Genomic DNA, 56,982 nt, shown 5'->3' on the forward strand with positions numbered 1-56,982 from the left:
GGCCGCCCTGGACACACTGAAGGAACTTTCCGCCGCGCTCGGCAACGACGCCAACTTCGCCGCCACGGTGACAAACTCGCTGTCCGGCAAAATGGAAAAAAGCCAAAACGGCGCGGATATCCCGGATAAAGCGCGTTTTCTCGAAAACCTTGGTTTGGGGGAAGGGTCTGCGCTACCGGTGGGGACCCCGATTCCCTGGCCGTCCGCGTCGGTCCCTACGGGATGGCTCCAGTGCAACGGTTCAAGCTTTACTGCCGCGCAGTATCCAAAGCTGGCGCAGGCCTATCCGGAACTCAAATTACCGGATCTGCGAGGCGAGTTTATTCGTGGTTGGGATAGTGGGCGTGGGGTTGATGGCGGGCGGGCATTACTTGCTGCTCAAGGCGATGCTATCAGGAACATCACTGGGTTCGTAAGTGGTGCAGGCGGTATGTATTTTGATGGATTTGGTGGTGCATTTTATGATTCAGGTGCACGAAATGGTGCAGCCCCTTCTTCTGGACATTCTGTCAGTTTTAACGACGATATCATTTTCGATGCATCTCGTTCTGTGCCTACGGCGGCTGAAAACAGACCCCGTAACATCGCATTTAACTACATCGTGAGGGCCGCATAATGTCGACAGCCGAATTGAATCATGACCTGATCGCCGTGGTGGCCGGGGATATCACCGTCTACCATTTTGATGAGTTAACCGGTGAATATCATTTCCCGACCACGCAATACCTGCCGGTGGGCGTCGGATTGCCCGCGCACTCCTGTTTCGATGCGCCGCTGGTGCCTAAAGAGGGATACGCCATTTGTAGAAACGCCGAGCGCTCCGCATGGGAATATATCAGCGACTATCGCGGCGAAACGGTTTACAACACGCAAACCCGGCAACCCGTCACGCTGACGACGCTGGGGGCGTATCCGGAAAATACAACGCCGCTTGCGCCCGCGACGGAATACGATGTCTGGGACGGGACAAACTGGGTGTTGGACGTTGCTGCAAAGCATGAAGGCGAGATCGCGGAAGCAGAACAACGCCGACAAACGCTGCTGACTGAGGCAGATAGCATGACGTCGGACTGGCGGATCGAGCTGATGCTCGGCGATATCAGCGACAGCGACAAAACCAAACTGTCGGCGTGGATGGCCTATAAATCCGCGGTCAAAGCCGTCGATGTATCAACGGCCCCTGACGTGAGCTGGCCTGCACAACCAGAGAAGTAATTTCTCCATCAGCGCTCTATGTGGGCCAGTCTGGAAACAGGCTGGCCTTTTGTTTAAGTGATAACGCTGAGTGTTCATCGCGGTCATCGCGGGAATGACATCGGATGGGGAAAGCGCCTGCCTGCTCTGCGTTTTGTCGTGAAATCATCGGGGTCTTACGCGGTGCGGTAGGCTGGCGGTCATGATCAATATGGAAGGTGACCCTAGAAGAGAATACGTTCACGATCCTTCTCCCGGGAGGGATGAAAAAAACGGGGAGGTGAGTCCCCGTTTTTCGTCTTCAAAGCTGAACATCATGCTAGAGCATCGTCAGCCAATGGCTTCCACATTGCGTGCAGGATAGATAGTGGTGAAATCGGCATCCTGATAAAACAGACCGTCTGCATCGTTAAGAAACATCCCCGCTTCGCAGAAAACGCCTTCCGCAATCGGCGCCACGCGGTAGCCAGGCATCGCGAACTGGTCGTCTGTCAGAATCACATTTTCCACGCGCCGACTATTTTCAGGAAGTAACGCTACTTTTTTTGTCATGTTTACCACTCCACAATTAACATACCAGGTTGGCCACCGGCGCCTATACCGTAAAGGCCGGTAGAACCGCCTCCACCGCCTGAGCCATAACCATATCCCTTATAACCCGCTACACCGACGGTACTTCCCGCCGCACCAGAGCGAACCATACCGCCGCCGCCGCCGAACGGACCGGAAGCACCCGCCCCACCGGAGCCTGAGGCGATAACTGGAGAGCTGCCCACGCCATCATTACCGAAACTGCCGCTTGGATAGCCGACTCCGCCGGCCCCACCATATTGACGGTCGCTACCACCGCCTGGATCACCGCCGCCACCGCCAGCCAACGTCAGGTAGTTGCCGAACGTTGTTGCGCCTCCGCCTGAACCCGGGGTGCCATCATCAGCTGCCCGTGTTATTCCTGCTGAACCGGCCGCGCCGATGGTGACAGCAATGACCTCACCTGGCGTAACATTCACGGCTTCCTTGATGACCGGCTGACCCGCGCCGCCGCCGCCGCCGCCGCCGCCCCATTCATAAGTGAGCGTTCGGCATCCACCGCCACCACCGCCACCGCCGCCACCGCATCCAGACAGATAGACAGTGCTTATCCCTTCCGGAACGATGAACTGACCGCTGGTCAAAAATTTCTGCAATCCACGCGCCCGCGCAATCTCTTTTTGAACGTTTTCTTTGAATCCCAAATGCTCTCTAAACTGAGCTGCGTCAGCGATATCCGCCCCGTTTTGATCGATAGACATCTTACCGGCCAGCGACTTACTCACCGTCTCGACGAAGTTAGCGTCGATAGCGGATTTGACGAAGGCCGTTGTCGCAATCTGCGTGGTGCTCACGCTCGCTTCGGCGGTTGGCGCGGTAGGGATACCGCTCAGCGCTGGGCTGTTGGACGGCGCTTTTTTCGCCAGCGAATTAGCGACCGTCGATGCAAAGTTCGCATCGTTGCCAAGTGCGGCAGACAGTTCTTTTAACGTGTCCAATGCCGCCGGTGAACCGTCGACCAGCGCAGCCACGATGCTTTTCACGAATGCCGTCGTCGCCAGCTGATCGCTGTTGCTGTCGCTCGCGGGCGTCGGCGCTTTCGGCGTGCCGCTGAAGGTCGGGTTCAGCTTCGGTGCGTACTGGGTATGCGGGTCGGCAGCAGATTTATGCTGTTCAAAATCCGTACTCGTCGCTTCCTGATTATTTTTTAGATAGAGGGTGCGATAAGCCAGTTCCTGCGCCTGACGGTTGGATATCCCACCGGGACCGCCCACCACCGGGTCCGAGGTTTCCAACTGGTATATACCGTCGGTCCACTCGGCTTTTTCTATTAACTCTGCCATTATATATCTCCTTGATTATTATTTGCTTTTGTTTCTTCAGGACGATATTGCGCATCGTTAGAAACCGTTATCTCAATCCAACACGGGTATCCATGCTCATCGGTTCCCAGCTCGTTTCCAGCCGGAGCGACAGAAAAAAGACGCAAAGTCGATTCATCCACATCCACTCCTTCTTCCGGCCACGCACCTGCTGACCTGTAGGCGTTTTCCAAAACGTAGGGGTAGAACTTACCGTTAGAAAATTTATACATACGTCCTCACATCCCAATAGCAATCCAGTTGATGCTGGTGGCGGCGGTGCCGTTATTTAAAAAGAACTGAGCGCAGGAGCGCGTGTCTGGAGAGGTTTTGCGCCGTAGCGTCGCATTGGTTGGATTGACGTCATCGTAGATGCAGCCCACTACGCTAAATGCAATCCTCGGGAAGGGGATATTAAAATTGACCGTTACCGGCGAGGCAGCCCCTGTGACGCTTTGCCCCCATTGCATAATCAGTCCGCCAGGCAAGAGCTGCCAGCCGTTATAGTCATTCAAACCCGCAAAAGACGACATATCCGGGAGCTGATTTTGACCGTTTCCCACCCCGCGTTTTGCTGCTTCTCCCAAACCAAGGTTTTCGAGAAAACGCGCTTTATCCGGGATATCCGCGCCGTTTTGGCTTTTTTCCATTTTGCCGGACAGCGAGTTTGTCACCGTGGCGGCGAAGTTGGCGTCGTTGCCGAGCGCGGCGGAAAGTTCCTTCAGTGTGTCCAGGGCGGCCGGCGAACCGTCAACCAGCGCATTGATAGCCGATTTCACGAAGGCCGTCGTCGCAATCTGCGTGGTGTTCACGCTTTGTTCGGCGGTCGGCGCGGTCGGAATACCGCTCAGCGCTGGGCTGTTTAGCGGGGCTTTTTGCGCGATGCTGTTCGTTATCGTCGTCGCAAAGTGCGGATCATTGCCCAGCGCGACGGACAACTCTTTCAGCGTATCCAGCGCCGCCGGAGAACCGTCGACCAACGCGGCCACCACGCTTTTCACAAACGCCGTCGTCGCCAGCTGATCGCTGTTGCTGTCGCTCGCGGGCGTGGGCGCTTTCGGCATGCCGCTGAACGTCGGGTTCAGTTTCGGCGCGTACTGGGTATGCGGGTCGGCCGCGGCCTCATGCTGCGCCAGACCGGCGCTGGTCGCGTCCAAATTGTCTTTCAGGTAACGCGTGCGGTAGGCCAGTTCCTGCGCCTGACGGTTGGATATCCCGCCGGGGCCGCCCACCACCGGGTCCGAGGTTTCCAACTGGTATATCCCGTCGGTCCACTCGGCTTTTTCTGTTAACTCTGCCATTAGGCACTCCCGTAGTTGTAACTATTGTCATAGATTGCCGTGCGGTTGTAGCGAATCGGCACGGCGGTATATTCGATGCTGGCCAGATGGCAACGCGCGGGGGCGATGGCCTCTAGCGTGCGGCGCAGCATCTGCGCCTGATCGTTGGTGATCGGCTGTTGCAACAGCACGCGGTAAACCGCCCATTTGCTGTCGTCGCCATACACGAACAGATTGTTGTAACGGCGTTCGCCGTCGTAATTGAGGCGTCCGATATGCTCGATCAGCTCGACCTCGCCGAAGCCCAGGCTGCGGATCACCGCGCGGATCGCCCAGGGCGTGCCCTTGTAGCGATGCATTTCGATGGCGGTTTTGATCATCGCCCGGCGCGCGTCTTCCGACTCCGCCAGCACCCAGCCGTCTTCCTTCAGCGAAAACTGTTCGGCCAGCGCGTCCAGGGCGCTGCTGTCGACGATGTCGACGAGGTAAACCATCAGCGCCGACAGATCCAGCTCATCCCAGCGCTCGGCCAGATTCGCCAGCGCGGTCAGGCTGACGTCCCCCGCCAGCGGGGGAGGAAGCGGCAGATCACTCATCCGACACCCCCGTCGCCACAATCTCGATACCGGTGCAGTGCGCCCACTGATGCTCTTCCACCGTCAGCGACTGCGAGGGCGACGTCAGCGAGACGTCGTAGACGCCGCTCACCGACAGCGCCGCCATGATCTGGCTGAGCACGATGTCTTTGCCGAGCGTCGCCGCCCGCGCCTGAACCCAGGCGGCGGCTGCGGTTTCCGCCGCGGCTTTTACTGACTCGGAGGATTCGCCGCGCTTGATGACCAGCTGCGCATGGAGGGCATAATCCACCCGCTCCGGCGCGCTGACGGTGACCGTATCGGTCAGCGGACGCACCTTCTCGGCCGAGCACAGGCTCTCGACGGCGGTGAGCACCGCCTCATCCGGCAGCCCGTCGGACATCAGCGGGTACAGCTCGACCGTCCCCGGCGTCGGCGACACCACCGCGACATCGACGATGTCCGGGTGCGCGCTCAGCGCGTGGTAACGGTACGCCAGCCGGGAACCCGCGGTGCTGAAGGCTTCGGGCGCCAGCATGATGCGCTCGCGCAGCTTCTCGTCGTCTTCCTGCTCGGAACCGCCGCTGGTGGCCGTCAGGTTGCTGACCTGCAGGTCGAGGAGATCGCTCNCGTCGTCCAGCAAGGTGCTCACCTGCGCGGGCTGCCAGCCGTTGCCGACGGTGCCCGCTTCGGTGCAGGTCGCCGTCGTGCTGACGCTCGTCGCGCCGGCTTTGAGCACGGCGTCCGTATCGGTCGCGAAAATGACGCTGTCGGAGGCGCTGACCCGCAGCCCGGCGGGGATCAGCACGTCGGTCAGCGGCGCGGTGTCGACAGTGAATGCCAGCGTCGTCTGCGCGGACTGCGCAGCCAGGCGATAAACGCCCACCAGCTCGCCGAGATAATCCAGCATCGGCGCACGCGCGTAGCGCACCAGGTTTTGCTTGGCCGCATCCTGAATGGCGCTGCGCAATAGCATTTCGCGATAGGCGATAAGGTCGATCAGCAGGCGCTCCGCCTGTGCCGGATAGAGGGTTTTGCCGCTGTCCGCCTCATAGCGGGCAATCATTTCAGCCGTGATCGCCTCTGCATCACGTTCGATAAACACAGGCTCTGTTGTTAACGCCATACCAGCTCCGTTTGTTGTTCCACGCCTGCGACCGTGCGCCACTGCACCCGCAGCGTCAGATGTTCGCCGTCCACCGTGGGTTTCACGCCCAGCAGTTTGCAGCGCGGCTCCCAGCGCTTGATGGCCTCAACCGACTCCCGCACCACGTGCGGAATAGCCCGGTCGATCGGGTAGTCGAGGTAACGATGCAAATCGCTGCCGAACTCCGGACGATGCGGGTCGCTGCCGCGCGGGGTGCGCAGAATAATGAAAATGGATTGAGCAATATCGGCGGCGCCCTCGACTAAATCGCCGGGGTGTTGCAGTGCCGGTTGCCAGAAGATTGAGTTCGTTTTCATGCGCTCAGTATCCCCGCCAGCCCGCGCCAGTGCTTGTAAAGACAGTTAAAGGTACGCGAGGCGCCGTCGCGAAAAATGGCGCTTTTACTGCCCTTGCCCAGCTAAGGATCGCTTGTCCGAGGCTCGCCCTCAAAACGGTCGAAAGAGGGGCGAAAACCGGTCGAAAAGGGAATAAAACGGCGGTGGGGAACAGGTCTAAACAAGGAGTGAAACGGGTGTGGGATAAGCGCCCCAAGCGGCGAAAAAAGGTGTGCGGCCACAGCCCCTCCCCCTTTTCCACAGCGGGAACACCGTCAAGGGCGAGGTGACGTCATGAAAAAACGGGTTGAGTTTCGGTGGTTGGGTGTCGGGCAGGATAAAAACGGATATCGCCCCCAGATGCCATCACAAAATCAGAGAATCAGAGAATCAGAGAATCAGAGAATGAAAGAATGAAAGAATGAAAGAGTGAAAGAGTGAAAGAGTCAGAGGCAATGATGCGTCGGTGCCGGAGAAGGGCCTTTTCTGCCCGCCCTTCCCCGTATGCCGTTAGTGCGAGTGGTGGTTGGAGTTGCCGCCCGCGTCCATGACGGAACCGGTGGCGCTGACGTTGCCGTTGACGGTGACGTTGCCCTGGATAGTCGCCGCCGTACCGACCATATCGCCCTGATAGGTCAGCTTCCCTTGCACCAGCACATTGCCGGTAAAGGTGGTGTCGGGCGAGTCAACGGTGGCGCGCGGTGTTTTAACCACCACGTCCGCCTGCGTTTCGATGACGATGTGCTGTATGCCGCCATTGACCGTCAGCGTGTGCGTGGCGCGATCGTAATAGAACGCCGCGCCGTCCGAGTAGGTGCATCCGCGAGCCTGCGCGTTGTTGACCGGCGGCGTGTCGACGCTGGAGTAGATGGCGCCGAGGATCACGCCGTCTTCCCCGTTGTCGTCCAGCAGCACCCGTACCTGTTCGCCGATGTCCGGCAACCAGTAGTCCTTGTTATTTTGCGTGTTGCGCTGCAACACCTCCAGCCAGGCGGTGCGCAGGTTGTCGCACTCCGGCAGCCGCACCCGGGCGCGTACGCCCGCGGCATCAACGGCACTCACCGTGCCGACACGTAACGAAGTCATAGTTCGCCCTCCTGACGATTGGCCCGTGCTCGCACGGCAAAAATGCTCGCGTGGTTCGCTTTTTTCATCATGACGCGCCCTCTTTTTTCGTGGTTTGCGTGGTGCCGCCGTCGGGGTGATAGACAGACAGCGTATTGGATGAACCGCTGGTCGCCTGACGGGTGCCCTTGGTGACCGGGCCGCGGACGATCTCCAGTTCGCAGACGTAGCCGCCGTCGCGAGTGAGCGAATGCCGCACCTGATTCAGCAGCCAGTTGCCGGAAAAGCGCCCGAAACCGCTCAGCGCAATCTTGTTGCCGGCCACCAGCGAGGTGGCGCCCATCAGCGTCAGCTGACCGCTCTCCTGCTGTTCGTTGTGCTGGTCCAGCGCCGCGTTGGCCTTCACCTCCGCCGTGTCCTTGTCGGTCGTGCGGCTGTTGACGTTCAGCGTATCCGCGCTGGTCGCGCTGTCATCGGTGGACTGCGTCCCGTCGGCCTTGTAGGTCACCAGCTGCTTCTTCGCCGGATCCTGATGCTTGATCTTCGCTCCCTCATAGACCTGGCTGATGGTGTCGCGCACCGAAAAGCTGGCGACGTCGTTGCGGGTCAGCGTCTTCACCGGCTCCTGGCTGCGCAGCGCGCCGAGATGCGAGAAAATCAGCTGGGTGCTGGTCACCTTCACCGCGTAGCCGTACTCGCTGGCCAACCGTCGCAAAAAAGCGACATCGGTCTCGGCGTACTGCGTGATGCGGTCGAAGCGGATGGGCGCGATGCTGCCCACCAGCGTCAGCTTATGTTTCTTGGCGATGCGGTTGGCGATGGCCGCCAGCGTGGTGCCTTCAAATCCCCGGCTGGATTTGGTGCGCAGCGCGGTTTTGACCGAGGTCGCCACCCCGCGCATCGACACCGTCGAGGGCGGCGAGCGCACTTCGATCTCGTCGATGCTGAAGGTGCCGCAGTCCCGCAGGGTGTCGCCGCGATAGCCGAGTTTTAGCGACAGGGTGTCGCCTTTTCCCGGATACCAGGCGTCTATCCAGCGGCCCTCGGTGTCGTCCAGCTCCACATCCAACGTGTCCGACTCGTTTTTGATGCTGTCGGTGTAGGTCAGCCGCGTGACGTAAGGCGCGATATCGTTGGTGATATCTTTTTGCAGATACCACAGCGTGAAAATCGGCTGCGGCACCTCGCGGTTGGCCGCCGACGCGGCCTGTTCTGCAATCAGCGTAGCCACGGCGGCGTCTCCTCCGTCAGAACGACGTCAGCCTGCTCAATCACCGGGATCGACAGCATGATGCCGGAATCCAGCACGGGCGTGACGGCCACGTGCGGATTAGCGGCGATAATGCGGTCATAGCCCAGCGGATCGCCGTAGTAACGGTAGGCCAACGCGTCCCAGCGCTCGCCCTGCGTGGTGATGTGCTCGATAAACATCAAATCCTCCTCGTCGTGATAGCGGCGGTCAGCGAACTTACGACCGGCGCGACTTTCTCCAGCGTGTCGCTGGCGGCGCTGAGCTGCGTGGCAACCACGTCCAGCGCAGGCGACAGGTCGTCCAGGGTACTGACGTTAATCCCCGACAACGCTTTGTGGGCGCTCTTCACAAAAGTGATGGCCTGATCCGCCGCCTTCGCCACCCGGCTCACTTCCGGGAAGGTCGCGGTGACCGCCGCCAGCGCCGGGACGGCTTTCTGCAACGGTTCGACGGCGGTGCCGATCTGAGTCAACAGCGTCGGCACCTGGCCCAGCGCCTGCGACGGGTTGCTCTTCATTTTCTGCACCGTCTGCACCACCGCTGAGACGTTTTTCACCACCGACTGCGCGGTGCGGACGTAGCCCACCGCCGTGCGGATCGCGCTGGCGATGCCGGATGCGGCGGCCGTTGCCGTCGCTACCGTCTGGCTGTTCGGCACGCCGGTGTTGACGGCGGGCGCCGCCAACGGATTTTTCGGGTCGCCGACGTACTCGCGCAGCGTCACTTCCGCCGTCAGCGCCAGCACGTTGCCCGACTTGTCGGTCTGCTGACTGGTGGCGCGCACCTGGGTCAGCACGAACCAGCCGCGATAGTCGCCGTTGCCGAAGACCAACGCCTGCGCCTGATGCGATCGCAGCAGATTGCGCAGCCGCGCCAGCTCGACGTCCGGCGTACAGAACATTTGGTTGAACACCAGGCTGATGCTGATCTCATCCAGTTTTTCGCCGATAAACTGCAGGCCCGGCTTNCCCTCAATGCGGGCGTGTTCGGCGTAATCCGCGCCGAACTGCGCCTCGAAGCCGTCCCAGTAGGCGATCAGCTCGAATTCGATATCTCCCAATACGGCAAACATTATGCATACCCCCGGCGTTGCTGCTGTTCCATCACCTTCTGGATCATTTTTTCCAGTTCATGCAGGCTCAGATTGAGCGCGTTTTTGATTTCCGGCGTCGCCGTCGCGGGCTGGCCGTTAACATGGATGGTCGGCGAGAACGACAGCTTCAGCCCCTCGCCCGCGCTCGTCTTCGCGTTGGCGTTAGCGCCCGTCGTCGCGGGCATCTGCGGCACATCGTCCACGGTCTTGCGGGCCGGAGGCGGCGTCACCACGGCGTGTTCACGCTGGGTGATCGTTTTGTTCGAGCCCTTGTCGTCGTCCTCCGCCTTATCGTTGAACCAGCTGCTTATATTGCCGCCCAGATTCGAGACGAAGCTTTTCAACTTCTCCCATTTATCCGTGATGCCCGAAATTAACGAGCCGATCAGGTTGCTGCCAAACTCACTGAATTTGCCGGGCAAATCCACGCCGAAATAGCTCAGAACCCCCGCGAACAGCTTGTAGAAAATGCCGAGCGGCGACCAGTCCACGAGGATTTGGGTCAGACGGCCGATACCGCCGCTGAAATTGGTTTTCAGCCCTTCCCACAGCTCGGAGGCCCACTGGCTGAGCGAGCTGCCGAAACCGCTGAACACGGCTTTGACGCTCTCCCACTTTCTGCTGATGGCCGCCGACAACGCGCCAATCATTTTGCCGCCCGCTTCGCTCAGGTTGCTCGGCAGTTTGATGTTGAAGTAGCCCAGTACGGCGGCGAACAGTTTGTAAATGATGCCGATGGGCGACCAGTTGAGCAGCAGTTTGCTCACGCCGCCGATACCGCCTCGGAAGGCTTTTTTGACGTCTTCCCAACGCGCGCTGAACCAGTTGCTGATCGGCTCCCAGTAGCGGTAAATCAGGTACGCCCCGACCGCGATGCCGGTAATCAGCAGGCCGATGGGGTTCATCATCAGCGCACGGCCGAACACCATCACCGCGCGTCCGGCGATTGACAGGCCACGTCCCAGCGCGCCGCCAAAACGCATGATGCCGGACTGCGCCAGCGTCAGGCCGGATCGCACCCATCCCGACACCGAGCGCATTCCGCTCATCACTGCGCGACCGACCGCCGACATCCCGCGTCCCATCGCGCCCCCAAAACGGGTGGCGGCGGATTGCGCCAGCGTCAGACCCGATTGCAGCAGGTTCAGCACATAGCGCACCCCGCTAATCGCGGCCTTGAAGACGGAGAACGCCTGTCGGGCTACAACGACAGCCTGAATCAGACCGGGATGCTGCTGAATCCAGCGGGAGAAGCCGTCCAGCACCGGCATCACGGCGTCGCCGACCGCCATCAGCGCGGGGGCGAGCGCTTCGCCCACGCTGAGGCTCATGTTGTTGGCGGCCACCTGCATGTGCTGCCACTGGCCCTTCAGCGTATTGTTCTGCGCGGACGCATCCCGCGTGGTCGTCCCTTCCGCCGCCGGGCTGAGCATCGCCTGTTTGTTCTGCTGATAGCCGCTCCAGTTCTGACGCATATTGAGTAGATGCGACACCGCCTGCTTGTTGTCGAAGACCTTGGACAGCCCGGATTTCGCCATCAGGCGCTCCTGCGTCGACATGTCGCCTTTCGCCACGGCCGCCTGCCACTCCTGCTTGAACTTTTCGCCTTTGTCGTCGATCAGCCGTTGGCCGATCATCAGCGAAGCTTCGTAGGTGGAGAATCCCTGCTTGATGTAGTCCGCCATCGACGCCTGATAGTTCACGCCCGCCGACGCATAGCGCTCGCCGATGTCGTTGCTATTGACGGTGTCCAGCCACCCTTTGAGATTGGCGACAGCGGTGTCGTCGCTGCCCGACGCGGCTTTGCCGACCGCCAGACTGGAGACAATCTGGCTCAGCGCCTCGTCGCCGGTGCTGCCGTTCTGTTCGAAGCCGCGCGCCAAACCCGGCAGCGATGACGACAGCGAAGCCACGTTGAGATTGCCCGTTTTCGCGCCGGACAGCATGTGGTCGAACGCGCCGGCGACGGCCTGTTTACCGTCGAACTTGAGGGTATTGAAGGCCGCGCCTACCTGCGCCATCTGCCGGATATCCGCCTGCGTGGCCGCAGCGGCCGTGCCGACGACGCCCAGCAAGTCTTTGCCCTTCATCGGGTCTACGCCGCCCTCTATCAGCGTCTGCAGCCCGGCAGTCAGGACGGACTGGCGCTGATTAGTTTGCAGCGAGAACTCCCGCAGCGCGTCGGCGATCTGCTGCTCCTGCGAGCCGGACAGCCCGCGGCTGACGGTGATATTCCGCAGGCTGGCCTGCTGATCCGCGTAAGACTTGACCCCGTCCACGACGGGCGCCGCGGTCTCTTTGACGTTGGCGACGGACTCGGACCAGTCCGTGCGCAGCGCCGCCCGTCGTTGGGACAGCGCGTCATATTTTTCGCCCAGCGTTTGCAGCCGGGTCTGCTGCGAAATCAGGGTGTCCTGAGTGCGACCGACGTCTTTCATGCCGTCGTTGAGCCGCTGAAAGTTGCGGGCGCCCTGACTCGCGGCCTGCGCCATCGACTCCATCACCCGCACCTGCGACATCATCATGCGTTGATACGCCTGGTCGAATGACTCCATCGAACGGCGATATTCCAGCAGCGACTGCCGAAACGCGGCGGTTCCGCTGGAGAATGCATCGAAGTTGGCCATGATCGTTCTATCCTTAAGCCAATGAAAAAAAAGGGATCGCGAGAGGGATACGGGTGTGCCCGGCCGGGCGGGAAGGGAAAACGACCGACGTTGGCCGCGGACTGCGAACGGCCCGCGCGGCGGCGGCTGATGCGAGGGTCGAACGAACGCGGAAGCCCTCTCCCCGTTTCGTCCGACGCCGCGCGGAGCGTGTCTCGGTATTCCCTCCTTCAGTCGCCGTGCTCACGTTTAATCTGGTCCCTGGCCATCTCCAGCCAGTCTTCCAACTCGTCGATCGTTAAGTTATTCAGCTCACTCGGCTGAAACCGAAACCACCTCGCCAGCAGCGCCTGTGCTTCCATCAGTCCCTTCGGACTTAACCACGCCAGACAGTTTTTGAAATCGTTTGGACAGCTCCATGAAGTCGGCCAGATCCATTTCATCCAGATCTTCCGGCACCATGTCGCTGGCGCGCGCCAGCAGCAGGCTGTCCCAGTCGGAAGCGTTGTCGGTCAGTTTCATGACCGCTTTCAGGTCTTTGGCCTTCAGGCGCCGCAGCGTGAGTTCAGTCAGACGCTCGCCAGCCGGCGTGGTGTAAGGAAACTGCAACAGGTACTTTTCGCTATCGGACATCGTGTGCTCCAGAGTGTGATTGGGGGCCAGCCGCAACGGCGGATGGCCGATATTCGTGATAAAAGGTCGGCGTTTCACCGACGTTCGTGTTTATTTGTCTGTTTTAGACGGCCTGCGCGCTCCGTTTGCCTTCGCCCGTGGGCGACCGAGCCGAACGGCGCGTTCTGTCGCGCTTTCGTCGGTCGGCGTCGCCGCCCGGCAAAGAAAAAACCGGTAGCAATGAAAGACCGGTCGGCGCAATCGTGCTGCTCGCCAAAACAGGTCGGTTCTCGTAAGAACCGGGGTGCTTGCCCGGCCAAAGCCGTGCGGCACATGTTGGTTTAGAACGGTCGGGCCGCCGTGATGGCCGGCCGCGACCGTGGGTGTCGCCTGGTGACGACGTTCGAAAAACTCGCTGTCGTCCCCAGGCGACGCGGCATTAGCCGCCGATATTGGTGCGGTAGTCGCTCAGCTGATCGACGCCGTTGACCATGAAGATGTTCGCCAGATAATCCAGCTCAAGGATGTCTTCGCCATCCATCACCTGCTTGACGTAGGTGCAGTTGAAGCTGGAGCTGAACTCCGCATTTTCGTGCGGTTTGAAGGTGCCCAGCGGGTTCTTCTTAAACATCACGGTCAGGTAAGTGATCATCGGCACTTCGTCGACGCGGCCCTGCGCGGTGTAGCGTTCCACGCTGGAACGGCACTGCAGAGACAACGCGCTGTACGGGTTGGCCGTGGCCAGCATCGCTTCGCGGTAGAAGGAGTTCCATTTGATCTCCCCTTCCAGCTTGTCGAACCCGGAAGGCAGTTCGATTTTGCCCACCATGCCGAGCGCTTTGTGCTCCTGCATGGTCATGCTGATGTCCGGCAGTTTGATTTCTTCCGCACGGCCCAGCAGATTCGCCCCGCTCAGATAAATATTCGCATTGGTGATGCGATTGACTTCGATTTTAGCCATTAGCTATTCCCCTTCAGCGTCACCAGGTATTCGGAGGTGATCTCGGATTCGTAAGACAGACGTTCCAGCGGCGGCGGCGGCGTGAACTTGTAGCTCAGCAGCACGTGGCCTGCGGCCAGCTCGGTTTCTTCATTGCGTGCGGCGTCGTACCAGCACTTGAAGCCCAACAGCGCGCCGTTGCCGATCAGCGTACGGCCATAGGCGTTGACGGATTCGGTCAGCGCGTCGATCAGCGCCTGGCTAATCGGCTGGTCGATGAACTGCGTGCTGAAGTAGCGGATGGATTCGTTGATCACATCGGCGGTACGACGCACGTTTTCAAAGTTGCGCATGTGGGTCACGGACGGCCAGGCCGCCTGACGGTTGCCCCACAGACGCAGGCCGCTGCCGTAGCTGTTGAACACCGTGGTGATGCCCTGTTCGTTCAGCAGGTTCACTTCGCAGTTCGGGTCGTCGATCATGGCTGACAGCTGGCGTTCCACGCCGGTGATGCCGGAGATCTCTTGGTTGGAGCTGCTCCACCAGTAGCCTTTCTCGTTGTCCACCTTGGCGCGCAGGCCGGCGGCGCGCTGAGACAGCGGCTCCAGACGTTCGCTGTTGGTGTTCGCGTCGTAGACTTTGACGTGCGGGTAGCAGAGCTTCACGCGGTCAGAGCTGGTGTTGAAGTTGATGGTGCCAGTCGGTCCGCGGCCGCTGATGGCCTGCTGGAACGTGGTGCCGATCGGCGCATCGACGTAGGCGACGGCGCCCAGTTTGTCGGCCAGGGACACCAGTTCGGTCACGATGCTGGTCTGCGTGCAGTACACCGGCGCAATCAGGATCTTCGCGAAGAAACCGAAGGCGTTGTAGGTGTCGTTCAGCAGCTTCATGCCGGTGCGGTTGCCCGCTTCGTTCACGCTGCCGATGATGTCGGCCGCGGTGACTTTCGACGGATCGGCGAAGTCGTAGCTGGCGATCACGGTGCTGCCGCTGTCGATGTTGGTGCCGACGCGGGTGATTTTCCCGGTCTGCGCATCCAGCGTGTAGTCCTGACCTTCCACGTACGGCTGAGCGTCGTCGCTCTTACGCAGCACCAGGTTGGAGACCACCGGGTTTACCAGCTGGGCGACGCCCGTGCTGTCGAACGTGACGGAGGCATTGCTGACCGAGGTCTTGTGTTTGACCGGGTCGAGCACGTTGATCACCAGTACCGTACCGGCGCCGTGGTCATAAATGGCGTCCAGCGCCTGCGGGATGGTGAATCCGCTGACCTGCGAGCCGAACTGTGCCGCGTTGGTTTCCGACACGCACAGCGTGACGTCGTTGACCGGCCCCATGGGCGCGGTGCCAATCAGGCCGATGACCGCGGATTTGACGGTCTTAATCGGGCGAGCGCCGGTTTCGACCTCAACGGTTTCGACCCCATGCAGATAATTAGCTGCCATGGTTTACCTCGTTGTTAGTAGTGGTAGAAGCGCCGTTTCCCAACGGTTGCAGAAAGCCCAGAGCGACCAACGTTTTCACGTAATCATGCTCGGCGGGCAGTTCCNCCTCATGCTGGGGAAACAGCAGCACTTCGGAGCCATCAGCCAGCGTGACGCCGCTGGTCGGGCCGTTGTAGCGGTATTTCATGTTTCGCTTTCCTTGTAAGTGACTTGTGTGAGTAATGGCCCGTCGGGCAGCGACGCGTCTTCGGTCTGCAGCGTTTCCGCGGTGAACCGAAGCGTGTAACGCCACAGTCCATCGCTGCTGCCCTTGCCGACGACCGTCTCTTTCTTCAGCCGGATTTTGCGGCTGCAATTCGGGAGCCGAAGCCCGCACAGCAAGCGCCGCAGCGCGTCCAGTACGGTCAGCGCCCCGTTTTGTCCGCTGGATTCGCGGCACACGACGGTGGCGCGCAGCTTGACAAGCTGCGTTTGCAGCACGATCCCGCACTCCTCCGGCTTGCGAAACGCAGAGCCGGCGTAGCGCACCAGAATCGCGCCGTCAGGATGGCTGAGGACATACTCAGCCGGTTTTCCGGGGAAAGATTCCACCTGCAAGCCGGGAAAGGCCTCGGCAATCCGGGCAACCACGGCATCAATCATCGGTGAGACGTCCATTACGCGTTCCCCCGCACGGCGCGGCGACATAGGCCGTTCGTCGTCTGAGCGCCGCAGCGCGCAAATGCCGGAAGCGCGTCGCCGCGCCGCGCGGTACGTGTGATGAACTGAACAAATTGAATCGACTGCATGACACCGTCCTGTTTTCGTAAACTGAGGTCAGTATCGCGGGAAATGGGGCGTGGGGCTTTTAACCCTATTTAGAAACACATTGGACATCAATAAGTTGCGAATTTTCGCCGAGTAGCGGTCCGTCGTGGAGTCAACGTGCGCCACCGCGCCGCAGCGCCAGCCAGAAAGGCGATAAGGCGTGGTATGAAGTTGAGGTTGGAGGCTCGGTAATGGGGGGTTCGGGGTTCGGGGTTCGGGGTTCGGGGTTCGGGGTTCGGGGTTGGACGCTGGAAGTAAACAGTTTGGATATGGGAGAAGTGACGCATGAAAAATGGAGACAGCAGAATTTGAGATGTCAGCCGCAGGCGACAACGCTTTAAGTAAAAAGCGACATGGAAGTTGAGCCGTTGGGTTCAGGCGACAATGCCTTAAGCAAAAGCGACACCGCTATTCAGCCGTCGGGTACAGACGACAATGCCTTAAGCAAAAGCGACACCGCTATTCTGCCGTCGGGTTCAGACGACAACGACTTAAGCAAAAAACGACACCGCTATTCAGCCGTCGGGTACAGACGACAATGCCCCAAGCAAAAAGCGACACGGGATTGAGCCGTCGCGGAATGCCGACATAGGGGGAGAGGGAGGGACGTCGCCGCATCATGAAAGCGTCTCCGCGATGAAGAGGACGCGCGAAGACGCTTGGGTTTAGTCGTGCCAATATTTGGTGGGGTGGGCGATGCCGGGCAGGCTGTCGACCGTGTAGTCGACCAGATCCGCGCCAAGGCGGGTGAGGCTCACGGTCCCGCTGCCGTACGGTTCGGGCTTGACCGAAATCGTGTGGCTTTCGGTCAGATAGTCCAGCGCCCTACGCAATTCGGGCGCCGTGACATCGGGATAGATCCCGCGAATCACCTCCAGCAGAAAAAACAGGCTGACGGGATACGGCCGCGCACGGCTTAGCGTCACCAGGACATGCCAGCGCATGGACTCCTGACGCAATCGAGACATCTCCACCGCTAGGATCTCCCATGCTGTTGCACCAGCTCCAACTTGTTGTAAAGCGCGTCGAGCTTGGCTTCAATGACCGTTTGTCCGCGAATGTAGTCCTCGCGGCGCACATAGTTCAGCGGCAAATCGGCCTTGAACGCCATAAATTCGCGCTCCAGGCTGTTTAGGTCGCCCATACTGGTTCTGAAACTGGTGTCCAGCGCCAGGAATTGCTCGGCCTGACGCTTCTCCATTTGGGCAAAAAACATCTTCGCGACCGCGAAAACGAAGCCCATGAAGGAGAGAAGCAGACCGACCAGCGTCCAGAATTCAATCTCGACCTTCATTTTTCCAGCCCCGCGATATAGTCCAAAAGCCCATTCACCTGGGCGGCGAGCCGTTGATAGGCGGCGCCGATTTCAGTGGCGTGGGCGAGGAGATCGCGCTGGGCGACGCCGGAATCGCGTAGCCGGGGATCAACGGCGGCAACGGCTCCGGACGCGCCGCCAGCGCCGCGGACAACGGCGGCGGCGTTTCCCGCATTGGCGGTGAGGGAAGACAGGCCGAAGGCGGCGTTGTACTGCTGCACGAAGCCAGCAGTAAACACGCACTCGATAGCGTGACTCTGACCGCGTTCATCTTGCCAACGATGGGTAACATCATCAATTTTCCTTTGTAGCTGTTGATGGGTACGACGCAGGTCGGACACGGTGGCGAGATAGCGTTTTTCCGCCTCCGCCGCTGAAACAACCTGCTGTTGATAGCGCTGCTGCCAGGCCGTCAGGGCCTCGTTATCCTCTTCGGCCTGCGCCAGCAGCGCCTGCTCGTGGCGGTTTTGCAGCTCGCTCAGCGCCAGTTCGCCGTCGCGGGCGGCCTGAGCCTGTCCGCGCTTATAGCCGTTGTCGTACAGGCCCCAGGCCAGCAACAGCACCAGTATGAAAGCGCCCAGCCAGCGCCACGGGATCAGATTAGTGAACACAGCTGGCGTCTCCCCATGTCAGATAGCGCGGCGCCAGCTCCTTCAGGATGCGCTGCGGATAGTGGCGATTTTCGCGGAAGTTGGCGGCGCTGCGGCCCGCGTTGACGTTTTCGACGTGGGAGAACCAGCGCTGACCGTTCAACCCTCGCGTTTCCGCCAGACGGCGGTCGCGCTGCACCCAGCCGAGTCCCCCGTTATAGGCCGACAACGTCATCGCCATCCGCTCACAAGGGTTGGCGCCGCGCAGACGCTCCCACAACCAGTGGTCGTATTGCGTAAGCGCGCGTATAGCCCAGCCGGGATTAAAGGGTTGATTTGTATTGAGTTCGGGCATGATGCCGCTGAACCACTCGGCGGTGGCGGGCATAAACTGCGCCAGCCCCTGCGCGCCGACGGGCGACACTGCCTGCGGATTCCAGCCGCTCTCCTGATGCAGCTGGGCGGCGAAGTCGGCCACCGGCGCTGACAGCCCCCACTCCATCCGGGCGCTGCGGATCAGCTCGCTGCGATAGCGCTGCGCGGCGGCGGGCGCTTTATCGTCGGCATGAACCAAACGCGGCGCTCCGCCCCACGACGCCAGCAGCAGCGCGGACAACAGCAGGCCCACGGTTTGTGGCGACAGCATGATTACAACCCCGTCGCCACAGACAGACACACGGCCGCGACGATCATCGCGCGGCGCAGCAGTACGGCGGCAAAGATCAGTTCACAGCCGACCCGCACCGGATAATGCCCGCGCGCCATCTGCTCCGGATCGTGCTCCAGATACTGCCCCAGCGAGGCTTTCGGGAACAACGAACGATCCAGCCAGTAGCCCAGCACCGCCGCCAGCGTAATCAGCGAGATCTTGTAGATCACCACCGACAGCTGTTGCGGCGACACCAGCGCGATGAGCACCAGCAGCAATACCGCCGTCAGTTGCCAGCCCAACAATCGTTCCAGCCGCATGATGCGGCGTTTTTTACTTTGCATAACAGTCTCCTTGAGAAGTGAAATGCACACAGCATTACGGAGACGATCGGGGGGTGATTGTAAACGAGATTATAGCGTCCACCGCCTTACAAGCCGCGTGGCTCAAGGGCTGGCGCTTATTTAAGCGGGGGGGGGATTCGACGGATGATTCAATGCAACGAAGCGTAAAACGCGCAGAGGGCGGGAAGCCGTATTATCCAAAAGGCGACACTCATGACACCGGCTCCATCAGCTCTCGCCCAAAAGGCGACACTCGCGACACCGGCTCCATCAGCTCTCGCCAAAAAGGCGACACTCGCGACACCGGCCTCATCAGCTCTCGCCCAAAAGGCGACACTCGCGACACCGGCCTCATCAGCTCTCGTCCAAAAGGCGACACTCACGACACCGGCTCCATCAGCTCTAGCCAAAAAAGGCGACGCTTACGACACCGGCCTCATCAGCTCTCGCCAAAAAGGCGACACTCGCGACACCGCCCTCATCAGCTCTCGTCCAAAAGGCGACNCTCATGACACCGGCTCCATCAGCTCTTGCCAAAAAAGGCGACACTCGCGACACCGGCCTCANCAGCTCTCGCCCAAAAGGCGACACTCGCGACACCGCCCTCATTAGCTCTCGTCCAAAAGGCGACACTCGCGACGCCGGCCCGTTTTCACCCCTGTCGAGTCTGGACGCCCGAATGAAAATCCGCCATGCGATTTTTGTCCGGGGTTGTCTGTTTTTACCCCGGCGGTTGCGTCCGCGCGGGTCGCCTCCCTCGTCGGACATGCCTTCCGGCAGCACAGGAGCACAAGGGATTACGCACAGCCGGAAGATCATCCATTTGGGAAAGAGCGCCCCCCTCACGCTGACGCGTCAGGGATTCGCAAGCGCACATCTGAGAATTGGCGGATAAACGGCACCGCGCTTAAGGACGTCGGCGGGGCTCGCCGGGACCCGGTAGCGGCGCTTATCCCGTGCCCGCCGGGTTCAGGTTGGGCGGGTCATCGCCTGACGGTTAGCCTGACTGGCCAGCCGCTACCCACCGAAATGGTTCCCACAATTCGAACCGTGCTCGCGACACTCCTGCTGGCTAATACGCTCCATGCGTCGGCTTTTGATCGTATTGCCGTTTTTATCCAGGGTATATACCGGATATCCCACGGGCTTGAAGGAGCGGTTGTTCCGCTCCGCGTCATAGTCATAGGGCGCGCACGCCAGAAGATTCGCGGAAAGCAGTGCCGTCCAAAGTGATCGAAAGCGCATCATCAGGCTCCAGGACCATAAGGTCTATCAACGAGTAAGGGCATTAAGCTAGCACGATTGACCGCAGCGAAAATCAAGAAAAGAGGTGAGATTGAGCGTTCGTTTAGGGAGAGATTTCGCGCCGCCCGAAAGCCCCGCGAGCGCCACCGCCGCGCCCCTGTCGGGCGCAGCGATCGACCGACGCAGGCGCGTCGGGTACAGCCATCAGTCAAAGGAGATCAAGACGACGGCTCGCTTGAATCGCTCGCAGCCGTCGTCCGTGCGCCCTCGGGGAACCACGAACGCCAGCACGGGTGCTAAGGCGGGTTATGCGGCGAGCGGCGAAGCATCATGATGACATCGCTTTTACGCCCGCACGCAGCAACAATATCGGGTAGCGGTCCGTGTTCGAATAACATGAAAAATGACGTCATAAGAAGGGCCATGTTCCGCACGGGAGGGTGCCGTTGCCGCCCACGCTCCCACGCGGAACTTTATGGGTATATTCCAGGGAAATAACAATGAATCAAATAAATACATCAGCCTGCGGTTATTGTTGATAGGGACTGTCCACAGTCTTTTTTTCGCCTTCGCTTATTTTATGGTCCGGCCGCGCCAGCATATTTCGCACATCGCCGGAACGCGTGTACGTTACGGCGCCATTAAATGGCTTCGGCAAAGATTATGAATGTCTGTACTCGGCACGAAAATCTGGGATAAAACGCTCCCACCGCGCGATAAGGCTTCTGGGGACTCCGCAAGGCGTCAGGTATTACCATTACATGCCTCGACGAAACAAAATGACATCGATAGTATCAATAATAGTCTGATTTTCCGTGGCTATCCGGGATTCGATTTTCCGGATCTTCTCCAGGTTTTTACCTGCCAGGGTGACCAAACATACCCAGCTGGCATAAATAATCAGTTTCTTTTCGTCTAAATCTAACAAGGTGGGTTTTTGGTGGAGTATAAGAAAAATATTCCACAGAACAAAAATAAACGCGCCAGAAATCAATCCGAATAAGAGGATGCATGGGATATTGAAATAACAGCGGCGCGAGGATTCATTTCGGTTTGATATCAAGGCTTTTTTCATATTCAGTAAAGTGCGGTCATCCATCTCGTGCAACTCTGGGGGTCGTCTTACCGGCGCGGGATTTATATTCACGACGGACCCGACATGTATGGAGCCAGGATTATCCCCCCCGACGCTTATCGTTATTTGTCGCTCCAGGTTCTCTTGAGGCAGCATTTTTAAACTGCCCGCGACCTGATCTGCAAGCTCCTGTAATTCATTATCTCTTCTGTCCATGATTAGTCCTTTATATTATCAATGATTTATAACCAACTTCAGCACGCTATCAATCCTATCATTATCAATAGCAGGTTCTTTAATTAGGAAGTTATATATTTTTGCTGATTGTAATACGAGTTCCGCTGGCGTCCAGCGTCGTCCCGCATGTTTGGCCAGCATTTCCAATTTTAGGACAATTTTTGCGAGCAGCTCCGCATCCAATGCGCCAGCACGCGTCTCCGATGACACGCCCTGCTCGCCGGTTAAAATGAATTGCACGTTCGCGCCCGCTTTTGCAAACGCAGCGAACACATCGCCTCCTGGCACCGCGACGCCACGCTCATATTTGCTCCACATTTCACGAGAAACGCCACATCTGGCCGCGGCTTCGTCCTGTTTTAACGCTAGCCGACTTCGCTCAGATTTTAGACGCTGAGCACAAAGAGAATCAAAGTTCACAAAAACCCCGTTGACAATGAGAACTAAAGTTCACAAAATCTATTGCACAAATAGATACTTTCTTCGTAGAAAAAGGAGCCATCTCGATGAAAACCCCCGAGCAGGTCAAGCAGCTGTTCCGGCAAAACGGTTGGACCTTCAACCGCTGGGCCGAGGAAAACGGCTACCGCCCCTCAGACGTCTACCGCGTTTTGAACGGACTCACGAAGGCGAAATACGGAAAAGGCCATGAAATTGCAGTGAAACTTGGCCTAAAAACGCCTCAACCCGTTTGATGGTTATCAACCTCCGTAACAGATTATCACATATTAAAAAAAGGAGAATGTGGCATGAGCAAGGCAAACGTATCCAGCGCAGGCGTTCGTATTCTGCGCGTTCTCAAGGCATTGCGCGGCCATACCCTGGGCGGCGTAGCGAACGGAGAACTGGCGGCGGCGCTGAATGAGTCGCCCGCCAACATCCATCGCGCGCTGCACACCTTGATTGAAGAAGGATTGGCGCAACGGCTGGACAACGGGCGTTTCGCACTGAGCATGCAGACCCTGCAAATCGCTCAGGCTCATGCCAACGAAATCGCACTCGCACAAGACCGCATCAACGAAATGAACCAGCGTTTGCTGGCCGGCAGCCGGTAGTAGAAGGACTCACACACATGGCAAGAATAAAAAATCCACCGCTTGAATTAGTTGCGGATGCCGCGTTGGCCCGCGATCTGGACGAGAACCTGAACGCGCTTTCGCAGCACCAGACGCGCATCATGCAGCAATACGGCGAAGGTCTGCCCTACGAGCGCGACCGCATTATTCACGAAGCCCGCTTTTACATGGCGCAGAGCGCGGAAGCGATGCTGGAAGCCGGTAAACGATTGGTGATCCTCAAAGAAAACGAGCCGCACGGCACCTTTACGACCATCGTCGAAAACGAACTGGGGCTAGCGCCGCAGGNGGCGCGCCGCATGATGCAGGCCAGCGTCAAGTTTCTGGGCTACGGCGACGGCTCGCAGCCAAAACGCTCATCGCTGCGCGTTCTGGGCAAAACCAAATTGTATGAACTGATGGTGCTGGACGACGACGATCTGGACCAGTTGGCGGAAGGCGGCACGGTGGCGGGCGCGACGCTCGACGAGATCGACCGCATGACCAGCCGCGAACTGAAGGCCGCCCTGCGCGAATCCCGCGAGAACAGCGCCGCTCAGCAGCGGGTGCTGGCGGATAAAAACAGCAAAATCGACGAGCTGGCCACCCGGCTTGCGAAAAAGTCCCGCATCGCCACTCCCGAACCAGACCCGCAGAGCGCCCAACTGCGGGCCGAAGTCAGCGCCATCGCCTTCGACGCCGAAGCGCATCTGCTCGGCAAACTGCAGGCCGGTTTCAGCGAGCTGCTCAACAGCCACGACGCCCTGCAGTCGCCGCCGACCGAATTCATGAACGGCCTGCTGTGCCAGCTGGAGCGCGCCATCCATCAGCTGCGCGAGCGCTTCTTCCTGGACGAGGCGCCGAACGCCAGCCTGAAACCGGCCTGGCTCGACGCCCCTGAACCTCGCCTGCCCCACACCGAGACGGTCTGAGGAGTGATGATGAACGCCGCCCTGACGGAAAAACTGGTCGCTGTCGCCCGCGCCGCGCGCGAAGCCGGACACGGCAGCCGCGGTCCGATCTACGACGCCGCGTGCGCCGAACTGGGGATGTCCCGCGGGACATTGCTGCGCAAGCTGAAGACCGTGGCGATGCCCCGCCGCCCTCGCAAGCAGCGCAGCGACGCCGGCAACAGCGCCCTGACCCGCGAAGAAGCCGCCCTGCTGGCCGCCACGCTGATGGAAGCCACGCGGAAAAACGGCAAACGCCTGTACGCGATAGCGGATGCGGCGGACACCCTGCGCGCCAACGGCCTGATCGACGCCAGCCGCATGGACCCGGCCACCGGCGAGTGCATCCCGCTGTCCGCCTCCACGCTGAGCCGCGCGCTGCGCAACTACGGCCTGCATCCAGACCAACTGAGCGCCCCCGCGCCGGTCACCGAACTGGCGAGCCGTCACCCCAACCACGTCTGGGAAATCGACGCGTCGCTCTGCACGCTCTACTACCTCAGCAACGGCCGCAAAGGGTTGCAGGTGATGGACAGCGCGCGCTTCTACAAAAACAAGCCCGCCAACCTGGCGCGCATCGCCAGCGACCGGGTGTGGAGCTACGAAATCACCGACCACGCCACCGGCTGGATCTACGTGGAATACGTGATGGGCGCGGAGTCCGGCGAGAACCTGTGCTCGGTGCTGATCAACGCGATGCAGGCGCGCGGCGGCGCCGACGTCCTGCACGGCGTGCCGAAGATCCTCTACCTCGACCCCGGCTCCGCCAACACCGCCAGCATGACCCGCAACCTGTGCCAGTCGCTCGGCATTGAGCTGATCGCCCACAAAGCGCACTCGGCCCGCGCCACCGGCCAGGTTGAGAAAGCGCGCGACATCATCGAACGCAAACTGGAGCCGGGCCTGAAGTTCCAACCGGTCCACAGCCTGGAAGAGTTGAACGCGCTGGCCGCCAAGTGGCGCAGTCACTTCAACGCCACCGCCATCCACAGCCGCACCGGAATGACCCGCACCGCCGCGTGGCTGAACATCAGCGACAGCGAGCTGGTGAAAGCGCCGTCGCGCGACGTGTGCCGCGAGCTGGCGGTCTCCTCGCCGGAGACCCGCAAAGTGACGCCGAAACTGCGCGTCTCGTTCCGCGGCGTGGAGTACGACGTGTCGTCGGTGCCGGACGTCATGGTCGGCCAGACGCTGCGCATCACCCGCAACCCGTGGCGCAGCCGCTGCGCGCAGGTCGTGATGATGGGCGAGGACGGCTACGAGCACTACTGGCAGGTCGAAGAGGTCGAGAAGGACGCCTACGGCTTCGCCGCCTCCGCGCCCGTCATCGGCGAGCGTTTCCGCGCGCAGGCCGCCACGCCCGCGCAGACGGCCAAAGCCGAGCTGGAGCAACGCATCACCGAGACGGAAAACGCGACGGACGCCGCCGATGCCCGCCGCCGCCACGCCCTGCCGTTCGGCGGACGGCTCGACCCGTACAAGCAGATCGACGACGCCGAGTTGCCGAGCTATCTGCCACGGCGCGGCCAGCCCTCGCCGGTGCGCGCCCCGCGCGTCGAACAGCGTCCGCTGAGCCACGTCGAAGCCGCCCGCCTGCTGCGCGAACGCTTCCTGGCCCACGGGCAGGACTGGACCTCGGCGCACTATCGCCAACTGGCCAACCGCTATCCCGACGGCGTGCCCATCGAGGCACTGGAGCCGCTGGCCGGCGAGCTGCTTACGCCGCCCGCCCGCATCGTCAACGGGCCTTGATCCCTCGGCGCGACCGCGCCGCAACCTGAACGGGCCGACTCGCTAAGCGGCCCTCCCCGCCGACCCAGAGCGACGCGTCATCGCGCCGCCCAGGGGACGCTCAACCTTTTTTCGGCGTGACGGCACGTCGCAGAGACAACGCAAGACCGCAAAACGCCCCGACGGCACGCCGTCAGGAAACGATCGCCACGCGTTATGGAGGCAAGGATGTTATTGAAAAAACAGGTGTTGCACCCCGAGACCCGCAAAGCGTTCGGACTGTTCCGCGACCCGTTTGCGGAAGACGCACTGCTCGGTGCAGAGGACGTGTTCGTCACGCCCGATATCCGTTATGTGCGGGAAGCGCTGCATCAGACCGCGTGCTACGGCGGTTTTCTGGCGGTGATCGGCGAGTCCGGCGCGGGCAAGTCCACGCTGCGCCGCGACCTGGTCGACCGTCTGGAGCGCGAGCGCGCCCCGGTCGTCGTCATCGAACCTTACACGCTGGCGATGGAAGACAACGACGTCAAAGGCAAAACGCTGAAGGCCGCGGGCATCGCCGAGGCGGTGATCAGCACGCTGGCGCCGCTCGAACGCATCAGACGCACTCAGGACGCCCGCTTCCGCCAGATGCACCGGTTGCTGCGCGACAGCAGCCGCAGCGGATACAGCCATGTGCTGATCATCGAAGAAGCGCACAGCCTGCCGATCCCCACGCTCAAGCATCTCAAGCGCTTTTTCGAACTGGAGAGCGGCTTCAAAAAACTGCTCTCCATCGTGCTGATCGGCCAGCCGGAGCTGGCGTCGAAGCTCAGCGAGCGCAACCCCGAGGTGCGCGAAGTGGTGCAGCGCTGTGAAGTGGTCGAACTGCGGCCGCTGGACGGGGCGCTGGCGGACTTTCTCAGCTTCAAACTGGGCCGCGTCGGCAAAACGCTCGACGAGGTGATCGACGACGGCGCGCTGGACGCCCTCCGCGCCCGACTCAGCTTTCACACGGGCGGCCGTCAGACGGTCAGCCTGCTTTACCCCCTTGCTATCGGCAACCTGATGATCGCCGCCATGAATCTGGCAGCCAGCATCGGCATCCCCCTCATCAATTCAGACGTCATTAAAGGACTCTAATCATGGCCAAAATCATCATCAACATTACGCATAAAAAAGAAACAGCGGCGCGCGGACTGAGCGCGGTGGACCTGTCTTGCGCCGTCACGGCGGAGCTGGAGGACCACGAAGAGCAGGTGACGCTGCTGATGACTCAACTGCTGGGCGCCGGGCTGCCGGACCTGATCGAGTCCGCCAACGACCAGTTGGTCATGCTGCTGGAAGACCAGGGGGTGCGGGTGGCGGAAGCGACCGTCACGCCGCTGGACGACGATACCGCCGCGGCGTCGGACGACACGGGAGGCGCCCGCCCATAAGACACTGACCGGCGTCCGCGCCGGTCGCCATCGCTCCGTTAACGGGGAAAATCGTAGTGAAATCAATAATTTTTGACATCAAAAAGAGGAATACATCATGACAAACAGCAACAGTTTTCGCAGTAAAGGCCCGGAGCTGCTGGTCGAGCTCGCTCAGCACACTTCCAACATTCTGCACGAGGCCGTCGACATGGACACCCGCACCGCCGACCAGATCGGCGAAGCCGTCGCCAGCCGGATGATGCAGGTCTGGGGCGGGCAAAACGTCTACTTCCCGATGGGGATGGCCTGGAGAGTCAGCCAGCGCGACCAGGAGATCTTCAACGACTTCAACGGCAAAAACCATCACGATCTGGCCCGCAAATACGGCGTTTCGCTGCAGTGGATCTACAGCGTCGTCAAGCGCGTCCGCAAAGAGGAACAGGCGCGCATACAAGGCTCGCTGTTTGAAGGAGGCGCCGCCAGAGACAGCACCGCCGACGACGACTGATCTCCCCGCCTGGACCGCACTCCCCCGCCGGTCCGGGCGGGGTTTGTCCCATCAAGACGCCTCGCCTGGCACCGCTCAAAACCGCCTCACGTCTCGCTCACCGCTTTCGCTGCTTCACTGATTCGCTAATTCACTGATTCACTGATTCACTGATTCACTGCTTCGCTATTTGGCTATTTGGCTATTTGGCTAATCCGATGCTCCCTCCAACGCCGCAACGCCATCACTTCAATACCCCTCCCACCCACCGTTGGGGGCATTCAACCCCCAAGGTCTGAGGACATGGTGGGTTGGTGGGTTGGTGGGTTGGTGGGTTGATAACGCCGCCAGCCACCGCGTCTGGCTTGAAAGCCCCCGCAGAACTCGCCGAAAGTGAATGCTTCACGGAGGAAACTCCGGCTGACGGGGCATCAGCCACCGCGCCTGGCCTGAAAGCCCCCGCTGAACTCGCCGAAAGTGAATGCATCACGGAGGTAACTCCGGCTGACGGGGCATCAGCCACCGCGCCTGGCCTGAAAGCGCCCGCAGAACTCGCCGAAAGTGAATGCATCACGGAGGTAACTCCGGCTGACGGGGCATCAGCCACCGCGCCTGGCCTGAAAGCCCCCGCTGAACTCGCCGAAAGTGAATGCATCACATAATCGGCGGCAGATTCCCAAAGGGCCATCGCGGCCCGGCAATAAAAGGAGAAACAGGGTTGAGAAAGCCGATCCGCCCCCTACAGAGGCGCTTAAAATCGCGCTCAAAAAATGACGGCTGTTGCCGTTTTTTCACAGATGGATTGCCGCGTAGGATTGGCCGCTGCAGAGTGGACTCCACGGTCCTCTGACCTGTTGCAATTCGTCGAGAATCTCTATTTCCCGTATAATACGACGCGTCGCTTCGCGGCTATTCGCTGAATAAAGCTTTCCCACTTCGATCGCACGGCCTTTATGGCTATCCTCTATTTCCACTCAGCCAGCCCCGGCGCTAAGCGATCAAAAAATAAAAATACTGATAGGACCAGTTCCCACAGCGACGCTGAATACCTCGTCGACCGAAAAATAAAGAATGCAAAAAAATAAACAGGCAACGCGCTTTTATCAAAAAACAGACAAAATACTAACGAAATAGTTAGTCAAAAAAAGAGGAAATAAACCCGAAATTATTCTGTACCTATCCGTATTATCAACCAGCAATCAATAATAATAAAAAATTCATCTTTCCTTTTCGTGCGGATAATTATTCAAATTCATTTCTTTTTTCACATAGCAAAAAAATGTTTCATCCCCCCGAGTTTCCCATTCCTGCCCTCGCATTCTCGAATCTCATTATCTCTCTTTTCCGATGGGGATTATATTGGTGGGGATCAATAGGATATATCCATAAATACCACGCAGAAAATAAACACAGAATTGAACAGAAAACGGACGTTACTGAGACGTTATTTTTTCGACGCGCGTTGAAGATAAAAAATATCTCCAGAGCAAAAAGTCAGCGATGAAAAATATTAGCGAGGAAGAGCGCTAATTGATAAATAGGCATATTGGGTAGGAGGGTAATAATTTATGGGGTTACTACTATTGATCTGCGTCTGAGAAATAACATGACCCGGCTTTGCTTATCGACGCCGGGTCATTCGAAAGAAGTTAAATTTCCCAGTCGTGGTTGTAGGTTTTAGGTTTAAATTGAATGATGTCGCCCCGATGTAGCCCGGAGAGCGTGTTGTCGTCATGCGCCACTTCAGCTTCAATCAGCTCGGGATTCCCCTCCATCTGCAACGTTAAACGCGTTAACGCCCCCAAAGGACGGATATCTTTGACGGCAACCGGCTGGTAGTCCGGCTGCGGATCTTTCGACAACACCACTTCATGCGGACGGAACAAGATCGATTTGTCGGATTCAGACAACGTCAGGCGGTTGCTATCGCCGAGGAAATGGTACACAAACTCGCTGGCGGGATGGTTGTAGACCTCGTGGGGCGTCCCAATCTGCTCAATCACGCCTTTGTTCATCAGCACGATTCGATCGGCCACTTCCATCGCCTCTTCCTGATCGTGAGTCACGAAAACCGACGTCAAGTTGATATTCTCGTGTAGGCGTGACAACCAGCGACGCAGCTCTTTACGTACTTTCGCATCCAGCGCCCCGAAAGGTTCATCCAGCAGGAGGATGCGCGGCTCGACGATCAGCGCTCGGGCAAGTGCAATACGTTGGCGCTGACCGCCAGAAAGCTGCTCCGGATATCGGTCCGCCAGCCAGTCTAATTGCACCATGTTCAGCAACTCATGCACTTTGGTTTCAATGTCGCGTTTGGACGGGCGAATCGCTTTCGGCTTCATCCGCAAGCCAAAAGCAACGTTATCGAAGACCGTCATGTGGCGGAACAATGCGTAGTGCTGAAAGACGAAGCCCACGTTGCGATCGCGTACGTCATGTACCGAAACGTCCTCGCCATGGAACACAATATTGCCGCTGTCCGGCTGCTCCAGTCCGGCGATGATCCGCAGAAGGGTCGTCTTGCCGCAGCCCGACGGCCCCAACAAGGCCACCAGCTCGCCGCTTTGAATGGACAGATTGATGTTATCCAGCGCCCTAAACTGACCAAATTGCTTGTTAACGTTATGGACTTCAATGCTCATTTTTGGCCAGCTCCTGTTGTTGCTCTAACTGTTTTGTCAAACGTGCCTCGCTCCACTGGCGCAGCAGCAGTATCACCAACGACATCACCAACAGCAGAATAGCCACGCTAAACGCCGCGACAATGTTGTATTCGTTATAGAGAATTTCGATGTGCAGCGGCAGCGTGTTAGTCATACCGCGGATGTGTCCCGATACCACGGAAACCGCCCCAAACTCGCCCATCGCTCGTGCCGTACACAGCACCACGCCATAAATCAGCGCCCATTTCACGTTGGGCAACGTGATGTTCCAGAACATCTGCCAGCCATTCGCGCCCAGCAGACGCGCGGCCTCTTCTTCCTGCGATCCCTGTTGCTCCATCAGTGGAATCAGCTCGCGCGCCACATACGGCAACGTCACGAAGATAGTCGCCAACACGATGCCCGGCACCGCATAGACCACCTGGAGATCATGCTCCATCAAGAACGGATAAAGTTTGCTCTGCGCCCCGAACAGCAGCACATAGACCAGACCGGTCACCACAGGAGAGACAGAGAACGGCAAGTCGATCAAGGCCAACAGCAGCGTCTTACCGCGAAACTCGAACTTGGTCACACACCATGCCGTCGCCAGACCGAAAATCATATTCAACGGCACGGAAATCACGGTGGCAAACAGCGTCAACTTGAGCGCCGACACGGCATCTGGCTCGGAAATCGCATTCCAGAAGGCGCCCACGCCATTATGTAATCCCTGCGTCACCACCATGACCAGCGGTAACACCAACACCAGCACGAAGACCACCCAGGCAAGCCCGACCAAGGTGTAATAAGTCACAGGCCGCCGGGAAACAGAGCGTGTCTTGTCAGACACGGAAACTGTGTTGTCCATAATCATCCCTTAGCGATTCGGTTGAATTCGGCGCTGCAACAAGTTAATCAGCAACAGCATAATGAACGATAGAACCAGCATGAACACACCGATCCCCGTCGCCCCTTTGTAATCGTACTGGTCCAGCTTGGAGACGATCAGCAGCGGCATGATCTCCGTTTTGAACGGGATATTGCCGGCGATAAACACCACGGAGCCGTACTCTCCCACACCGCGAGCGAAAGCCAGCGCGAAGCCGGTCAACCAGGCAGGCAGAATGGCGGGCACCAGCACGTGACGGAATATCTGCAGCGGTCCGGCGCCAAGACAAGACGCCGCCTCTTCCACTTCCTTCGGAATGTCCGCCAGCACCGGCTGTACCGTTCGTACGACGAACGGTAGCGTGACAAAAATCAGCGCCAGCGTTATCCCCAAAGGGGTATAGGCGATTTTGAAGGGAAACAAACTGCCCACCAGCCCGGTGGGCGCATAGAGCGACGTCAGCGCGATACCGGCCACGGCCGTGGGCAACGCAAACGGCATATCGATCATGGCATCGATAATCTTGCGTCCGGGGAAGTGATAGCGTACCAGCACCCAAGCCAGCAGCGTGCCAATGATACCGTTGATAAAGGCGGCAGACAGCGCCGTGGAAAACGAAAGCCGCACAGAGGACAACACCTGTCGGCTGGTGATCAAATCCCAAAACTGGGTCAGAGTGAGTTGGCTGGCGTAGAGGAACATCGCCGCCAGCGGGATCAAAACAATCAGCCCCAGATAGGTGAGGCTAAAACCTAACGTCAATCCAAAACCGGGCATTACCGGCGAAGCACGTCGCGACATAACAAGCCTTTCTTTTTATCTACCAGACCACAAAGGTCTCCCGCGTCCCTGCGTGACAAAACCGCCCCACGCCGGGGCGGTTTACATCATGAGATACCTTACTGATTAATTTTTTCGAAGATGCCGTCAAAAATTCCGCCATCAGCGAAGAACTTGGGCTGCGCCTGCTTCCAGCCGCCAAAGTCGCCGTCTATCGTCACGAGTTTCACCGGCGCGAACTTGCTCTTGAACTCCTCCGCGATTTTTTCGTTACGCGGACGGTAGAAGTTTTTGGCAATAATACGTTGCCCTTCGTCGCTATAAAGATAGTTCAGATACGCTTCAGCCTGCTTTTTCGTGCCTTTTCTTTCGACGACATTATCGACGACAGCCACCGGCGGCTCAGCCAAGATGGACAGCGACGGTGTGACGATCTCCAGATTTTCGCCGCCCTGCTCTTTCAAAGACAGGTAGGCTTCATTCTCCCAGGCGATCAGCACATCGCCGAGCTGACGCTGTACGAAGCTGACGGTCGAGCCGCGCGCGCCGGTATCCAGTACCGGGGCATGGCGATACAGTTCCGTGACGAATTTCAGTGCGCTTTCATCGGTTCCGCCCGGCAAATGCTTGGCATACGCCCAGGCGGCCAGGAAGTTCCAGCGAGCGCCGCCGGACGTTTTCGGGTTAGGCGTAATCACCTGCACGCCGGGTTTGATCAGATCGCCCCAATCCTTAATCTGTTTCGGGTTTCCTTTGCGCACCAGGAACACGATGGTGGAAGTGTACGGCGTGCTGTTGTCCGGCAAACGCGCCTGCCAGTTCGGGTCGATCAGTTTTTTATTGAGATTGAGCGCATCGATATCGCCCGCCAAGGCCAGCGTGACGACATCCGCCTGAAGTCCGTCGATAACCGAACGCGCCTGCTTGCCGGAGCCGCCGTGCGAATTCTTGATTGAGATATCTTCACCCGTGGTTGCCTTCCAGTGCTTGCTGAAAGCGGCGTTGTACTCTTGATAGAACTCCCGCGTAGGATCGTAAGACACGTTCAGCAGTTCTGTCGCGGCAGAGGCAACGCCTGAAAACAACAGGGTTGCGGCAGCTAACGACAGCCCCAGACGACGCTTTGACATAGTTATCACTCCCTCAAGAAGTCAGTCATTCTGTTCGATACCCGCAGGCAACCGGGCTAATTATGGGCCCTTCCTGATATTGTCCAGCGTTGCGACAGTCCGTGTAAGACAGCGTCAGAGCTGGAAATAGCGATAGGCTAAGCGTGTTATCAGGCAGGTAGTAAGACTGGACAATAGAGGATATGGGAGGGCGGCAAAAATACTGTTTCGCGATAATTTATGCTATCCCGTTATATTCTTCGCACAATTTTTGGGGTTTTAAATTTGAGGGTCGACCTCGAAAATAACCGGGGAAAAACCGGCGCCGAGAACGACGCCGGGCAGGTCAGATCACTGCAATAGCAGATACAAACTGCTGTCGCCACGGCGGATATTCAGCGCCAGCACAGGCGGTTTGCTGTCCAGAATCTTGCGCAGTTCGCCGATATTGGCCACGGCCTGCTGATTCACCCCAAGGATGACATCGCCCGGTTTCAGGCCGATGCGCGCGGCGGCGGAGCCCGGTTTCACCTTCTCGACCTTCACGCCTTTCTGTCCGTCCAGCTGCGTATTGCTCAGTTCGGCGCCTTCAATGCCTGAGTTCAGATTGCCGGCTGCCACCTGGGCCTGACTGCTTTGCTGCAACGCGACATCCACGGAAACCGGTTTGCCGTCGCGAAGCAGGCCTAATGTGAGCTTCGTGCCCGCAGGCAGAGATCCCACCTGCGCGCGCAACGCCGCAAAGCTGCTGACCGTTTTACCGTTCAGCGACACAATGACGTCGCCCGCCTTGATCCCGGCGGCGGCGGCGGCCGATTTCGGCTGAACCTGGCTGACGAACGCGCCACGCTGAGCGTCGATCTTCATCGCCTGCGCCAGATCAGAGTTCAACTCCGTACCGACGATACCCAGTTCTCCGCGTTTCACTTCGCCGAATTCGACGATCTGGTTCACCAGATTTTTCACCATATTGCTGGGAATGGCGAAACCGATGCCGATGTTGCCGCCGTCCGGCGCCAGAATCGCGGTATTCAGGCCGATCAGCTCGCCGTTGAGATTGACCAGCGCGCCGCCGGAGTTCCCACGGTTGATGGCGGCATCCGTCTGGATGAAGTCTTCATAGTTTTCGATATTCAGCCCGCTGCGGCCCAGCGCGGAAATGATCCCGGAGGTCGCCGTTTCGCCCAGACCGTAAGGATTGCCGATCGCCACGGCATAGTCGCCAACGCGCAGTTGATCGGAGTCCGCCATTTTCAGCGCGGTCAGATTGCGGGCATCTTTGATCTGCACCACCGCGATATCGGAGCGGGGATCTTTACCGATGACCCGCGCATCGTATTTACGGCCGTCGTTGAGACGCACCTGAATCTTGTCGGCATTATCGACCACGTGATTGTTCGTCACCACGTAGCCTTTGGCCGCGTTAATAATCACGCCCGCGCCCAGCGCCTGGAAGGTCTGCTGCTGACGCTGTTGGGGATTAGCACTGCCGTCGTCTTCTCCGCCCTGACACATCGGCGAGGACTGGAACGGCGAACCGTCCTGACAAAACGGGGAATCTTCGCCAAAGAATTGCTGCAGCTGAGGCGGAATAGCGCCGCCGCCAGCCCGGCTGACCGGCGCATGCCCTTCGACGGAAATATTGACGACCGAAGGCATCACCTTTTCAAGCATCGGCGCCAGACTGGGAAGCTGTTGGCTGGAGGAAGAGACCGACTCCGCCGCGATTGCCGGAACCGTCCCTGTAGCCATTGCCAGGCTTAACGTCAATGCACTCAGAACCAATGATTTTCTTTTCATAGGAATAGGTCTCATAGTCAATCAACACGCAAATTTTACGGCCCTTTTGCTGTGGTCGTACAAATACGATAACTATGCGCAGGGGAAGTTCCTCTACGCAATCCTGTGAAACGTAAGGAAATATTGTCTTTGTTTACAAAATGGCCGCCCGGGACCTACAGCCCCTCGCCTACTCGGCCGCCATCAGCCGGCGGTATTCGTCGTAGGCGTAAAGGTCGGTCATGCCGCTGATGTAGTCTTGAATCAGGCGACCACGGTAGTAAAACTCGAGGCACTCCTGCTGCTCAGTCGGTTTCTTCTCCAAAGACTCCACGGCCTCCCGATAAGCCAGACAGTGCTTGCGCGACAGCTTATGGTAGAGGCGAGTCTCGATGGGATAGTCGCGATGAAACTCCTCTTCCACCAGCGTTCTGAAGTCGGCCGAGGGCATTTTCAGCAGTGGATGATAGATATCGAGCAAACCGCGCATCACCCGGCTTCCCTGCAGCTCCAGCTGTTCGACTTCGTGATGATTAAAAACGTGTTTGAACGCCACGCGCTTAAAGCTTTTCAAGAGTCGGTTCTGCGGACTGCCGTCTTCCAGCAAGGCTTGATTGAAGTCGCCGTTGAAAATGTGAGACAGGTTATCGATAAAACGCTGCGAAGCATGCGGCACCAGATAAGCAACGGCGTTAACCCTCAGATTCATGAAGAACTGATCGTCGCTGCTACGCCAGCGGTGCTGCTGGCGAGATTTGAATGCCTTGCCCACGGTTTTCATGAACATATCGTTCTCTTTCGTGTCACCCCAGGCCTCTTCTAGCAGCTGATAAAGACGATCGATGGAAAACAATTTTTTCTCCACGGCATCTTCCAGATCGGCAATGCAATACGAGATATCGTCCGCCGCTTCCATAATGTAGGTCAGCGGAAAACGCTGGAACTCTTTCATGTCCAGCTCGCTCCGCAGCTGACTCACGAACGCTTCCTCCGCCAGATAAAAACCCGGCTTTTTCATCAGGTAGTCATAGTCGGAGGGCAGTTCGTCGACCCAGTAGGCGGGCTTGGTGTATTTGAGAATGCAGGCGACCTGCGAATAGGTCAGATTCAGTTTCAACAGCGTATGCACCATCCGCACCGCCTGGGCATTGCCCTCAAACTGACTCAGATCCTGACGGATGCGGCAGCGGAGTTCGTTCAGCGCCTCCTCCCCCTCCTTCAACGTCAAACAGGCGACCTGACAGGCGTCTTCTCCGATAGGTTTCTTGCAGGACTCAACATCCATCTGTGTGGAAAACCAGTTTCTCAGCGCGGATTCGCCGAAATGGCCGAACGGCGGGTTGCCGATGTCATGCATCAGACAGGCCATCTCCACCATGCTTTCGAAGGGGATCTCGTAGCGGCTCAGTCCGTAGGTATCCAGCTTCCCCTGACGCCTCAGGCTATCGATAATGTTTTTAGCGATATAACGGCCAATCTGCTGCACCTCCATCGAGTGCGTCAGACGGGAGCGCACGGCGGCATTCCTTTCCAATGGGAACACCTGCGTCTTCTGCTGCAGCCGACGAATGGCGGCGGAGTTGATGATACGGCCGCGGTCGCTTTCGAACTCGCGGATGACGCCGTATTCATCGCTCTTTTCTTTAGGCTTGCTCAACGCCCGTTGATAGCTGATTTTCTTGGCAAAATCGATGTCGGACATGCTGTTCTCCGTTTCTGGCCCTGACCGGTGATAGCATGCCCGAGCGGGCGATACAACGGTTAAGGCGTTTTGTTCGCGTGCTCTCGCTATCATAACGGCCATGATAGACTACCGGCCACGACACACCTGTTAATTCAAGCAAAACTTGTGGGGAATCCTATGAAAGTTGGCATCATCGGCGCAATGGAGCAAGAAGTTATCCTGCTGCGGGATCAGATCCAAAATCGCCAGACCATACAGCGCGCGGGCTGTGAAATTTACACCGGACAGCTGCACGGCGTGGACGTGGCGCTGCTGAAGTCCGGGATCGGTAAAGTCGCGGCGGCGCTGGGGACGACGCTGCTGCTGGAACACTGCCGTCCAGACGTCGTGATCAACACCGGTTCAGCCGGTGGTCTGGCTTCCAGCCTGAAAGTGGGCGATATCGTGGTATCCAGCGAAGTTCGCTACCACGACGCCGACGTCACCGCATTCGGTTATGAAGCCGGTCAAATGGCGGGCTGCCCCGCCGCTTTTGTCGCAGACGAAAACCTGATCGTTCAGGCTGAACAGGCTATCGCCAAGCTGTCGCTGAATGCGGTACGCGGTCTGGTCGTCAGCGGCGATGCATTTATCAACGGCGCGGAACCGCTGGCCCGCATCCGTAATACCTTCCCACAGGCTGTGGCCGTAGAAATGGAAGCCACGGCTATCGGTCACGTGTGCCACCAGTTCGGCGTGCCTTTCGTCGTCGTGCGCGCCATTTCCGACGTGGCGGATCAGGAGTCTCACCTGAGCTTCGAGGAATTCCTGAGCGTGGCGGCCAAGCAGTCCACGCTGATGGTGGAAGCCCTTGTGCAGTCGCTAGGCCAACAGGGCTGATTTGCCTGATCGCCGCTGCATTCACTGACGAGTGGATGCAGCGCGCATAAACAAAAAACCCGTGCGGCAGCCACGCTGAGCACGGGTTTTTTAATGAACGCCACAACGTGTGGCTGAGCTTGAGGATCAGATGCTGAAGGACGATCCGCAGCCGCAGGTGGTTTTGGCATTCGGGTTGGTGACCACGAAGCGCGAGCCTTCCAGCCCTTCAGTATAGTCCACCGAACCGCCGACCAGATATTGCAGGCTCATTGGATCCACGACCAACGACACGCCCTGCTTCTCAATCATCATATCGCCCTCGTTGACCTTGTCGTCAAACGTAAAGCCGTATTGGAAACCGCTGCAGCCGCCGCCGGTGATGTACACCCGCAGTTTCAGATCGGGATTTTCTTCGTCAGCAATCAGGAATTTCACCTTATTGGCCGCGGCATCAGTGAATTGCAGCGGCAGTGCTGTTACGTCGCTCATCTTTCGTACTCCCAAACTCAGTATCGGGCGGTGGTTATCCAACCCGGTGATGCTTCGATTATCTAATAGCCCCCGACAACGTTCAAGAGACGATCGGTTCGCGGCGGGGCGGCAATGAATGACGCCGCGCTCAGGCAGGCATGCGATTCGGCAGGTATTGGCGACGATTATCGGCCTTTTACCGCGCCAAAACAACGTCGTTCGCCTACATCCTCCTTCCATTGTGGTCACAAGGATTTCACAACCGGCCTCTCTTCATTAGAATGAGGGCATACTCTGTGACATCAATCCCCAGTCAGGAATCTGTAATGAATAAATCTGAAAGTCTGTACGCGGCGGCGCAGCAGGTCATACCGGGCGGCGTGAACTCGCCGGTACGGGCATTTAACGGCGTCGGCGGCACGCCGCTGTTTATCGAACGCGCCGAGGGCGCCTACATCTATGATGCGGATGGCAAAGCGTATATCGACTACGTCGGTTCCTGGGGACCGATGGTGCTGGGCCACAACCATCCGGCTATTCGCGATGCGGTGATCGCCGCCGCGGAGCGCGGACTGAGCTTTGGCGCGCCCACCGAAATGGAAGTCACCATGGCGAATCTCGTGACCTCGTTGATGAAAGGCATGGACATGGTGCGCATGGTCAACTCCGGAACGGAAGCCACGATGAGCGCCATTCGTCTGGCCCGCGGTTTCACCGGACGCGATAAAATCATCAAGTTTGAAGGCTGCTACCACGGCCATGCGGACTGTCTGCTGGTCAAAGCCGGCTCCGGCGCGCTGACCCTGGGACAGCCGAACTCCCCCGGCGTCCCCGCCGATTTCGCCCGCCATACCCTGACCTGTACGTATAACGATCTGGACTCGGTACGCGCCGCTTTCGAACAATACCCCGAAGACATCGCCGCCATTATCGTTGAACCGGTCGCAGGCAACATGAACTGCATTCCGCCGCTGCCGGCTTTCCTGCCGGGGCTGCGCGATCTGTGCGACGAATTCGGCGCACTGCTCATCATCGACGAAGTGATGACCGGCTTCCGCGTCGCGCTGGGCGGCGCGCAGGCCTTCTATGGCGTGCAGCCGGACCTGACTTGCCTGGGTAAAATCATTGGCGGCGGTATGCCTGTCGGCGCATTCGGCGGTCGCCGTGAAGTGATGGAAGCGCTGGCTCCGACCGGGCCGGTCTATCAGGCGGGTACGCTGTCCGGCAACCCGATCGCCATGGCTGCGGGCGTCGCCTGCCTGACCGAAGTCGCCAAACCGGACGTCCATCCGCGGTTAACCGCGCTGACAGACCGGCTGGCGGAAGGGCTGCTGGACGCGGCTCGGGCAGAAAACGTGCCGCTGGTCATCAACCGCGCCGGGGGCATGTTCGGTCTGTTCTTCACCGACGATGAAACGGTAACCCGTTATCAGGACGTGCTGAAGTGCGATGTGGAACGCTTCAAGCGCTTCTTCCACCTGATGCTGGATGAGGGCGTTTATCTGGCGCCGTCCGCGTTCGAAGCCGGCTTTATGTCAACGGCACACAGCGAGCAGGATATCGATCGCACCATCGCCGCGGCGCGTCGCTGCTTCTCACAGCTGTAATACGTTTTGATGCCTCAGAGCGAATCCGGCTCTGAGGCTCAATGTGTCTGCTTCCTCAGCAGGTAAATAAAGTACGGTGCCCCGATGAACGTCGCCAACAGCCCGGCGGGGATCTGATACGGAAACAGCAACATCCGCCCGGCCCAGTCGGCCGCTGCCATCAGCCCACCCCCTATCGCCGCCGCACAGACAATGTGCGACATCACCCGATTGAATCCCAGCATCCGCGCGAGATGCGGCGCCATCAGCCCGACGAAGCTCATGGGTCCGACGATCAATGTCGCGCCGGCGGTGAGCATCGCCGCCAGCAGCAGAATAGCCAGACGGGCCAATGAGACCGGTACGCCGAGCGTCCTCGCGGTCACGCCGCCCAACGGCAGGATCTGCAACCAACGGCGGCAGAGAGGCGTCAATAACAGCGCCGCTAACGCCAACGCGCCGGTATAGATGACCTGCTTGCCATCCACTCCGTATGTGGATCCAGTGATCCACGTCAGTACGGCGCCCATGCGCGGATCGCCGCTCGCCAGCAACAGCGTGACCAACGTGGTCAGCGCCGTGCCGACTGCAATCCCGGTCGGCAACAGTCTCTGTGTGGAGAAACCGCCCCGGCCCGCCACCGCCATCATCACGGTCAGCGTCAGGGCGGCGCCGATGCTGCCTGCGGGCAAACGCCACGCCAGCGCATTACCCGGCCACAGAAACATCACAATAACGACGCCAAACGCCGCGCCTGAACTCATCCCCAGCACTTCGGGACTCGCCATCGGATTGCCCGTTAACCGCTGAATCAAGCATCCCGCGACCGCCAGCATCACCCCCGCGCACAGCGCCGCCGCCAGACGCGGCCACCGCCACGGCAAGAGTTCGGAAAAGGCATTGCCGCTGGCCCATTGCCAGCCCTGCGCGTCCTGCCCTAGACACAATGCGGCGACAATCACCGCCGCCAACGCTACGCCGCCGCCCGTTAGCCAGAGCGGGCTAAGACGACGTTGCCGCACGACGGCAGGCGTGTCATTGACCGGCGCGGTCACGCCATTGCGCAGACGCGGCAGCAGCCACAGTAGCATCGGCGCGCCAACCAGCGCCGTCGCGGCCCCCGTCGGCACCTCGCGCCATACGTCCGCCAGCCAGAGCGTCAGCCGATCGGTGAGACACAGCAGCAGCGCGCCCAGCAGCGGCGCCAGCCACAGCCGTTGCCCCAGACGACGCGCACCCAAAATTTTCGCCAGCAGCGGTGCGAAAAGGCCGACGAAGCCGATGATGCCGGCGGCGTTGACCCACTGGGCGCTCAGAAAGATGGCCAGCGTCAGCGTACCGAAACGCGCCAGTCCCAGCCCAAGTCCTAAATTGCGCGCCACGCCGTCGTCCAACCCCAACAGCGTCAACGGCCGCACCAGCAGCGCAGCGGCGATAAAGCCCAGGATGAGACGCGGCAGTACGAACGACACGTTGCGCCAGTCCTGCTGGTTCAACGAGCCGCTGCTCCACAAAAACAGATTGGTCAGTTGGTCAAAATGCAGCAAGGCCAGTAGATGATTGACCGCGCCGCAGTACAGGCTCAGCACCAGACCCGCGAGGATCAGCGTCACCGGCGATAAGCGCCGTCCCCAGGCGACGCCGAACACCAGCGCACCCACCAGCAACGCGCCGAACATCGCCGCCAGCTGCGAAGTCATGGCTCCGCCCGGCAGCGCCCACAGCGTCGCGACGGTGATACCGAGCTGCGCGCCGCTGGCGACGCCCAACGTGGCAGGCTCCGCCAATGGATTGCGCAGCACTTGTTGAAACAGCACGCCGACCAGCCCCAGTCCCGCGCCAATCAACAGGGACAGCACTAGGCGCGGCAGCTGACTGTAATGAAACAGCATCTGCCGGATATCGTCCTGCGAGGGGTCTGCAATGCCTTGTCGCCAAAGGGCAAACGGCAGTTGTCGATTCAGCTGGCTCAGCGTGATCGCCAACACCAGCAACGTCAACGCGCCGACCACCAAGACGGTAAAACGCCGGGAAGATGTCGACATCATCGCGACGCCTCCCGCGCGTTAGCCAGCGTCTCGCAAAAACGCATGGCGGAAAGCGTGCCGCCGTAAAACCAGACCGGTTCCACCCGCCGCCAGCGCTGATGACGCACGAACGGCAGCGCTTGCCATAGCGGATTGGCTTCAACCTCTTCCATTAACGCGCTATTGCCGTGATCAAAACACATCGCTTCCGCTTCAGCGCTCAACGTCGCCAGCCGTTCCATACCCACGATAATACTGCCCCAGGCATTGGTTTCCCCCTGCCAGGCATTTTCGATACCGAGTTCATCCATTACCGACTGAAACAGGCTGTGACGGCCGAGGATCAGAACATGGCGCGCATCCATCACGGTAAACAGCAGTAAAGGCCGACGGGTATAAGCCTGCAGGTTGACCCGCGCCTGCGCCATGAAACGACTGAACAACGCCAGATGCTGCTCCGCCGCCGGACGCAGACCCAGGCGGTCGCCCAGCGCCCGCAGCGAACGACGGGCGCTTTCCAGCGGGCCGTCGTCACCGTTAATAAACGAAAACCCCATGCCGGGCGCGATGCGGGCCATCTGCGCTGGCGCAGGACCAAAGCCGTCGGCATACAGCAGCAGGGATGGCCGCAGTTGCGTCAACAGCTCCAGATTGGGTTCGGTGCGAAGCCCCACATCCACCACGCTGTCCGGTAACGTCGGCGACTTCACCCACCGTTGGTAGTTATGTTTATCTGCGACGCCCAACGGGGTGACGCCCAGCGCCATCAGCAGCTCCAACGGCTGCCACTCCAGCGCCACGATGCGACGCACATCGGTGACCGCGGCCCGCCCCCGTAGCGCATACGCGCAGGGCGACAGCAGCAACGCGGTCAGCAGGCGGCGGCGAGAAAGTCCGTTGGAAAAAAGTCCGGTGGAAGGTGTCATCATCAGCACACAAAACTTATCGGCGAGCCATCCGCCGGATGCGTCAGGATCCCCATAGGGATCCCATAAATGTCCTGCAGCACCGACGCCTGCATCATTTCTGCGGGCGTTCCCTGCGCAATCAGTTTTCCCTGACGCAGCGCCAGCAGGCAGTCGCAATAGCGAGCGGCCATATTCACATCGTGCAGCACCGCAATCACGGTAAGCCCACGCTCACGGCTGAGCTGCCGGATCAGCGCCAGCACATCGACCTGATGCGCAATATCCAGCGCGGAGGTCGGCTCATCCAGCAATAGACAGCGGCTGCCCTGCGCCAGCGTCATCGCCAGCCAGGCCCGCTGACGTTCGCCGCCGGACAGGCTGTCCACCAGACGCGGTGCAAACGGCGTCAAACCGACCAGCGCAATGGCTTGCTCCACCTGCTCCCGGTCGGCATGACCGAAACGCCCGAGCGCGCCGTGCCACGGGTAGCGCCCCACCGCCACCAGCTCGCGTACCGTCATGCCTTCGGCGGCGGGCAGTTGCTGTGGCAGATAGGCCACCTGACGGGCGAAGAGCGTGTTGCCCCAAAGCGCCAACGGCCGGCCCGCCAACGAGAGTTGACCGGCGCTGGCGGGCTGGTGACGGCCCAGCATCTTGAGCAGGGTGGACTTACCCGATCCGTTATGGCCGATAAGCCCGTAGACTTTCCCCGCAGGAAACGCGACCGACAGCGGATGCAGTAACGTACGGTTGCCGACACTGAAGCTGACCCCCTCAAGCGAGAACGTCATATCGTCATCGAGTGGAAATTTATTTGGCATAAGGCAGGCCCTGAGCGAAAGCACAGGCGGTATTCGCCGTCGTGAAAAGGGAGGCGGCAAGACATAACGGGCAAGCGGGCGTCGGCATAGGTCGCATCTCTAATGAATCACTGATTAATGCAAACGAGAATAATTATTATAAGCGTCGCATTTTTGCAAAAGGAACCAGCCACTGCAAGCGCCTTTGGTCCACGTGGAACTGACTCAGTCGCCATTGAGCTGACTCCCTACTCGTCATCTATGCCAGCGCGTCTCAATAGCGGGTTGATGGCATCGGCATCCGTCCCATCACGCCCAACCATCACGAAGCAATGCTCGGTTTCGAGCCATACGACGTTCATCCAAAGGGCCCACCGCCAATAACAAGGCGCGGTTATAAGCGAGAGGAGTGCGCAGGCGTGATTCAGATGACTCAGCCCAAAAACTCTCACGCCTTCTCTCTGGCGGTTTAGTCAGATCGATCATTGCCGCTCTCAAGGGGATGATAGAAGGCTATAAACCATCACCACCGCCCGAGGAGGTGGTGTAAAGCTGACCACAAAAAAGCCCGCAACCAGGTTGCGGGCTTCGAAGGTCAGGGCGACAGTCACGCCTTAGGCGACATTACTGCCCGAACATCTCTTTGATCCAGCCGGCGACGCCCTGTCCGTCTTTCTGCTCGTCTTGCTGTCCACCCTGCTGGTCTTCCTGCGGTTGCACCGTCTGAGGCGCAGATTGGCACAGGGACTGCGGGTTATCGCTCCAGACCGGCAGCACGCGGCCCGCGCTGCCGTTGCAGATGACATTGCCGTTGCCGTCGACCGTCATCGTGCTGATGCCTTCCGGCGGCGTCAGCGTTAACGCCAGCGGCGTCTGGTTTTCCAGATAACGGCGGTAGAGCGTCAGCGCGCCGTTGGCGCCGGTCAGCTTGGCAGGGCCATTATTGTCTCGACCCACCCAGGCGATTGCCACTTCCTTGCCGTCCACGCCGGCGAACCAGCTGTCGCGCAGGTCGTTGGTCGTCCCGGTTTTCGCCGCCAGGTGATAGCGTCCGAATTTCACCGTCAGCGAGCGGGACGTCCCGCGTTCAACCACCTGCTGCATACCGTACAGCGTCAGATAGGCTGCCTGAGCCGGTACGGCGCGTTCCGCCTGAGGGAAGCTCTGATACAGCACCGTATTGTCTTCCGCGATCACGGAGCGTACCGCCGACAGCGGGGCTCGATTGCCGCCGCTGGCAATAGTCTGGTACTCCTGCGCGACTTCCATCGGCGTCAGGCTGATCGCCCCCAGCAGCATGGACGGCACGGGCTGGATCACCTCTTTGGGGATCCCCAATCGCTGCAGCGTGGCGCTGACCTGATCCAGCCCAACCGCCATCCCCAGATTCACCGTCGGGACGTTCAGGGAGTTAGCAAGCGCATCCACCAACAGTACCTGACCGCGGAACTGGCGATCGTAGTTCTTCGGCTCCCATATCGCGCCGTTCGGCTGTTTCAGCGACAGCGGCGCATCCGACAGCACCGTATTAAGGCGATAGTGATCGGGATCGCTGAGGGCTGTCAGATAGGTCGCGGGTTTCGCCAGCGAGCCGACCGAACGACGCGCCTGCAGCGCGCGGTTGAAACCGGCGAATTGGGTGTCGGCGCCGCCTACCATCGCGCGGATTTCTCCGCTGAAACGGTCGACGATCACCATCGCCGCCTCCAGATCGCCGACGTTGCGCGCGGCACGCAGCGCAGGAACGCCCGTTTCCACTGCGCGTTCGGCGGCATCCTGCGATACCGGGTCAAGCGTGGTGAAGATCTTCACGCCGGACAGGTCGTTGACCTTGTCGCCAAGCCGCTGCTGCAACTCCTGACGCACCATCTGCATAAACGCGGGTTGCGGGCTGATCACGCCGCCTTTGGGCTGGACGCCCAGCGGACGCGCGCTCAGCATGTTATAGAGATCTTCGTCGATCACCTGCTGATTTTGCAGCAGACGCAGCACCAGATTGCGGCGCTCCAGCGTCAGTTTCGGGTTACGCCACGGATTGTACAGCGAGGCGCCTTTGACCATACCGACCAGCATCGCCTGCTGATCGAGGCTCAGCTCGTTCACCGGACGCCCGAAGTAGTAGAGGCTGGCCAGCGGGAAACCGCGGATCTGATCGCTGCCGCTCTGACCGAGATACACCTCGTTCAGATACAGTTCCAGAATCCGATCCTTGCTGTAGCGCGCGTCCACGATCAGCGCCATATAGGCTTCATTGAGCTTACGCCACAGCGAACGCTCGTTGGTGAGGAACATGTTTTTCACCAACTGCTGCGTCAACGTACTACCGCCCTGCACCGCGCGTCCTGCGGTCAGGTTGGCCAGCACGGCTCGGCCGATGGAAAACAGACTGATGCCGTCATGCTCGTAGAAATGACGGTCTTCGGTCGCGATCAACGTATCCACCAGCAGATCGGGGAACCCTGCCCGAGGAACGAACAGACGCTGTTCGCCGTTCGGCGATTGCAGCATGGTGATCAGTTTGGGATCGAGCCTGAAGAAACCGAAGCTGCGCTGGTTATCCAGATTCTGGATCTGCGACAGACGATCGTTATTGAACACCAGACGGGCGCGGATCTGGCCCTCTTTGCCATCGGGGAAGTCGAACGGACGACGCAGCATTTCGATGCTGTTGGCCTGCACCGTAAACTCGCCGGGGCGGGTCATCCGGGTGACTTCGCGATACTGCATCCCTTCCAGCAGATGCACCATTTCCTGCTTGCTGTAGGACATGCCGGGTTCAAGGTTCACCATCCGGCCGTAAACCGTCGCCGGGAGCTGCCAGACCTTGCCGTCGATGCGGCTGCGGATTTCGCTGTCCAGATAGATGCCGTAGACCGCCATGACGACCACGAACACCAGCAGCAGTTTTAGCGCTAGCCCCAGCCAGCGGCGCTTTTTGCCAGGCTTGCGGCTCATCTCTTCGTCGTCCTCGTCATCATAATCATCGTCATACTCTTCGTAATCATCATCATAGTCATCGTCATCCCTGCGACGCCTTACCACCTGTTTACGTGTAGGTTTTCGCGGCGCTTTTCCCTTGCGCCCGATAGGTTCGCGATCGTCCCGAGCCATTGCTGTGACATCTCCATCAGGTTGCTAACGGCACCCGTGCAGTACCTGGCCGTCTACTCTGTGTCTCCCGCCTTTCTCAAGAAAGGGGGAAACGTCCGAAATTACTGATTCTGATACTTTCTGGTGCGCCGGGTCGGCACGGCATTGGCCGGGTCGTCAGGCCAGACGTGCTTGGGATAACGCCCTTTCATCTCTTTCTGCACATCACGATAGGCGCCCTGCCAGAATGCGGCCAGATCGCGGGTGATTTGCAGCGGACGCTGAGCCGGTGACAACAGTTCCAGCACCAGCGCTACCCGGCCCTCCGCGACGCGCGGGCTTTCCCGCTCGCCGAACATTTCCTGCAACCGTACCGCCAGCGCCGGCGCGCTATCCTCAGCATAGCGGATAGGCAAACGGCTGCCGCCGGGCACCGTGTAATGGCTGGGCAACGCGCTATACAGACGCTGTTTCTGCCGCCAGTCAAGGCGACGTTGAAGGGCTTCCGCCAGATTGAGCTGATTCAGCCCTCGGCGATCGCGCACGCCCGCCAAGGAGGGCAAGAGCCACTGTTCCAGCGTCGTCAGCAGCGTGTCGTCATCCACCGCAGGCCACTCGACCTCAGGCAACCATTGGCGCGCGCACTGAATACGGGCGCGCAGCTGTGACGCCGCCGTGTCCCAATTCAATACGGATAACCCCTGCTCGCGCAGCCAGTTCAGCATCGCCTGCTGCAAGTCGTCGTCGGAGGGTTTCGCCAATGGCCGGATGTGCAACGTCAGACAGCCGATTTGGCTACGCCGACTGGCGCGCAGCGTACCTTTTTCTTCATCCCAGTGCACGATATTCCGCTCGCACAACAACCCCGGAGAATGTTGCAACAACCGGTCGATATCCACCGGCAGCGCCAGCTGAATTCGCGCATCGGCATGCTGAGGACTTTGCATCAGCGCGGGGACGATCAGCCACTCGGAGGACGTCAGCGGGTCGTCCACCGCCAGCTGGCCGCCGACGCCGTTCGCTAACTGATAACGACCGTCTTGACCGCGCCGCCGGGCGATGCGATCGGCGAAGCCCTTCGCCAGCAGCGCTGCCGCCAGCCCGTCATCAAAATGGCCTTTGCCGCCCCCCAAACGTCGCGCCAACTGCGTGGCTCGACGCTGCCAGTGACCGGCCGGGCGACGCAGGCTATCGAACAGATTCGGCGAACCGCTGCGGGGCGGCTCTTCAATGATGGCCGCCAGCAGCGCCGCCGTGGCCAGCGCATCGCCGCCTTCGCGCGCAGCGGCATGCAGCATCACCGCCAGGCGCGGATCGCTGCCGATACCCGCGATCTGCCTGCCCGTGGTCGTCAACTGCTGCCGATCATCGACAATGCCCAGTTGCAGCAACAGACGCTGTGCGCCAGATAGCGCTGGCCCGGGCGGAGTATCCAGCCAGGTGAGCTGACCAATGTCGCGACATCCCCACTGCAGCAAATCCAGCCAGAGGCTCGACAGGTCGCTATGCAGTATCTCCGGCTCGCTCTGCGCCGCCGCGCGTTCCGCCTGTTCTTTCGTGCACAGATGCCAGCAGACGCCAGGCTCCAGACGTCCCGCTCGGCCAGCGCGCTGCGTCATGGACGCCTGACTGATCCGCTGGGTCGTCAGCCGCGTCAGTCCGCTTTTGACGTCGAACAGCGCAACGCGCTCCAGACCACTATCGACCACCACGCGGATCCCTTCAATCGTCAGGCTGGTTTCGGCGATGTTGGTCGCCAGCACCACTTTGCGCCGCCCCGCCGCCGCCGGACGGATAGCCTGCTGCTGCTCCGCCAGCGCCAACGCGCCATACAGCGGACACAGGTCGATATCCACCGCGATACGTTCGTTCAGCAGAAGCTGCAACCGTTTGATTTCCGCCACGCCCGGCAGGAAGACCAGCATCGAACCGCTTTCCTGCTGTAGCACCTGCGCAATCAGTCGGGCCAGCGAAGCCTCCAAACGCTCATGCGCGCCCGGCGACTGGAAGTGTCGCGTTACCGGGTAAGCGCGCCCCTCGGAACTGACCGTGCGCGCTGCCGGTAATAAAGAAGAAAGACGATCGTTGTCGAGCGTGGCCGACATGATCAGTAGTTTGAGGTCGTCGCGTAGTCCCGCCTGCACATCGAGCAGCAGCGCCAGCGCGAGGTCGGCCTGCAGGCTACGCTCGTGAAATTCATCCAGGATCACCAGAGAGACGCCTTTCAACTCGGCGTCCTGTTGCAGCATCCGCGTCAGAATACCTTCGGTCACGACTTCCAACCGCGTCTGCGCGCTGCAGCAGGTTTCGGCGCGCATCCTAAAGCCCACCGTCTGGCCGGGCGTTTCTCCCAGCAGTTCCGCCAGCCGGAACGCGACGCTTTTGGCCGCCAGACGGCGCGGCTCCAGCAGAATGATACGACCAGGCAGTTCGGCAGTCTGCAACAGCTGTAGCGGCAGCCAAGTGGATTTTCCGGCGCCGGTCGGCGCATGCAGCAACACCTGAGGCGACTGGCGCAACGCGTGGATGACGTCATCCAGCACCTCGCTGACGGGCGGTAAACTCACAGAATTCTCCGTAATGATTAACTTTAAGCGGCTCGCATTGTAGCATCGGAGCCCCCTATTATAGAGAGAGCGTCATGACTGCCACCCGCCGCCTGTTTTTTGCCCTGCCGCTGCCGGAAAACACCCGCCGCCAGATTATCCGCTGGCGCGCGGCGCATTTCCCCATGCAGGCGGGACGTCCGATCGCGGCGGCCAATCTGCATCTCACGCTGGCGTTTCTGGGCGAGGTCGGCGACGGTCAGCAGCGCGCGCTGCAAACGCTGGCAGGGCGCATTCGTCAGCCGGGGTTCACCCTGACGCTTGACGACGCGGGTCACTGGCCGCGTCCAGGCGTGGTCTGGCTGGGATGTCGTCGGGCGCCGCGCGGTCTGTTGCAGCTGGCGGAACTGTTGCGGGCGCAAGCGGCGCGTCACGGCTGCCACCAAAGTCTGCAGCCGTTTCATCCGCATGTCACCCTGCTGCGCGGGGCGACCCACCCCGTGGCCTTGCCGCCCGCCACCTTCGGCTGGTCGACGCAGGTCGACAGCTTCTCCCTGTATGAATCGCAGTTTGAACACGGCCGAACCCGCTATCGGTCGCTGGCAAGCTGGCCGCTTATCGCCAAAGAGTAATCACTATGCAGTTTTCGCCCCCGTTGCAGCCCGCAACGCTGATTAAACGCTACAAACGCTTTCTGGCTGATGTGGTCACGCCCGCAGGCGACGTCATGACGATCCACTGCCCGAACACCGGCGCGATGACCGGCTGCGCCACGCCGGGCGATACCGTCTGGTACGCGACCTCCGACAATCCCAAGCGCCGCTACCCCTGCACCTGGGAACTCACCGAGACGCAGGACGGCGATCTCCTGTGCGTCAATACGCTCCGCGCCAATCAGGTGGTCCGAGAGGCGATACTGGGGCAGAAAATCCCGGAATTGAACAGCTACGACTCGCTGAAAAGCGAGGTGCGCTATGGCGAAGAGGGCAGCCGCATTGACTTTCTCCTCCAGTCGCCGGGAAAAGCGGACTGCTATGTTGAGGTCAAATCAGTCACATTGTTGCAACAAGACTATGGTTATTTCCCTGATGCGGTGACGCTGAGAGGACAAAAACACATCCGTGAACTACAGTACATGGCGGCCAGCGGAGCGCGCGCTGTACTCTTTTTCGCCGTGATGCATTCCGGCATCACGCGGGTCTCTCCCGCCGGCCACATTGACAGACGTTATGCCGAATTATTATGGCAAGCACAGCAACTAGGGGTTGAAATTCTCTGCTACGGCACCCATCTTGCTGCGGAAGGGATGACAGTTAATGGCCCGTTACCATTCGATAACATGACAGCGATACGCAAATAGCGTGATACGTTATGTTTACGGATGAATTCAACGCTTCCTCACACTTTATCAGGCCGGTGTCAGGAATGATTGCCAACCCAACGTCCATCTGTTATTTATAGCGGCCTGTTTTTTCCCCTCGGGGATCGATACTGCGTGTCGTGTTATGTAGGAGAAGCAACATGCAAGAAGGGCAAAACCGTAAGACATCCTCTCTGAGCATCCTCGCGATTGCCGGAGTGGAGCCATACCAGGAAAAGCCGGGCGAAGAATACATGAACGACGCTCAGCTGGCGCATTTCAAGCGCATCCTTGATGCATGGCGCAACCAGCTGCGTGGCGAAGTTGATCGCACCGTATCACACATGCAGGACGAAGCTGCTAACTTCCCAGACCCCGTTGACCGCGCGGCTCAAGAAGAAGAGTTCAGCCTGGAACTGCGTAACCGCGATCGCGAACGCAAACTGATCAAGAAGATCTCCAAGACATTGCAAAAAATCGAAGACGAAGACTTCGGGTTCTGCGACTCTTGTGGGGTCGAGATTGGTATCCGCCGACTGGAAGCCCGTCCGACCGCCGACCTTTGCATCGACTGCAAAACGCTGGCGGAAATACGCGAAAAACAAATGGCAGGATAATCTATTCCTGAACGGGAAGGCTTCGGCCTTCCCGTTTCTTTATATGACGTCCATCGACATGACGCTCCCGCAGTAGTATGTCCGCATTACAGCAAGATAATCATTACGTCGGGCGCTTTGCCCCTTCCCCGTCCGGCGATCTGCATTTTGGTTCCCTGATAGCCGCTCTCGGCAGCTACCTGCAGGCTCGCGCCTGCGGGGGACGTTGGCTGGTCCGCATCGAAGATATCGATCCTCCTCGAGAAGTCCCCGGCGCCGCCTCGCGCATTCTGCGCCAGCTGGAGCACTACGGTCTCCACTGGGATGGCGACATCGTTTACCAGTCTCAGCGCCACGACCGCTACCGCCAGATCCTCGACGGCCTCAAACAACAGGGACGCTGCTACTACTGCACCTGCACGCGTCGGCGGATACAGCGTCTCGGCGGCCGGTACGACGGCCACTGTCGCACGCTGGCGCACGGACCGGATAACGCCGCGCTGCGGCTGACGCAGACCCGCCCGGTCATGCGCTTCCACGACCGCCTGCGCGGCTGGTTGGACGCGGACCCGGCTCTGGCGCGCGAAGACTTCATCATTCATCGCCGTGATGGCCTGTTCGCCTATAATTTAGCGGTGGTGGTGGACGATCGCGATCAGGGCGTGACGGAGATCGTCCGCGGGGCGGATCTGATCGAGCCCACCGTGCGACAGCTGTCGCTGTTTCGACAACTTGAGTGGGACGCGCCGGACTATATACATCTTCCGCTGGCGCTGGACGCGGCAGGCAAAAAGTTGTCCAAACAAAATCATGCCCCGCCGCTGCCCCAGAGCGATCCGCGGCCGACGTTGGCGCAGGCGCTTGCGTTTCTGCGCCAACCCTTGCCGGAAAGCTGGCAGGACCTGACGTTGCCGGCGCTCCTGAAGTGGGCCGAGACCCACTGGTCGCTCGCGACCATACCAACGGAAGCGGCGATTCCGTTGCCCAAAATCACATCAGCATTCTCAAAGCGCTGAGGGTGAGCTATGATTAGCCGCTATTTTTTGGTTGGGCCGTTCATTTTTCATCATTATCGAGGTGTATTATCTTTACCCGAGTAGCTAATTTTTGTCGTAAGGTACTGAACCGTGAGAACGAGTCCGGCGCTTCCTCAGCACCGCGCGAGTCCATGACGGTCATTCCGCGTGACCAACATACTATTTCACGCAGTGACATTAGCGATAATGCCCTGAAAGTACTTTACCGCCTGAACAAGTCAGGCTATGAGGCTTACCTGGTTGGCGGCGGCGTACGTGATCTGCTGCTAGGCAAAAAGCCCAAAGATTTCGATATCACGACCAACGCAACGCCGGAACAGGTTCGCAAACTTTTCCGCAACTGCCGTCTGGTCGGACGCCGCTTCCGCCTGGCTCACGTCATGTTCGGTCCTGAAGTGATCGAAGTCGCTACGTTCCGAGGTCATCACGAACAGCATCAGGAACAGCTGCTGAAAAACACGTCCCAGCAGGGACAGAACGGCATGCTGTTGCGCGACAACATTTTCGGCACAATCGAAGAAGACGCCCAACGTCGCGACTTCTCCATTAACAGCCTCTACTACAGCAGCGCGGACTTTACCGTGCGCGACTACACCCATGGGCTTAGCGACCTGAATCAGCGCATCATCCGCCTGATCGGCGAGCCGGAAAAACGCTACCGCGAAGATCCGGTGAGAATGCTGCGCGCCGTGCGTTTCGCCGCCAAGCTGGATATGACCATCAGCCCGGAAACCGCCGAGCCGATCCCGCGTCTGGCCTCGTTGCTGCACGATATTCCGCCGGCTCGCCTGTTTGAAGAGTCGCTGAAGCTGCTACAGGCAGGCTACGGCCATCCGACGTATGAACTGCTGTGCGAATACCAGCTGTTCCAACCGCTGTTCCCGCTGATCAGCCGCAACTTCACCGAAACCGGCGAAACCGCGATGGAGCGGATGATCGTGCAGGTGTTGAAGAACACCGACCAGCGTATTCAGAACAACATGCGCGTGAACCCGGCATTCCTGTTTGCCGCCATGCTGTGGTATCCGCTGATCGAGCACGCCCAGAAGCTGGCGCAGGAAAGCGGTCTGGCCTATTTCGAAGCCTTCGCGCTGGCGATGAACGATGTGCTCGACGAGCAATGCCGTTCGCTCTCCATCCCCAAACGCATTACCTCGCTGATCCGCGATATCTGGCAGTTGCAGCTGCGCCTGTCTCGCCGTCAGGGAAAACGCGCCTTCAAGCTGATGGAGCACCCCAAATTCCGAGCGGCTTACGACCTGCTGTGCCTGCGCGCTGAAATCGAACATCAGCCGGAGCTGCAGCGTCTGGCGCAGTGGTGGGGCGAATTCCAGGTAGCTGCGCCGCCGCGGCAGCAGGTCTTACTGAGTTCGCTGGATGACGGCCCTACGCCGCACCGCCGCTCTCGCCGTCCGCGCAAGCGCCCGGCCGCGCCGCGCCGAGGTCAGCAATAATGACGTGCGTGTATCTGGCGCTCGGCAGCAATTTGTCGCAGCCGTTACAACAGGTACATGCCGCGCTGACAGCGCTGGACGCGATCCCTCTCACCCGGCTGGTTCGCTGCTCGCCCTTCTACCGCAGCCGCCCGCTGGGTCCGCAAGATCAACCGGACTATCTCAATGCGGTCGCGGAACTTCACACCGAGCTTGAGCCGGAAGCGCTGCTGGATCAGACGCAGCGCATCGAGCTGGAACAGGGGCGCGTCCGTAAGGCGCACCGTTGGGGGCCTCGCACGCTGGATCTGGACATCCTGCTGTTCGGCGATAAGGTGATCAACACTGACCGCCTTATTGTCCCCCACTACGATATGAAAAACCGCGAATTCATGCTCTACCCTCTGGCCGATATTGCCCCGACGCTGATTTTCCCCGACGGTGAAGCCCTGGCCGATCGCCTGGCGCTGGTACCGCCCAACGGGCTGACCCTGTGGGATCACCCAGCGCGATAACCGCAGCCGTAAAGCTGCCCGCCGCTTTGCCATTTCCAGTAGAATATCGCCGCCCCTTTTCACGTCCTCATTTTTATTCAGGAAGGCAGCCATGAAACCAACGACCCTCACCCATCTTCGCCAGTGGAAACAGGCCCGCAAAAAGTTCGCCACCATCACCGCCTATGACGCCAGCTTTGCCCGTCAGTTCTATGAACAGGGTATCAAAGTCATGTTGGTGGGTGACTCCTTAGGGATGACCGTGCAGGGAAACGACTCGACGATCCCCGTGACGCTTGAAGATATGGTCTATCATACCCGTTGTGTCCGACGCGGCGCGCCGCTGTGTCTGCTGCTCTCCGACATTCCGTTTATGGGCTGCGCCACGCCGGAGCAAGCCTGTCAGCAAGCGGCCGAATTGATGCGAGCAGGCGCCAACATGGTGAAAATCGAGGGCGGCAGCTGGCTGGTGCCTACTGTACAGAAGCTGACAGAACGCGCCGTACCGGTGTGCGGCCATCTGGGCCTGACGCCGCAGTCGGTCAATATCTTCGGCGGCTATAAGGTGCAAGGCCGTGGTGATACCGCCGCGGAGCAGCTGTTGGAAGACGCGATTGCGCTGGAGCGAGCCGGCGCGCAACTGATGGTGCTGGAGTGCGTACCGGTCGAGCTGGCCCAGCGCATCACCGACGCGCTGACGATCCCGGTGATCGGCATCGGCGCAGGCAACGTGACTGACGGACAAATACTGGTGATGCACGACGCACTGGGTATCAGCGGCGAGCAGACGCCAAGCTTTGCCAAAAACTTTTTGGCCCTGGCGGAAGACATCCCCTCGGCCATTCGTCTTTACGTGCAGGAAGTAGAGCAGGGACTGTACCCTGACGACCAGCACGCCTTTCACTAACGCAGGAGAAGCGGAGTGTTAATTATTGAAACGCCCCTTTTGCTAAGGCGCGAAGTCCGGCGCTGGCAGCAAGAAGGGAAGAGAGTGGCGTTGGTCCCCACAATGGGGAATCTGCATGACGGTCATATGGCGCTGGTTGACGCCGCCAAAGCGAGCGCCGATATCGTCATCGTGAGTATCTTCGTCAATCCGATGCAGTTTGAACGCGCGGACGATCTGGATCGCTATCCGCGCACGCTGCAAGAAGACTGCGAACGCCTGACCCAACGCGGAGCCGATCTGGTCTTCGCACCGGCCGCGCAGGACATCTATCCCGCCGGGCTCGATCAGCAGACTTTTGTCGAAGTCCCCGGTCTGTCGCAGATGCTGGAGGGCGCCAGCCGTCCCGGCCATTTCCGCGGCGTCGCTACGGTGGTCAGCAAGCTGTTTAATCTGGTACAGCCGGATGTCGCCTGCTTCGGCGAAAAGGATTATCAGCAGTTGGCGCTGATTCGTCGGATGGTGGCGGATATGGGATACGACATCAGCATCGTGGGCGTCCCGATTGTCCGGGCGAAAGACGGCCTGGCGCTCAGCTCCCGTAACGGCTACCTTACGCCTGAAGAGCGCAAGCTGGCGCCTCAGCTGCCGCGCATTATGCACACCATCGCGGAAGAACTGGCCACTGGCAATCGGCAGATTGACGAAATTCTGGGGCGAGCGGAAGAGGCTCTGCGCAATGCGGGCTTTACGCCGGATGAACTGTTTATCCGCGATGCGGACTCGCTGGAACCGCTGACGACAGACAGCGCGCGCGGCGTCATTCTCATGGCTGCGTGGCTCGGAAAAGCGCGGCTTATCGACAACCTGCAGGTGGATCTCACCGCATAATCAACACCCGGTATCGCTAATGATAAGAACTATGCTGCAAGGCAAACTACACCGGGTCAAAGTGACCCAAGCGGACTTACACTACGAAGGCTCTTGCGCCATCGACCTCGACTTCATGGATGCCGCAGGCATTTTGGAATACGAGGCCATCGATCTGTACAACGTGGATAACGGCCAGCGGTTTTCCACTTACGCTATCGCCGCCGAACGCGGATCGCGCATCATTTCCGTGAACGGCGCGGCCGCACGCTGCGCCTGCGTCGGTGACCGTATGATCATCTGCTCCTACGTGCAAATGTCAGACGAACAGGCCCGCGATCATCACCCCAAAGTCGCCTATTTCAACGACGACAATGAACTCCAGCGCACCGCCAAAGCCATTCCGGTGCAGTTAGCTTGATCCCCTGCGGCGTCGCGTCTGCGGCGCCGTTTCTCCTCCGAAGAGTTCGCTAGTTAGCCAGCCGCGCCGCCATCGTTTCAATAGAGTCTGTACGCAGCAGAAACAGTCTTTTCAGGGTGAACGGATTATCCCCCGGCAGCACTTTTCCCTGTTGCGTCGTCAACGCCATATGAAAACCCGCGGCCTTCGCCGCCTGAACCGCCGTCGGGGAGTAGCCGCCGAACGGATAGGACAGATACCACACCTGAGCGTTAAACGGCGACAGCGCGCGCCGCGTATGCTCGAAATCCAGCTCGATATTGTGCAGTGTTCGACTAAATAAAACCGGGCGACGCGCAGGACCCAGTCGATGCAGAAAATGGGTATGTGACTGGAAGTCGAACACATCGGCAATCTGCTGGAGTTCTCCGCTGCTCATAAACTGCAGCGAGTTCGGATCCCACGGCTGCGGATGCGCTTTGATGCGTGAGGTGATGATGAAGGCGGTGGCATGAAAGCCATACTGTTTCAGTATCGGATAAGCGTAACGACAGACGGACTTGAGACCGTCATCAAACGTCAGCACTACCGCCCTGCCCGGCAAATTGATGCGGTTGTGCAGGTAATCTTCCAGTTGATACAACGAAAGCGTCGTGTAACCGGCCTCTTTCAGATAGGCCATCTGGCGGTTGAACGCGTCATCGGACGTCGTCGTCGACGTGTGCAGAAAATGCGTATTTTCGACGTCGGTCAGCAGAGAGTGATAGGTCAGCACCGGAATACCGTGGTCCTGTTCACTGTCTTGCGCCCTGATGAACGCAGGCCTGTCGCCCAGGGTAATTTCATACCAAAGGTGATTGAACCGATCGTGGCTTAGACCGGCGATAGGATAGCGCAGGTTGCCCGCCATCACGCCCATCATCGGGCTATCGTCATCCGGCGCCGTGTAGAGCGTCACCGGTCGCGGCGTGATGAGATTTCGACGAGGGCAAGGCGTCATCGGATGAAGTTGCGCCGGAGGGCCGTCGAGCGGCGCGCCGAGCGCGTGCTTATCAATGAAACCGGTGCCGAACCCGAAGTTCAGCGCATCACGCTCTTCCGAGCCGGGACGCACCCGGACCACCTCGCCGCGTTTGATGGAGGCGACGATTTTCACGCTATCGCCAACCGAGGCGTAGACGTCGCTGTCGCGGATGAGCGTTCGGTATTCGCAAGTGGGGTCGGCGTACTGCGATAAGGCTCGGGCTCCGGTCAGCAACGCAAGGAGCGCTATGCCGACGCCGAGCGCCGCAACGGCCGTCTTGGATTGAACGAGCATAGAGAATTGACTTATTGATGCCGATAGTAAAAACGCCTCCCGAAGGAGGCGAACACATTAGCCGCGCAGGCCGCGTCCCCGCTGGATGAGCC

The 56,982-nt window shown here is 59.5% G+C and carries 58 protein-coding genes and 1 pseudogene (1 of these 59 only partly in view); 20 read left to right on the top strand and 39 right to left on the bottom strand.

Annotated elements, in window-relative coordinates; translation table 11 throughout:
- Positions 1 to 616, top strand: a 616-nt coding sequence (locus SB13_RS15110; protein WP_235202421.1) for a phage tail protein, incomplete at its 5' end; no start/stop codon positions are given.
- Complete coding sequence (locus SB13_RS15115) at positions 616 to 1,215, top strand: tail fiber assembly protein (RefSeq protein ID WP_026741152.1); 600 nt, start codon at positions 616 to 618, stop codon at positions 1,213 to 1,215. The genes SB13_RS15110 and SB13_RS15115, both read left to right, overlap by 1 nt.
- A gap of 309 nt (positions 1,216 to 1,524) precedes the next feature.
- On the opposite strand, the gene SB13_RS15120 is transcribed toward SB13_RS15115, so the two are convergent.
- The 25 genes from SB13_RS15120 to SB13_RS18065 all read right to left on the bottom strand — a co-directional run bounded on the left by SB13_RS15120 (position 1,525) and on the right by SB13_RS18065 (position 22,118).
- Positions 1,525 to 1,746: a hypothetical protein gene (locus tag SB13_RS15120; RefSeq protein WP_036149946.1), complete on the bottom strand. Its 222-nt coding sequence runs from the start codon at positions 1,744 to 1,746 to the stop codon at positions 1,525 to 1,527.
- 2 nt (positions 1,747 to 1,748) lie between these two features.
- On the bottom strand, positions 1,749 to 3,068 hold the full coding sequence (locus tag SB13_RS17895) for a glycine-rich domain-containing protein (RefSeq protein ID WP_051616247.1): 1,320 nt from the start codon (positions 3,066 to 3,068) through the stop codon (positions 1,749 to 1,751).
- Positions 3,068 to 3,319, bottom strand: a complete 252-nt coding sequence (locus SB13_RS17815; RefSeq protein WP_152545765.1) for a hypothetical protein — start codon at positions 3,317 to 3,319, stop codon at positions 3,068 to 3,070. The genes SB13_RS17895 and SB13_RS17815 overlap by 1 nt, the downstream gene beginning before the upstream one ends.
- A 6-nt stretch (positions 3,320 to 3,325) precedes the next feature.
- Positions 3,326 to 4,387, bottom strand: a complete 1,062-nt coding sequence (locus tag SB13_RS18195) for a gp53-like domain-containing protein (protein ID WP_051616245.1) — start codon at positions 4,385 to 4,387, stop codon at positions 3,326 to 3,328.
- Positions 4,387 to 4,962, bottom strand: coding sequence for a phage tail protein (locus SB13_RS15140; protein ID WP_026741153.1), 576 nt, complete (start codon positions 4,960 to 4,962; stop codon positions 4,387 to 4,389). Before SB13_RS15140 ends, SB13_RS18195 begins: the two co-directional genes overlap by 1 nt.
- Positions 4,955 to 6,067: a baseplate assembly protein gene (locus SB13_RS15145; protein WP_026741154.1), complete on the bottom strand. Its 1,113-nt coding sequence runs from the start codon at positions 6,065 to 6,067 to the stop codon at positions 4,955 to 4,957. Before SB13_RS15145 ends, SB13_RS15140 begins: the two co-directional genes overlap by 8 nt.
- Complete coding sequence (locus SB13_RS15150; protein WP_026741155.1) at positions 6,058 to 6,405, bottom strand: GPW/gp25 family protein; 348 nt, start codon at positions 6,403 to 6,405, stop codon at positions 6,058 to 6,060. Before SB13_RS15150 ends, SB13_RS15145 begins: the two co-directional genes overlap by 10 nt.
- A gap of 528 nt (positions 6,406 to 6,933) precedes the next feature.
- Positions 6,934 to 7,509: a phage baseplate assembly protein V gene (locus SB13_RS15155; RefSeq protein WP_026741156.1), complete on the bottom strand. Its 576-nt coding sequence runs from the start codon at positions 7,507 to 7,509 to the stop codon at positions 6,934 to 6,936.
- 67 nt (positions 7,510 to 7,576) lie between these two features.
- A complete protein-coding gene (locus SB13_RS15160) occupies positions 7,577 to 8,719 on the bottom strand; it encodes a phage late control D family protein (protein WP_036149944.1) in 1,143 nt (380 codons plus the stop codon).
- Complete coding sequence (locus tag SB13_RS15165; RefSeq protein ID WP_026741158.1) at positions 8,707 to 8,919, bottom strand: tail protein X; 213 nt, start codon at positions 8,917 to 8,919, stop codon at positions 8,707 to 8,709. Before SB13_RS15165 ends, SB13_RS15160 begins: the two co-directional genes overlap by 13 nt.
- Positions 8,919 to 9,812, bottom strand: coding sequence for a phage tail protein (locus SB13_RS15170; protein ID WP_026741159.1), 894 nt, complete (start codon positions 9,810 to 9,812; stop codon positions 8,919 to 8,921). The genes SB13_RS15165 and SB13_RS15170 overlap by 1 nt, the downstream gene beginning before the upstream one ends.
- Positions 9,812 to 12,460, bottom strand: a complete 2,649-nt coding sequence (locus SB13_RS15175) for a phage tail tape measure protein (protein WP_026741160.1) — start codon at positions 12,458 to 12,460, stop codon at positions 9,812 to 9,814. Before SB13_RS15175 ends, SB13_RS15170 begins: the two co-directional genes overlap by 1 nt.
- 209 nt (positions 12,461 to 12,669) lie before the next feature.
- The gene (locus tag SB13_RS17460) at positions 12,670 to 12,801 is read right to left on the bottom strand and encodes a GpE family phage tail protein (protein ID WP_071999740.1); all 132 of its coding nucleotides are present in this window, start codon (positions 12,799 to 12,801) and stop codon (positions 12,670 to 12,672) included.
- On the bottom strand, positions 12,752 to 13,150 hold the full coding sequence (locus SB13_RS15180) for a phage tail assembly protein (protein WP_394296377.1): 399 nt from the start codon (positions 13,148 to 13,150) through the stop codon (positions 12,752 to 12,754). The genes SB13_RS17460 and SB13_RS15180 overlap by 50 nt, the downstream gene beginning before the upstream one ends.
- A gap of 340 nt (positions 13,151 to 13,490) precedes the next feature.
- Positions 13,491 to 14,012, bottom strand: coding sequence for a phage major tail tube protein (locus tag SB13_RS15185; protein WP_026741162.1), 522 nt, complete (start codon positions 14,010 to 14,012; stop codon positions 13,491 to 13,493).
- Positions 14,012 to 15,436, bottom strand: coding sequence for a phage tail sheath subtilisin-like domain-containing protein (locus tag SB13_RS15190; protein WP_026741163.1), 1,425 nt, complete (start codon positions 15,434 to 15,436; stop codon positions 14,012 to 14,014). Before SB13_RS15190 ends, SB13_RS15185 begins: the two co-directional genes overlap by 1 nt.
- The gene (locus tag SB13_RS15195; RefSeq protein WP_026741164.1) at positions 15,426 to 15,623 is read right to left on the bottom strand and encodes a hypothetical protein; all 198 of its coding nucleotides are present in this window, start codon (positions 15,621 to 15,623) and stop codon (positions 15,426 to 15,428) included. The genes SB13_RS15190 and SB13_RS15195 overlap by 11 nt, the downstream gene beginning before the upstream one ends.
- Positions 15,620 to 16,123, bottom strand: a complete 504-nt coding sequence (locus SB13_RS15200; RefSeq protein WP_235202422.1) for a Gp37 family protein — start codon at positions 16,121 to 16,123, stop codon at positions 15,620 to 15,622. The genes SB13_RS15195 and SB13_RS15200 overlap by 4 nt, the downstream gene beginning before the upstream one ends.
- Positions 16,124 to 16,908: 785 nt before the next feature.
- The gene (locus tag SB13_RS15205) at positions 16,909 to 17,211 is read right to left on the bottom strand and encodes a hypothetical protein (protein ID WP_036149942.1); all 303 of its coding nucleotides are present in this window, start codon (positions 17,209 to 17,211) and stop codon (positions 16,909 to 16,911) included.
- Between the two features lie 8 nt (positions 17,212 to 17,219).
- Entirely contained in the window at positions 17,220 to 17,537 is a 318-nt protein-coding gene (locus SB13_RS15210; protein ID WP_026741167.1) for a hypothetical protein, read from the bottom strand.
- The gene (locus SB13_RS15215) at positions 17,534 to 18,169 is read right to left on the bottom strand and encodes a hypothetical protein (RefSeq protein ID WP_026741168.1); all 636 of its coding nucleotides are present in this window, start codon (positions 18,167 to 18,169) and stop codon (positions 17,534 to 17,536) included. The genes SB13_RS15210 and SB13_RS15215 overlap by 4 nt, the downstream gene beginning before the upstream one ends.
- Positions 18,159 to 18,794, bottom strand: a complete 636-nt coding sequence (locus SB13_RS15220; RefSeq protein ID WP_036149941.1) for a transglycosylase SLT domain-containing protein — start codon at positions 18,792 to 18,794, stop codon at positions 18,159 to 18,161. Before SB13_RS15220 ends, SB13_RS15215 begins: the two co-directional genes overlap by 11 nt.
- Before the next feature lie 2 nt (positions 18,795 to 18,796).
- Entirely contained in the window at positions 18,797 to 19,141 is a 345-nt protein-coding gene (locus SB13_RS15225) for a putative holin (RefSeq protein WP_026741170.1), read from the bottom strand.
- A gap of 2,002 nt (positions 19,142 to 21,143) precedes the next feature.
- The gene (locus tag SB13_RS15240) at positions 21,144 to 21,677 is read right to left on the bottom strand and encodes a hypothetical protein (protein ID WP_026741173.1); all 534 of its coding nucleotides are present in this window, start codon (positions 21,675 to 21,677) and stop codon (positions 21,144 to 21,146) included.
- An 18-nt stretch (positions 21,678 to 21,695) separates the two neighbouring features.
- Positions 21,696 to 22,118 (bottom strand): helix-turn-helix domain-containing protein, encoded by a 423-nt coding sequence (locus tag SB13_RS18065; RefSeq protein WP_235202423.1) that lies wholly within the window; start codon positions 22,116 to 22,118, stop codon positions 21,696 to 21,698.
- 86 nt (positions 22,119 to 22,204) lie between these two features.
- Between SB13_RS18065 and SB13_RS15250 the strand changes: the two genes are divergently transcribed.
- The 7 genes and pseudogenes from SB13_RS15250 (at position 22,205) to SB13_RS15280 (ending at position 27,342) form a co-directional block, all read left to right on the top strand.
- Positions 22,205 to 22,393: a DNA-binding protein gene (locus tag SB13_RS15250; protein WP_026741174.1), complete on the top strand. Its 189-nt coding sequence runs from the start codon at positions 22,205 to 22,207 to the stop codon at positions 22,391 to 22,393.
- 54 nt (positions 22,394 to 22,447) lie between these two features.
- The gene (locus tag SB13_RS15255) at positions 22,448 to 22,753 is read left to right on the top strand and encodes a helix-turn-helix domain-containing protein (RefSeq protein ID WP_026741175.1); all 306 of its coding nucleotides are present in this window, start codon (positions 22,448 to 22,450) and stop codon (positions 22,751 to 22,753) included.
- 17 nt (positions 22,754 to 22,770) lie between these two features.
- A complete protein-coding gene (locus tag SB13_RS15260; RefSeq protein WP_026741176.1) occupies positions 22,771 to 23,685 on the top strand; it encodes a hypothetical protein in 915 nt (304 codons plus the stop codon).
- A gap of 9 nt (positions 23,686 to 23,694) precedes the next feature.
- Positions 23,695 to 25,455 carry a DDE-type integrase/transposase/recombinase gene (locus tag SB13_RS15265; protein ID WP_026741177.1) on the top strand — a complete coding sequence of 587 codons (1,761 nt, stop codon included), beginning with the start codon at positions 23,695 to 23,697 and terminating at the stop codon, positions 25,453 to 25,455.
- 198 nt (positions 25,456 to 25,653) lie between these two features.
- Positions 25,654 to 26,556: pseudogene (locus SB13_RS15270) on the top strand (ExeA family protein); the annotation flags it as partial.
- Positions 26,557 to 26,558: 2 nt separating this feature from the next.
- The gene (locus tag SB13_RS15275; protein ID WP_026741179.1) at positions 26,559 to 26,852 is read left to right on the top strand and encodes a hypothetical protein; all 294 of its coding nucleotides are present in this window, start codon (positions 26,559 to 26,561) and stop codon (positions 26,850 to 26,852) included.
- A gap of 97 nt (positions 26,853 to 26,949) precedes the next feature.
- Positions 26,950 to 27,342, top strand: coding sequence for a Mor transcription activator family protein (locus tag SB13_RS15280; protein ID WP_026741180.1), 393 nt, complete (start codon positions 26,950 to 26,952; stop codon positions 27,340 to 27,342).
- 1,628 nt (positions 27,343 to 28,970) lie between these two features.
- On the opposite strand, the gene SB13_RS15290 is transcribed toward SB13_RS15280, so the two are convergent.
- The 6 genes from SB13_RS15290 to dgt form a co-directional block, all read right to left on the bottom strand.
- Positions 28,971 to 29,963 carry a sulfate/molybdate ABC transporter ATP-binding protein gene (locus tag SB13_RS15290; RefSeq protein ID WP_026741182.1) on the bottom strand — a complete coding sequence of 331 codons (993 nt, stop codon included), beginning with the start codon at positions 29,961 to 29,963 and terminating at the stop codon, positions 28,971 to 28,973.
- Positions 29,953 to 30,834, bottom strand: coding sequence for a sulfate ABC transporter permease subunit CysW (gene cysW, locus SB13_RS15295; RefSeq protein ID WP_026741183.1), 882 nt, complete (start codon positions 30,832 to 30,834; stop codon positions 29,953 to 29,955). Before cysW ends, SB13_RS15290 begins: the two co-directional genes overlap by 11 nt.
- A 9-nt stretch (positions 30,835 to 30,843) precedes the next feature.
- Positions 30,844 to 31,656: a sulfate ABC transporter permease subunit CysT gene (gene cysT / locus SB13_RS15300; protein ID WP_026741184.1), complete on the bottom strand. Its 813-nt coding sequence runs from the start codon at positions 31,654 to 31,656 to the stop codon at positions 30,844 to 30,846.
- A gap of 98 nt (positions 31,657 to 31,754) precedes the next feature.
- The gene (locus SB13_RS15305; RefSeq protein WP_026741185.1) at positions 31,755 to 32,765 is read right to left on the bottom strand and encodes a sulfate ABC transporter substrate-binding protein; all 1,011 of its coding nucleotides are present in this window, start codon (positions 32,763 to 32,765) and stop codon (positions 31,755 to 31,757) included.
- A gap of 330 nt (positions 32,766 to 33,095) precedes the next feature.
- Positions 33,096 to 34,544: a serine endoprotease DegP gene (gene degP / locus SB13_RS15310; RefSeq protein ID WP_026741186.1), complete on the bottom strand. Its 1,449-nt coding sequence runs from the start codon at positions 34,542 to 34,544 to the stop codon at positions 33,096 to 33,098.
- 169 nt (positions 34,545 to 34,713) lie between these two features.
- Positions 34,714 to 36,225 (bottom strand): dGTPase, encoded by a 1,512-nt coding sequence (gene dgt / locus SB13_RS15315; protein ID WP_026741187.1) that lies wholly within the window; start codon positions 36,223 to 36,225, stop codon positions 34,714 to 34,716.
- A 159-nt stretch (positions 36,226 to 36,384) separates the two neighbouring features.
- On the opposite strand from dgt, the gene mtnN reads away from it, so the two are divergent.
- On the top strand, positions 36,385 to 37,086 hold the full coding sequence (gene mtnN, locus SB13_RS15320; protein WP_026741188.1) for a 5'-methylthioadenosine/S-adenosylhomocysteine nucleosidase: 702 nt from the start codon (positions 36,385 to 36,387) through the stop codon (positions 37,084 to 37,086).
- A gap of 126 nt (positions 37,087 to 37,212) precedes the next feature.
- Here mtnN and erpA read toward each other — a convergent pair whose 3' ends face one another.
- Positions 37,213 to 37,557: an iron-sulfur cluster insertion protein ErpA gene (gene erpA, locus SB13_RS15325; RefSeq protein ID WP_026741189.1), complete on the bottom strand. Its 345-nt coding sequence runs from the start codon at positions 37,555 to 37,557 to the stop codon at positions 37,213 to 37,215.
- A 308-nt stretch (positions 37,558 to 37,865) separates the two neighbouring features.
- Here erpA and hemL point away from each other — a divergent pair, with 308 nt between their 5' ends.
- On the top strand, positions 37,866 to 39,146 hold the full coding sequence (hemL, locus tag SB13_RS15330) for a glutamate-1-semialdehyde 2,1-aminomutase (protein ID WP_026741190.1): 1,281 nt from the start codon (positions 37,866 to 37,868) through the stop codon (positions 39,144 to 39,146).
- Positions 39,147 to 39,184: 38 nt separating this feature from the next.
- Here the strand turns inward: hemL and fhuB are convergent, their stop codons facing one another.
- The 5 genes from fhuB to hrpB form a co-directional block, all read right to left on the bottom strand.
- The gene (gene fhuB / locus SB13_RS15335; protein ID WP_026741191.1) at positions 39,185 to 41,173 is read right to left on the bottom strand and encodes a Fe(3+)-hydroxamate ABC transporter permease FhuB; all 1,989 of its coding nucleotides are present in this window, start codon (positions 41,171 to 41,173) and stop codon (positions 39,185 to 39,187) included.
- A complete protein-coding gene (gene fhuD, locus SB13_RS15340; RefSeq protein ID WP_394296378.1) occupies positions 41,170 to 42,081 on the bottom strand; it encodes a Fe(3+)-hydroxamate ABC transporter substrate-binding protein FhuD in 912 nt (303 codons plus the stop codon). The genes fhuB and fhuD overlap by 4 nt, the downstream gene beginning before the upstream one ends.
- The gene (fhuC, locus tag SB13_RS15345; protein ID WP_026741193.1) at positions 42,081 to 42,881 is read right to left on the bottom strand and encodes a Fe3+-hydroxamate ABC transporter ATP-binding protein FhuC; all 801 of its coding nucleotides are present in this window, start codon (positions 42,879 to 42,881) and stop codon (positions 42,081 to 42,083) included. The genes fhuD and fhuC overlap by 1 nt, the downstream gene beginning before the upstream one ends.
- Positions 42,882 to 43,484: 603 nt before the next feature.
- Positions 43,485 to 45,971, bottom strand: coding sequence for a bifunctional glycosyl transferase/transpeptidase (gene mrcB, locus SB13_RS15350; RefSeq protein WP_026741194.1), 2,487 nt, complete (start codon positions 45,969 to 45,971; stop codon positions 43,485 to 43,487).
- 101 nt (positions 45,972 to 46,072) lie between these two features.
- The gene (gene hrpB / locus SB13_RS15355; RefSeq protein ID WP_026741195.1) at positions 46,073 to 48,517 is read right to left on the bottom strand and encodes an ATP-dependent helicase HrpB; all 2,445 of its coding nucleotides are present in this window, start codon (positions 48,515 to 48,517) and stop codon (positions 46,073 to 46,075) included.
- Positions 48,518 to 48,591: 74 nt separating this feature from the next.
- On the opposite strand from hrpB, the gene thpR reads away from it, so the two are divergent.
- From thpR to panD, 9 genes are all read left to right on the top strand, one after another.
- The gene (thpR, locus tag SB13_RS15360; protein ID WP_026741196.1) at positions 48,592 to 49,128 is read left to right on the top strand and encodes an RNA 2',3'-cyclic phosphodiesterase; all 537 of its coding nucleotides are present in this window, start codon (positions 48,592 to 48,594) and stop codon (positions 49,126 to 49,128) included.
- A 5-nt stretch (positions 49,129 to 49,133) separates the two neighbouring features.
- A complete protein-coding gene (gene sfsA / locus SB13_RS15365) occupies positions 49,134 to 49,856 on the top strand; it encodes a DNA/RNA nuclease SfsA (protein ID WP_026741197.1) in 723 nt (240 codons plus the stop codon).
- Between the two features lie 161 nt (positions 49,857 to 50,017).
- Positions 50,018 to 50,473: an RNA polymerase-binding protein DksA gene (dksA, locus tag SB13_RS15370; RefSeq protein WP_026741198.1), complete on the top strand. Its 456-nt coding sequence runs from the start codon at positions 50,018 to 50,020 to the stop codon at positions 50,471 to 50,473.
- A 77-nt stretch (positions 50,474 to 50,550) separates the two neighbouring features.
- Positions 50,551 to 51,468, top strand: a complete 918-nt coding sequence (gluQRS, locus tag SB13_RS15375; RefSeq protein WP_026741199.1) for a tRNA glutamyl-Q(34) synthetase GluQRS — start codon at positions 50,551 to 50,553, stop codon at positions 51,466 to 51,468.
- A gap of 68 nt (positions 51,469 to 51,536) precedes the next feature.
- Positions 51,537 to 52,943 (top strand): polynucleotide adenylyltransferase PcnB, encoded by a 1,407-nt coding sequence (gene pcnB, locus SB13_RS15380; RefSeq protein WP_235202425.1) that lies wholly within the window; start codon positions 51,537 to 51,539, stop codon positions 52,941 to 52,943.
- Positions 52,943 to 53,437 (top strand): 2-amino-4-hydroxy-6-hydroxymethyldihydropteridine diphosphokinase, encoded by a 495-nt coding sequence (gene folK / locus SB13_RS15385; protein ID WP_026741201.1) that lies wholly within the window; start codon positions 52,943 to 52,945, stop codon positions 53,435 to 53,437. Before pcnB ends, folK begins: the two co-directional genes overlap by 1 nt.
- 91 nt (positions 53,438 to 53,528) lie before the next feature.
- Positions 53,529 to 54,323: a 3-methyl-2-oxobutanoate hydroxymethyltransferase gene (gene panB, locus SB13_RS15390; protein ID WP_026741202.1), complete on the top strand. Its 795-nt coding sequence runs from the start codon at positions 53,529 to 53,531 to the stop codon at positions 54,321 to 54,323.
- A 15-nt stretch (positions 54,324 to 54,338) separates the two neighbouring features.
- Positions 54,339 to 55,193 (top strand): pantoate--beta-alanine ligase, encoded by an 855-nt coding sequence (panC, locus tag SB13_RS15395; protein WP_026741203.1) that lies wholly within the window; start codon positions 54,339 to 54,341, stop codon positions 55,191 to 55,193.
- 19 nt (positions 55,194 to 55,212) lie between these two features.
- Positions 55,213 to 55,593, top strand: coding sequence for an aspartate 1-decarboxylase (panD, locus tag SB13_RS15400; protein ID WP_026741204.1), 381 nt, complete (start codon positions 55,213 to 55,215; stop codon positions 55,591 to 55,593).
- Between the two features lie 49 nt (positions 55,594 to 55,642).
- On the opposite strand, the gene SB13_RS15405 is transcribed toward panD, so the two are convergent.
- Complete coding sequence (locus tag SB13_RS15405) at positions 55,643 to 56,890, bottom strand: polysaccharide deacetylase family protein (protein WP_026741205.1); 1,248 nt, start codon at positions 56,888 to 56,890, stop codon at positions 55,643 to 55,645.
- Positions 56,891 to 56,947: 57 nt separating this feature from the next.
- Positions 56,948 to 56,982, bottom strand: partial view of an ABC transporter permease gene (locus SB13_RS15410; protein ID WP_026741206.1) — the end only. It continues 736 nt past the right edge of the window; the window shows 35 of its 771 coding nt (coding positions 737-771); its start codon lies beyond the right edge, outside the window; the stop codon is at positions 56,948 to 56,950.

The sequence above is a fragment of the Lonsdalea quercina subsp. quercina genome, assembly GCF_000688695.1.
In the GTDB taxonomy this organism is placed as follows: Bacteria; Pseudomonadota; Gammaproteobacteria; order Enterobacterales; family Enterobacteriaceae; genus Lonsdalea; species Lonsdalea quercina_D.

Bases quoted from the DNA above. Each gene is read 5' to 3' on its own strand.
- SB13_RS15115 (WP_026741152.1), top strand. From the start codon at position 616: ATGTCGACAGCCGAATTGAATCATGACCTGATCGCCGTGGTGGCCGGG.
- SB13_RS15120 (WP_036149946.1), bottom strand. From the start codon at position 1,746: ATGACAAAAAAAGTAGCGTTACTTCCTGAAAATAGTCGGCGCGTGGAA.
- SB13_RS17895 (WP_051616247.1), bottom strand. From the start codon at position 3,068: ATGGCAGAGTTAATAGAAAAAGCCGAGTGGACCGACGGTATATACCAG.
- SB13_RS17815 (WP_152545765.1), bottom strand. From the start codon at position 3,319: ATGTATAAATTTTCTAACGGTAAGTTCTACCCCTACGTTTTGGAAAAC.
- SB13_RS18195 (WP_051616245.1), bottom strand. From the start codon at position 4,387: ATGGCAGAGTTAACAGAAAAAGCCGAGTGGACCGACGGGATATACCAG.
- SB13_RS15140 (WP_026741153.1), bottom strand. From the start codon at position 4,962: ATGAGTGATCTGCCGCTTCCTCCCCCGCTGGCGGGGGACGTCAGCCTG.
- SB13_RS15150 (WP_026741155.1), bottom strand. From the start codon at position 6,405: ATGAAAACGAACTCAATCTTCTGGCAACCGGCACTGCAACACCCCGGC.
- SB13_RS15155 (WP_026741156.1), bottom strand. From the start codon at position 7,509: ATGACTTCGTTACGTGTCGGCACGGTGAGTGCCGTTGATGCCGCGGGC.
- SB13_RS15165 (WP_026741158.1), bottom strand. From the start codon at position 8,919: ATGTTTATCGAGCACATCACCACGCAGGGCGAGCGCTGGGACGCGTTG.
- SB13_RS15175 (WP_026741160.1), bottom strand. From the start codon at position 12,460: ATGGCCAACTTCGATGCATTCTCCAGCGGAACCGCCGCGTTTCGGCAG.
- SB13_RS17460 (WP_071999740.1), bottom strand. From the start codon at position 12,801: ATGGAAGCACAGGCGCTGCTGGCGAGGTGGTTTCGGTTTCAGCCGAGT.
- SB13_RS15185 (WP_026741162.1), bottom strand. From the start codon at position 14,012: ATGGCTAAAATCGAAGTCAATCGCATCACCAATGCGAATATTTATCTG.
- SB13_RS15190 (WP_026741163.1), bottom strand. From the start codon at position 15,436: ATGGCAGCTAATTATCTGCATGGGGTCGAAACCGTTGAGGTCGAAACC.
- SB13_RS15200 (WP_235202422.1), bottom strand. From the start codon at position 16,123: ATGTCGCCGCGCCGTGCGGGGGAACGCGTAATGGACGTCTCACCGATG.
- SB13_RS15205 (WP_036149942.1), bottom strand. From the start codon at position 17,211: ATGTCTCGATTGCGTCAGGAGTCCATGCGCTGGCATGTCCTGGTGACG.
- SB13_RS15210 (WP_026741167.1), bottom strand. From the start codon at position 17,537: ATGAAGGTCGAGATTGAATTCTGGACGCTGGTCGGTCTGCTTCTCTCC.
- SB13_RS15220 (WP_036149941.1), bottom strand. From the start codon at position 18,794: ATGCTGTCGCCACAAACCGTGGGCCTGCTGTTGTCCGCGCTGCTGCTG.
- SB13_RS15225 (WP_026741170.1), bottom strand. From the start codon at position 19,141: ATGCAAAGTAAAAAACGCCGCATCATGCGGCTGGAACGATTGTTGGGC.
- SB13_RS15240 (WP_026741173.1), bottom strand. From the start codon at position 21,677: ATGGACAGAAGAGATAATGAATTACAGGAGCTTGCAGATCAGGTCGCG.
- SB13_RS15250 (WP_026741174.1), top strand. From the start codon at position 22,205: ATGAAAACCCCCGAGCAGGTCAAGCAGCTGTTCCGGCAAAACGGTTGG.
- SB13_RS15255 (WP_026741175.1), top strand. From the start codon at position 22,448: ATGAGCAAGGCAAACGTATCCAGCGCAGGCGTTCGTATTCTGCGCGTT.
- SB13_RS15265 (WP_026741177.1), top strand. From the start codon at position 23,695: ATGAACGCCGCCCTGACGGAAAAACTGGTCGCTGTCGCCCGCGCCGCG.
- SB13_RS15275 (WP_026741179.1), top strand. From the start codon at position 26,559: ATGGCCAAAATCATCATCAACATTACGCATAAAAAAGAAACAGCGGCG.
- SB13_RS15280 (WP_026741180.1), top strand. From the start codon at position 26,950: ATGACAAACAGCAACAGTTTTCGCAGTAAAGGCCCGGAGCTGCTGGTC.
- SB13_RS15290 (WP_026741182.1), bottom strand. From the start codon at position 29,963: ATGAGCATTGAAGTCCATAACGTTAACAAGCAATTTGGTCAGTTTAGG.
- cysW (WP_026741183.1), bottom strand. From the start codon at position 30,834: ATGGACAACACAGTTTCCGTGTCTGACAAGACACGCTCTGTTTCCCGG.
- cysT (WP_026741184.1), bottom strand. From the start codon at position 31,656: ATGTCGCGACGTGCTTCGCCGGTAATGCCCGGTTTTGGATTGACGTTA.
- SB13_RS15305 (WP_026741185.1), bottom strand. From the start codon at position 32,765: ATGTCAAAGCGTCGTCTGGGGCTGTCGTTAGCTGCCGCAACCCTGTTG.
- degP (WP_026741186.1), bottom strand. From the start codon at position 34,544: ATGAAAAGAAAATCATTGGTTCTGAGTGCATTGACGTTAAGCCTGGCA.
- dgt (WP_026741187.1), bottom strand. From the start codon at position 36,225: ATGTCCGACATCGATTTTGCCAAGAAAATCAGCTATCAACGGGCGTTG.
- mtnN (WP_026741188.1), top strand. From the start codon at position 36,385: ATGAAAGTTGGCATCATCGGCGCAATGGAGCAAGAAGTTATCCTGCTG.
- erpA (WP_026741189.1), bottom strand. From the start codon at position 37,557: ATGAGCGACGTAACAGCACTGCCGCTGCAATTCACTGATGCCGCGGCC.
- hemL (WP_026741190.1), top strand. From the start codon at position 37,866: ATGAATAAATCTGAAAGTCTGTACGCGGCGGCGCAGCAGGTCATACCG.
- fhuB (WP_026741191.1), bottom strand. From the start codon at position 41,173: ATGATGTCGACATCTTCCCGGCGTTTTACCGTCTTGGTGGTCGGCGCG.
- fhuD (WP_394296378.1), bottom strand. From the start codon at position 42,081: ATGATGACACCTTCCACCGGACTTTTTTCCAACGGACTTTCTCGCCGC.
- fhuC (WP_026741193.1), bottom strand. From the start codon at position 42,881: ATGCCAAATAAATTTCCACTCGATGACGATATGACGTTCTCGCTTGAG.
- mrcB (WP_026741194.1), bottom strand. From the start codon at position 45,971: ATGGCTCGGGACGATCGCGAACCTATCGGGCGCAAGGGAAAAGCGCCG.
- thpR (WP_026741196.1), top strand. From the start codon at position 48,592: ATGACTGCCACCCGCCGCCTGTTTTTTGCCCTGCCGCTGCCGGAAAAC.
- sfsA (WP_026741197.1), top strand. From the start codon at position 49,134: ATGCAGTTTTCGCCCCCGTTGCAGCCCGCAACGCTGATTAAACGCTAC.
- dksA (WP_026741198.1), top strand. From the start codon at position 50,018: ATGCAAGAAGGGCAAAACCGTAAGACATCCTCTCTGAGCATCCTCGCG.
- gluQRS (WP_026741199.1), top strand. From the start codon at position 50,551: ATGTCCGCATTACAGCAAGATAATCATTACGTCGGGCGCTTTGCCCCT.
- folK (WP_026741201.1), top strand. From the start codon at position 52,943: ATGACGTGCGTGTATCTGGCGCTCGGCAGCAATTTGTCGCAGCCGTTA.
- panB (WP_026741202.1), top strand. From the start codon at position 53,529: ATGAAACCAACGACCCTCACCCATCTTCGCCAGTGGAAACAGGCCCGC.
- panD (WP_026741204.1), top strand. From the start codon at position 55,213: ATGATAAGAACTATGCTGCAAGGCAAACTACACCGGGTCAAAGTGACC.
- SB13_RS15405 (WP_026741205.1), bottom strand. From the start codon at position 56,890: ATGCTCGTTCAATCCAAGACGGCCGTTGCGGCGCTCGGCGTCGGCATA.